This is a genomic window from Paenibacillus sp. plas6, assembly GCF_057221655.1.
The window spans coordinates 1895172-1952842 of sequence record NZ_CM170151.1; the positions used below are offsets into that span (position 1 = coordinate 1895172).

Genomic DNA, 57671 nt, shown 5'->3' on the forward strand with positions numbered 1-57671 from the left:
GTAGTTGCCATTAATTGAGCATCGCTTAAGGAAAACTTTTCAATTTGTAATAAACTTTCTGGAGTGTTAACTTGCTCGTTATCGAGTGGGGAATTATATTTACCAATTAGAAGTGCAGTGCAAGTACGTGCACGCCCCATTTGCAAGCATGAGCTGCAGTAGTAGCAATATTCCCCGCAATAGGGACAGGCTTGACTGGCTCGCTCCAACTTCTTTTCATAGCAGCGCAAACAGCGAAGCTCTAGCTTCCCTCTACGATTAACAGACCATTCTATTGCACTTCTAAGTTGTATGTAACCTTGCAACAATAACCATTGCCAAGTATATTTAAGTTCAGCTTTACTAACATAAGCAATTGGCGGCATTTGTTCTGAGTCATTACTGTTAGCCTCATTGCTCTTGTCAGTTTGTTCATTTAAAAGAGTTAGCCACTCGTCGTAAAGCAGCTTCCGTCCTTTAATCCATTCCAGCACTTGCCTCCGTAACATGATTTTTTGCATATAAGCTTGCTGATCAGTTTGCTGGGACGAACAAATTTTTTGCCACTTAATCGTTATATTGCTATCGATGGATGTTAGCTTAGCTTGTACTGCAGCTTGATAGTGACGTGCCATTAATTTATTTTTGCTTCTCTGCTTAAGCTGCAATAACTGACGTTGTAGCCAATCTCCTATAGCCAAAGATAAGGGATTGCTACAAATATAAAGAATTTGCTTATCTGATAAGTAAGTCTCCCAATCGCTCCATTCGTCCTGCCCATGCGTATCTGCAGGAAGCAAAGCTATTTTTATATCCATACTGCTTACTAACAAAGCAAGCTTACAATACATATCCTCCACCTCCAATTTCTTACGATTACAAAAAAAGCACACGACTCGACAACTGATCGAATCGTGTGCTTCACGCTTTCAATATATAGGTTATATCGGTAGTATAAACTAGAAGGGAAGCTTGCACAAGTCATTCTCCTTATGCAAATCTATAACAATTGCATGGTCATATGCAGCTGTATGGCGATCCAAGTGAATTGGGAAGCATTGACGGCTCCAGCGGTCAACCATATAAGATAGCTCATAGCTTTCAAAAGATGGAACAATCGTTACTTGAACAGGAATCCCCATCCATCTGGAAAAGGAATGAAACTTTCTTAGTACCCATTCCATTTGTTCATAAGGCCGATCGACTAACAATACATAATGTTTTTCTCCTTGTCGATGCCGACATATCCAATAAAACAAATGAACAAAAATAGCTGTAAGTACGTGGCATCCAATAACAAAAAGCAGAAGACTTACCATCGTCATTACCTCCTCTTTGCTTATTGTATGCACTACTTAAATCTGGTGTCACTTTATACTTTAAACACAAAAATGGTTATGATATATCTATTCGGAGAACAGAGCTATCATAACCGCCATTGTTCAAATTAAATGAAATTTAATAATACATAAGACTACAATGTAACCCAGCCATACTTTATCGAATTAATAACAGCTTGTGTACGATCGTCTACTTCCATTTTTTGCAATATACTACTTACATGATTTTTTACTGTTTTTTCACTAATAAATAAATGCTCACCTATCATTTTATTACTTTTACCTTCTGCCATAAGTCGTAAAACTTCTGCTTCACGACGTGTCAACGGGCTTTCTTCTAAAGGAATATAGGTAGCGCCTATTTCTAATGATTGCGAAGATGACACACCAATTTCATCCAAATAGGTCATCTTGCGCAATTGATTAATCAATTTGCCGGTAACTTTAGGATGAATGTAAGAATATCCTTGTGAAACAGCTCGTATCGCATTAATTAATGCCTCTGCTTCCATGTCTTTGAGTAAGTAACCAGTAGCGCCTTTACGTAATGATTCAAATACATAGCTTTCATCATCATGAATCGATAAGATGATAACCTTAACTTCTGGAAACAAGTCTCTTAAACGCTCGGTTGTTACTACACCCGTCTCAATAGGCATATTAATGTCCATCAGAACAATATCGGGTAACGTATGATTACAGAATTCAAGCACTTGAATCCCGTCTCCACATTCACCAATAACTTCAAGATCAGCTTCCATATTAAGAATACGTTTTAAGCCTTCACGAAATAATTGATGATCATCGGCAAGCAATATTTTTATTTTACCGCTTACTGAAATGTTACTGACTTCTCCCTTGTTCATATCACCACTTACTCCTTTCTTAGCTATTTTTTAAAGGTATAATAATTTTTATTTCCGTTCCTTGGCTAGCTTCCGATTGAATATCAATGGAGCCCTCTAACAATTGAACACGCTCGTACATCCCAATAATTCCATAATGTGACTGAGTGTCTTGATTAGGGGAACTTTTAAAACCTTTACCATTATCTTTAATTGTAATTTCTAGTTTTTCGGTTAAAAAACTTAGATTAATAACTACACGTGATGCTTCTGCATGCTTCTGTACATTAGTTAACGCCTCTTGAACTAAACGATATATTGCAGCTTCCATCGATGAACTTAAACGAACTTCTCTGCCTTGCACTTCAAAATGCGTATGAATTTTTGCTCTTTCCTCAAAATCCTGCGACAGTTTTCGCAAAGTGGGAATCAACCCTAAATCATCTAGTGCCATTGGTCGTAAATTAAATATAATTTTACGAATTTCCTCAAGTCCATTACGCACTTGTCCTTTGAGATCAGCAAGTTCCATTAACACCGCATCATAATCTCGCTTGGCCGCTATACGCTCTGCAATTTCAGTTCGCAACACAAGATTGGCCATTGATTGTGCAGGACCATCATGAATTTCCCTGGCAATACGTTTTCGTTCTTCTTCTTGCGCAATAATAATTTTCAAACCTAGCTGTTGCCTAGTTTTTGCAGATTCCAATATGCGTGTTACATTATCTACATCACCTGATAAGTACTCTAAAACAACATTCATTTGTGAAGCAATACTTTCAGCGCGTTCAATATTTTTTTCGACATTTCGAATACGTAACTGAAGATCATCTCGGCGTAATTTCAAATGCTTTTCCTGCTCTCTTGTTGTTGCAAGCTGCAGTTGAATTAGTGTTGCTTTCTCATACGCTTTTTTTATGTCCTGCTCACCAAATCTAGTGAAGTCACGACTTACCTCGGTTAGTCTAATCCGCGCATACCGATATTCCAGCTCATGCTTGTCGACCTGTTCGATCACTTTTATAGTCTCACTCATGACTTGTTCAAGCTCTTTTTCCAGGAGGGCAAGCTCATTTCTTGCTGATTCGCATACTTCATAAATTTGATACTTGCTTTCTTCCATAACACGTATCGTTCTTGAAAAGATGCGATTAATATCAACTGACAGGTGATCTACCGACATTATATCTCCTCTATCTCTATTTCTTTTAATTATACCATAATTAATTAGTCAACCATAGCAGACTACTGAATAGTAATGCTTCGCTCAGAATGCTTATACGTAACTTTATAACCTAGTTTTTCAGAAAATAAGCGTACTGGAACTAATGTTCTTCCATTTTCTACAAATGGTGCTACCTCCGCCTCATAACGAGTACCATTAAGCGTGTACTGTTTCTTGCCTATTTTCATTTCAAGTATTTTATTACCACTTAATACAGTAACCGTTTGTGTGTTTTGATTATACTTTACAGTTGCTCCAAGCTGTTCTGTAATAAAACGCAATGGCAAGTAAGAGTAGTCCCCCTTCAAAGCTGGAGCCGCCTCTAAAGTCACCTGCTTGTCATTTACAACCGCCTGCTTGCTGCCTAATGTCAGCTTAATCACTTTATTAGTTGTAGTGCCCGTGCTCGCTCCTTTTGCATATTGAACGATATTATCTACTGTAATTTCACCAGTTGCTGCAACCCCGGATTTTGTTGAATCAAGTGTCACGACATAAATCCGTCTTAGTTTGACGTTCCCTTGCATTTTACTGCTATCAACATCTACTTTAACCGTTTTCCATCCTGTCCAATTCACTGATTTAGCTAAATCAACATAATGAATTGTATTGCTCTCATCAATGAGTTCAGCACGCAACCAATTTCCACTACCATCCCCTTTAATATCGATACTTAATGCGTTAATTCCTGCCATTAATGAGCGACCCGCTTCACCAAGCTTAGCATAAGACGCTTTTGTTCCAGTACCTTCAGTAAAATCATATGAAATCTGTAACGCTTTATCAGAGCTGTTAGAAGTTGATCCTGCTACTAATTTAGCACTGCCCTTTGTCGTATCTGCAGGCGTGACTTGACTGGTTATGCTATAACCTACATTGTTAAAATTTTCCACAACTGTGGATGCTATTTCATTTGTAAACGGAATCATTGTTGCCAATTCTCCGTATCTCACTACAGCATACCCTGTGCTTACATTTTTATCGACGGAGTTCACCGTAATGGTTCCATCTTTAAAGGTACCATTGAATCCGATAAATTCCCATGTTAAATGTTTACCATTTAATGTATACTGATCGCCATTATATAGTGTCGCCTTTAAAGACACTGGCAATTGTGCTCCTGCAGACAATGATCCTGTTCCACTTTGCGACACTAAAGACTTAATTTGGTCGCTGCCTACTATTTCGAAGCTTGCTGTAGCGCTCGCTTCTCCTGATTTCACTGTAACTGAAGCTGTTCCTGCAGCTTTGGCGGTAAACACATTTCCAGAAAATACTCCATTGTTGTTGTTACTTGTCCAAGTCTGTGAACCGCTAATCTCCATTGGATTATAATAATTGTCATAGCCACGCAAATTAAATGTAGCTTCCTGACCAATCAACATAGTATGAGTTCCTGTAACAATAATTCCTTTAAGTTTGCCTTGCGGTGCAGAAGTGAACACTCCAATCCCATTAGCGACTGCACGTAATGAACTTTCCTGGGTAGCATGCGCTAAAGATAATGTCGTATATCCTAGTTTACGCTCCACCATCGTCGTTGAGCCGCCGCCATCAAGATTGACTGCTTTATATGCACCAAGTTTTACCATTACAGTTTGCAGCTCTTTTAAGCTAAGTCCTGTGTTGGAGCCCGAGCGCTCTGCTGTGACTAAAAATACTTTTTTGCCATCTGCAGAATAACCAATTGCTGTGCGAGAAGTATATGAATTTCCGCTTACTCCAGTAATGTCCCGCGAGAAGCTCGACGCTTTTCCATTTTCAACAAGTAATGTATGTCCGCTCACCATCATTTCAAATGATGCAGGATCAACCTTTTGCTTTGTTGTTTGGGATATAAGGGTGTAGTCAGCTTGAACAGTATCTCCTACTTTTAAGCTAAGTAAAAATTTAGCTGCATCCTTATGTCCACGCAGTACATAGCCGTTTTCAGGAATAGTACCTGAAATCGTGCCATTCTCCACAATCTCTTTTACTACATTATCAACAACTAGTGCCTCGGTAGGTGTGGTGCTTGATTTTTTCGGACGTTCTGCTCCTCCCCAGGCACTTGTATAAATAAATAAGCGATTATAATGGCTATATTGCTCCCCTGTTACGTCAGAGCTGTAAGAGGATTGATTTATCCCTGATAGTTCAAAACTGCTGCCATTACTAGCAGTAACTTTACCTTCAAAGGTATAAGCGTCGATTGACGGTTTTTTATCTTTAGTAACGCCAAATGCATACATACCTTTTAATAAGGATGGGCTAACAATTAATGAACCAGATACAATTTGTGAACCTAAAGGAGCACCTTCAAGTCCCATATTAAATACATCCCCATTAATTGCTGCGATCGCTCCTGAATTGCTAGCCATCGTCATAATATTGGTGCGAGTTCCTACCTCTCCATTTTTTCCACTAATCGCTTGCAGAGAGATATATGGATTCGAAAGATCAACCTCAATCACATGTACTCCAGTAGAAACCTGCTTCTGTCCACGTTTCGTGGAGAAGGTATATTCTTTACGAACTACACCAGCTGAAATAATGCTTTCTCCATTTGCTGTAAGCTTTGTTGTTTCTGACGCAGCATGTACAGCATTAGTATTTTTGTATATTCCATTAGGTAATAAATATTGAAAAGGGGTAACAACTAGGGCACCCGATAATAACAAAATGATTGCATTTTTCTTTGAAAATATAGATTTTACCGCATAGCGTTGCATTGTTTTCTCTCCCTACTTTTATATCTATATTTATTAGACTACAACAATTCATAGAAAGTTGCCCTTTTCTAGCATTTATTTACTAGAAAACTAATGGATATTTTAAAATTTAACCGCAAACAGTAAAAAGGAGGCCGTTCAGCATGTCAGTTCACCTGACTTGCTGGGCAACCCCCTTTTGTTTAACAAAGCAATAATTTTTCAGCTAATTTGGGCAAGCTATTTTTGCAGGTATCCAGCTAACTCTAATAAACGCTGAATCATTATTATTCCTTGTACACGCTCTGCATTATCTTTTGGTGATAATGTTGTCCCTGATGTACCAGAAATAATACCTAGCTGAATCGCCTGGGCAAGACCTGTTTTAGCATAAGAGCTAACGGATGATTTATCTTTATAGCCAGCTAGCACAGAATCGGCACTACCAGAAAGTTTCGTATCTAAGCCAAGGTAACTTGCTGCACGAATCATCATTAGAGCCATATCCTGACGAGTGATATAGCTATTTGGAGCAAAAGAAGTTGATGAAACGCCCGACACGATACCAGACTTCACAGCTGCTCCGATATATCCGCCCATAACTGAATTACTATTAACATCCTTGAACTGTTTCGCTGCTTCCTTATCAGCGCTAAGTCCAAGACCACGCACGATATACGTAGCAAATTCCCCACGGGTAATGTTTGTTTTAGGGTCAAAGTTTGTTGCACTATGACCATCAGCAATAAACTTGCGAGTCATTACATTAATTGAGCTTAAGCCCCAGTGCTTGGATGAATCGCTGTAAGTCTTATTGCTGGATACAAGTACATACGCGCTATTTCCAGGACGCTTAAATTGAACTGTTGTTGTTGAACCAGATTGACTAAATGATGTTGGCACATAAGATAATTGACCTGCTACTGTGTCATAAAACACAACCGCTGTGTTACTATTCGTAAATGAACGCGTCGTTTGAATAGTACGTGTCAAATTGCCTTTAATTTTTGCAGACTCTGAACGTGCCCCATTTACTACTAATGCATCATAATAGAATGGACCTTCCAACAATGTTGCACCGCTGCGATTTACAGCAGTAACTAATGTGCTTGTTGCTGATGTGTTCCCTACTTCCATGACAAGCTTCACAGCATTTGTTGTTGCATCCCCGCTCAAAGCTCTTGAAGCAGATGTTACATCAATTGCCGAAACAGGTACCTCGTAACTGTTTGCACCTTGCTTAACTACTAATGTAAAGTTACCTTTGCGAGAAGCATATTCTAACGATGATACTGGGAATGCTACGATCGCCGCACGTTCACTTGCAGGAACTTCAAATACAAGCTGAGCATTTGTCATTTTAGCATCAGCTAATGTAGAAATAGCTGTATTTAGTTTATCAGCATTAATTGTATAACGATTTACAGTATACCCACCTGGTGACACATCAGAAGTCGTTGTGGTTGCTGAAGTTTTAATTAACAGTCCGTTTGTTGCTGAACCATAATCATCAGACAGCGTATCCAGCAATGATGTTTGGTTAGCTACAGATACATTGGAAAAACCGCTAATTGCCGTTCCAGATTCACTTCGCAACAAATCATTCGTATTAAAGTAAGAAATTGTTGCAACCTCTCCTACCTTAGCAGGAGTAAACAGTTTGATGATCACTTGTGATCCAGAGATCGAAATATTCGATATTTGTCTTGAATTATCCGCAATAAACACTAGGAAGTTGTTCGTTGCAGGAATTGATGTTGTATCTAACTTTCCAGAGAAATTAACAGTTAACGTATCACCTTTTAATACTGCTCCTTGAACTTTTACTTCCTCTTTCTTCTCATCATTATTGTCATTTTGAGAAGAAGAAGGTCTTACTAATTGATTTGAAAATGAAGCAGCAGCGTTATTATCACTATCAAGCAATGTTTGACTGGATGAGTAATAAGATACATAAATAATATCGTTCGATCCCGGTGCAGAAGGTAAGTCAAGTTTTACTGTATCTCCGCTAATGGAAACAGAACGTGCTGTCACAACTCTTCCATTTACCTGAATTACATACTGGTAAACTCCTGGAGCTGAGTTTGATTTTAAATCTTCATTATATTTCAAAAGTAAGCTACTTCCTGATAACGTAATTGTTTGCAGCACTGGTGGACCAGATACCGTTCCTCCGCTACTGCTCTTACCAACTGTATGACTAAATGAAGCTACCTTATTATTTGATAAGCCAACGATTGGATAAAGCCCCTGTGTATAGCCAACAATTACAGTTGACCCAGCTGAAATACTTGTTCCTAATGTAATCGTTAAATTAGTACCGCTTTGTGAAATACGGCTAATTGATGTTGCTTTTCCATTAACGGTTACGCTAAATTGTGTAAACGCCAAACTGTGCAATGTATCTAGCGTTTCACTAAACGTTAGCGTAATTGTACTACCGCTATAGCTGCTAGATTTTATAACTGGATTTGTTTCTGTAAATCCATTGGTCACTATTACATTTGCAAAATCTGCTGCTATATTTTTGGACAAATCTTGAATAGATTTATCCCCTTTGCTATAAGAGATCAATACTTGCTGACCACTATTTACAGCGGAAGACAGTGTGACAAATACGACATTACCAGTAATCTTTACACTGCTTACATTGCGCGCTAAACCTCCAACTGTAACATAAAACTGTGCAGGAGAAGGCACTACGTTCTCATTTAACAGTTCGTTATAAACTAAACGAATTTCATTGCCGCTAACTTCTACTTTAACTCTGTTTGGAGCAACAGTGTCTCCGCCAATTGTTTTAAATTTCCATTGATATTGGTTTTGAATACCTACAAAATAATTTCCGCCTAAATCCATTATCGAATTTTCAGCAATGTTAATATAATAATCGTTATTTTCTTTTAATAGACTGTCTGGTCTTAGCTCAATTACTTTATTGTCCGTTGAGCTATTAGTTAAAGTACCAGTAGTACTATTTTCTGAGTTTGTAAGATTAATAATTTTAGCTACACTATTTTCTGGATCAACCATAACAGGTTTATCAAACGTTAATTTGAACACATTATCCTCAATCGGAACAGCTGTACTCAAATTAACAGGAGACAATGACACAAGTTGAGGACCAGTCTGTGTTGACGAAACAGTAAAATAATAAGACGTTTTACTGCTAAATCCAGCAAATCCATTACCCGCAGCATCTACAATTGCATCTTTACTGATCGTTACATAATAACGTGTACCAACTGTAAAAGATTTTGCAGTTTCCCCTTTTGCGCTGTGCGGATCAATGGTTAGGACAGTCGTGCCTCCACCAGTAATTCGATTAGAAGTCACGTCAATTGAACGATATAATGCTCCAGAGTTATATTCTCTAATCTCGATAGTTCCACTTTTTACGTAGACAGGCTCAGAGAACGTTAAACTAATTTTCTCTGCTGTACCTACGCCGCTTCCACCTTTAGCTGGCGAATACGTTTTAATAGTAGGAGGGGTTGTATCATTTCCTACTCCTGTTTGGAATCTAAAGTCAGTTGCATTGCTTAGTCCATAAAAAATTTCGCTTGGACTGCCACTCAAATAAAATGCACCAGGCTCAATCGTTACATAATAATATGTGTTAGGGTTTAGATTAGCCGGTGGATCAATCGTTACAACTTTATTGTTAATCGTAATGCTTGGATCAGTTGCTAATTTATCAAAAACAAGCTCATTATTGGAGGCATTACGAATTTGAACCCGCTTATTATTACTTGCTGCTACATTTTGATTAAAGTACAGCTCAATATTGCTCGATACATTTACATTTGTTGCATTATTGCTTGGTGAAGTCCCTTCTAACTTAACAGGGCTTTCATCCGTATTAAATTTCCAAGTTCCACCATCAAACGGATTTCCAGCAGCATCTGTAAAGTTACTGCTTGTAATTGTTAATGTGTATAAGGTAGAAGGTTGTAATGGTGTGCTTGGTGTAATAGTAATAACATTGGTACCACTACCTGTAATCTCAGAAGAAGTTACTGGAATTGAACGACTATCTTGTGCTCCTTGAAGCAAAATATTGCCGCTGGACACATATACAGGTTCGTCAAATTTCAATGTAAACGAGCTTGTAATCGACAATTTCGTATTGCATGTTCCAGTAGATTCACATAGCTGCCCTTTGTCTACAAGCTTTGGTTTTACTTTATCGACTGCATCTGTCGTTTTAAAATTCCATACTTTAGGGTCACTAATTCCTGCGAATAATGCATCATTGGAGGAATTTGCTACAGCCCCTGCCTCAATTAATACATAATATTCGGTATTTAATTCTAAATCTTTATTTACATTAATCGTTAATACATTGCTGGCAACTGTAACACTAGAGTCGCTTATCCGATATGAATCTACACTTGCGTTATCCGAGTAACGATAAATGTATACTTTTTTACTTGTATCCTTTTTTATAATATTTTCATCAAACGTAACTTGCAGTTTTGGACGTTGTCCAACATTTGTTGCACCGCTATTAGGACTTGTACTTACAATAACTGGTCCTAATGTTGCTGCACTTGTTTCTTTTTGCCAGCTACCGTACGGAAAAGCTAGCTGCAATACCATTAAAATTACGATAATTAAAGAAAGCCTATGATTTGCCCGCATCCAATTCACTCCTTGAAATACACTCGTACATTATTTTTCGGCTTTTTCCTTATAAAAATGAAGGGCATTTGATTAGGATTGCAACTTCAATAAAAATAAAAAACCAGATTTTACATCTAATTAGACGTAAAATCTGGATAAAAAGTTTCTAAAATTATGGATTATAGGCCTGCTTCAAGTTTTAAGGATTCTGCTTTATCTACACGTTCCCAAGGCAAATCGATATCTGTACGACCAAAATGACCATAAGCAGCAGTTTTTGAATAAATTGGACGACGAAGATCTAGCATTTTAATGATACCTGCTGGTCTAAGATCAAAGTTATTGCGGATAATCTCAACTAGTTTTTCATCAGCAATCTTGCCTGTTCCATACGTATCAACGTTAATCGATACTGGTTGAGCAACGCCGATAGCATATGCTAATTGAATTTCGCATTTATCAGCTAGTCCAGCTGCAACGATATTTTTAGCTACATATCGCGCTGCATAGGCCGCAGAACGGTCTACTTTTGTTGGATCCTTACCAGAGAATGCACCACCGCCATGACGAGCATAACCGCCATATGTGTCAACAATAATTTTACGGCCAGTAAGACCAGCATCACCTTGAGGTCCACCAATAACAAAACGGCCTGTTGGGTTAATATAATATTTCGTTTGCTCATCAAGCCATTCTGTTGGAACAACTGGCTTAATTACATGCTCCATTACATCATTTTGGATTTGTTCTAATGTAATTTCATCTGCATGTTGAGTAGATACTACAATTGTATCAACACGTACTGGTTTATCGTCAATGTATTCGATTGTCACTTGTGTTTTTCCATCTGGACGAAGATAATCTAAAGTTCCATTTTTTCGAACTTCAGACAAACGACGGGCGATACGATGAGACAATGCGATTGGTAGCGGCATTAATTCAGGGGTTTCATTTGTAGCAAAACCAAACATCAAACCTTGGTCTCCAGCACCAATGTTTTCACTTTCTTGTTTCATATCTTTACCATCGCGTGATTCTAATGCTGCATTGACACCTTGAGCAATATCTGGCGACTGCTCATTAATCGAAGTTAATACCGCACATGTACTGTAATCAAATCCATATTTTGCACGAGTGTAACCAATTTCTTTAATGGTACGACGCGCTATAGCTGGAATATCAATATAATCAGCTTTACTTGAAATTTCTCCGATAACAAGCACTAAACCTGTAGCTACAGCTACTTCACAAGCTACACGCGCATTAGGATCAGCTTCCAAAAACGCATCAAGCACAGCATCAGAAATTTGATCACAAATTTTATCAGGATGCCCTTCTGTTACTGATTCTGATGTAAACAAATGACGTCCTTTTACTGACATCCACCTCAACCTCCCATTATCTATATCATGTATATATAAGATTCCACCTATATACCCAAAAAATTAACCTTTTCCACTAGGAAAAGGTTGATTTACAACACTCTTGAATTAAATGATACAGAAAATCAACTTACGTGTCAATGTAGCTAACTGTCTATTTAATCGTGTAATTAAAGCGTTCCAAGTACTTGTTCTGCCTGCTGTATAAGACGCTTTGTAATTGATCCTCCGATATAACCAACTTGTCGTGTTGTGGCCGTTTCCCAATTTATTTTTCCAATATTTAATGTTGTTTCCCCTAGCTCCCCGGCAAACTCAGTATTTAACTGTTCGCTTTGCGGATTATACAAGCCGATTTCAGCAGCCAACTCATACTTCATAGCGTTAATCGCTTCTTTACATTGTGGTACAATTACTTGCTTGCTTCTACCCATAATGACAGCCTCCTATACTAAAGGTATTTATAATTTCAGCTTTAGTATGGCTTGTCGATGAAGTTATACCCTGATAAATGTTTAGCAACGATGGTTAAAGCTTGCTTTATTTCCTATATTAATTTATCCGCTGCTAATAAAAATCCGTCAAGCGGCTTGTCTAAGAGGCTTGACGGAAGATGAAAATTTATTATTCCAAATAATACGAACCTTTTACAAGTACAGTTAAAGATGTTTTAGAGTCTGGCGCAGCCTGAATACCACGACCATCTCTTGGGAACCATATTAAATGATTCGTTGGAACAGGGGAACCTTTTTTTATATCCTCACCTGCTGTTACATCAGATATACCATTGCTGTCTGAGCTATAAGCTACCGCTTTTCCTACACGGATGACAGCTTCACTTCCCGCATTAACCATCAATATGCGATCAACCGGGACAGTTACTACTTCAAGCTTAGCTTGTGACTCCGTATCATTTGAGAGGCCAGAGCCGTTTATTTTAGCTATTTGTTCATCTACATAGCTCTTTGTCACTACAGGATCATTAACTGTTCCTGGAGTCACTGAGCTTGTTCCAACTGTCAATGCATTACCTATCAACGTTCCCGCAATAATGCCAACTGCAATTAAGCAAGTGGCAAAAACGGTATTTGTCCATTTTTTTCTCAAACTCAAACTCCTTTCTTACAACTTATTAGGCTACTCTATTAGCATACTAAATTCTACAGTAGATTAGTAGCCCCCATAGTAGCCTAAATAAATTGTAGGAGTAATAAGATTAATTATTAACAGTCCCAAATGTCATTTCTTTAGATGCAATTAATATTTTGTTGCCTTGATATACATCGTAAACATTGATTAAAAACTTATCGAAGTTTTTCATCGTTACCAAATCATGCGTATAACGAATACTTGCCTTTTTACCTTTACCAATTTCAAGCGTATTCTCTGATTTCTCACCTGAAGCTATGTCAAATTGTTTGGAGAAAATCACCTTCGGTGTGTTAACATCCTCAAATTCAACTAGGACAGAATGTTTATCACTATAATACGGTGCATCTTCTCTAACCTCTAGGTCATACTCAAACGACAAATCAACTGTATCTAATGACCATTCATCCGAAGAATCATAATAAGCCGCTACATATCGAAGAGTAAGATCATACTCATTAAATGGTAGCTTCTCTAAAGTGCTTTTTGGTGTAACAGATTTGATCGTATGTTGAGTATATACCGGATTAACAATTGCGATTCCTTTCTCTTCGCCAAGTTGAAGCGCCTCGCCAAAGAAAAATTCTAGCTTCTCTTTTTCGAAGTTTCTAGGAATTACCCCAGATGCTGTAAGTACCACTTTACCACCTGGCAATATTTTTTGCTCGTATTTTGATAATGTTAAATTAATTAGATCATTATTTGAATTTTCAATATATGCTGCCAGCTGAGTAGGTAATACAGAACGTCTTTCGTTATTCGTATATTCTAATTCTGCATAAAAAATATCAGATTGTGCACCTTTATATATATTGGACTTCAACAACTTCACTTCTCCTCGTCCACCAATCTTATCTATTTCATAAGATTGATTTGCTGCCAGTAGAGAAGCACTTTGTAAGCCATTCACTGCAAAGGTATGAATATACTTAGAAGTATCCTTATCTTTTTCATCTGTCATTCTAAAGCTAAATTTTTTCACTTGCTGCGTATACGGTATTTCTGTATAAGCAATAACTCGATAAGATTGACCTGGTGCTATTGTTAGAAGCTGATCTAGATTAACAAGCGTCGTTTTATCAACAGGTAGCTTTACGCCGTCCAATAAGAATTGACCATTAAGATTTAATTTTGCTTTTGTCTCTTTGCTCGTATTTTTCACGACAAATTCAGCAACTACTAAATCGTTTAAATCATTTGGTGTTCGTTGTAAGGAAACTTGCTCAATTTCCATGCCTTCATATGTGGCTTTGCTGGATGCATTTGCATCAGTGTCATCTTGTGTACTATTAGAAACAACAATCTTAAAGTTGCCTAGGAAACTTTTATTTTTCTGTTCTTCATTTTCAGCGAATATAACAAGCTCACTTGTTGATAATACGCTTTGACTAGGAATTTGTCCTGTCACCGTTACCGTTTGTTTAATGTTAGGTAAAAGAGTTACCTTTTCCTTATCCTCACCCTCTAGCTGTAGAGGATACAAATATCCATCTTTTGTTTTTACATAATAACCGAGTGATGGAAGATCCATCGGCGATGAAGTGTTATTTTCGAGTTCAACCTTCGTTGTAAAGTAAGTTCTATTTTCTGAAGTGCTTACTGTACTCGTTAAGGCTTTAACATTGATTGTTTTATCGTCTACATATATAGCTCTTGTCTTGTTAATCGCAAGGGCTGCTGTATCCTTCACTGCCGGCATAGCCAAGTTGGCTAAAGGCAATGATATATTATCTTCAGCGCTAACAGAATAAATTTGAAACATTAATGATTTATTTAAATCGGCAACAGCTAAAGTAGTCGACAGCATTACTCGCTTAGATTCATTCGCTTTTAATGTTAGCTCCTTAAATGAAGGCTCTACTGTATAAATCTGATTACCGGCTACTAATTGAAATTGTAGCTCATTTAGGTTTGCTGACGAGGAAGACTTATTACTAATTATCGCTTCAACGTTTAAATATCCATACTTTTGGTCACGATATAATGTGTAGTTGACTAATTTGGTTTCAAGCGTATTTTTTCCAAATAAAAATTTCTTTGCGGAATTATAAGAAGTAATGCCGCTTCCCGAGCTCTTCAAACTTCCTAGAATACGCTCATAATTTGATACGCTAAAATCCCATTTAATAAGATCAATATGTAGCTGTTCTAATGTAGTTGCTTTATCAATCGTTGCATAGAAAGTTAATGTAATGCTTGATTTGGAAGAAACCAATTCCTTCTTCTTATCACTTTCAATTAAACGTGTAACAAATGATTTATTGCCAGATGCTTTTATTCGCGCCCAGTAATCAATGAGTGGAATACTGTTGTTAGATTTATTATCAATTAATATTGTAAATGCAGCTACTTTACCAGAATCCGTGTTTAAAATTTGTGAATCTTGTAAAGTTGCCGTTACATCCTTCTGCAATGTAACCTCATTATTACCAGCAGCAGTTATCGGTTGCGGAACCGAACTAAAAACTAATGCGATAATTAATAATCCCATTACATAGGCTCTAAACTTGCTGTAATGACGACCAATTATCATATTCTCACCCTATCCCTCCTAAATATTCTAATCTATTAGACGAATAAATAGGAAATAAAGTTGCGAATAATTGAAAATAATAAAAAAACATCCTGCTCACAAATGTGAGCAGGATGTTTGTAGTAATCAGTGATTACTTAACGTTAACATTTACTACGAAGAATTGTTTGTTGATAGATACAGTAATTGTAGCTTTACCTTCGCCTTTAACGTTACCGTTAGTATCGATTACGCTAGAATCAGAAGTAGCGATTGTAGCGTCTGTACCAAGTACGATGTTATCAGTAGGATATACATCACCATGTTGGTCAGTAACTACAAGAGCTTCGTTTTTACCGAACAACTTAGAAATGATGTTGTTTGTAGTTTCATCGTAAACAGTAATTGTAGATTTAGCTTGAACAACTTTAGTGATTACTGGAGCAGAGTTAACAACAGTCAATTTAACAGTAGCGATTGTTGTAGCTTTATCTTCAGAATCACCAGCTTTAACTGTAATTGTAACAGAACCAGCTTTTTCAGCAGTTACAAGACCGTTAGCATCTACAGTAGCAAGTTTTTCATCGCTAGAAGAGAAGTAAACTTTATCAGTTACTTTAGCAAATTTATTACCGTTTTTATCTTTTTGATAAACAGAAATTTGTGCAGTTTTCTTAGCATCTTTATCAGCTTTTGGAGCTGTTGGAGTTACGTCGATAGTATCAACGTTAGTTTCAGCAACATAACCACCAAAACCGTTTTGAGCTACTTGAGAAACAGATACTGTTTTAGTGAATGTTTTGTCATCAGCTTTAACAGTCACTTTAACAGAAGAAGTACCGTTTTTGTGACCAACAACTGCTACATCAGCTTCACCAGTAGTGATGTCACCATCAACAGATACAGTAACGATTTCAGTTTTAGAAGAAGTTACTTCAATTGTTGCACCGCTAACAGCGATTTTATCGCCATATTGGTCAAGAACTTTAACTTTGAAACCATAGTCAATGCCAGAAGCATTTTCTACGATTTTAACGCTAGATTCAGAAACAGAGATTGAAGATACTTTTGCTTTTGCTTGAACTGTTACAACAACAGATTTAGTAACACTTACGCCAGCAACTTTAGCAGAAATTTGCACAGTTGCAGAACCTTCTTGAAGTGCTTTGTATTCACCAGTTGCAGAGTCAACCACTAGACGAGATGGGTTCAAAGATTTGAAAGATACGTCAGTGATAGAAGCTGCAGGGTAAACATACTCAATGTCAGCTTGGTCTTTAGCAGCGAAAAGAATGTCACCAGTTTCTTCAACAGAAACTTTTAGATCGTTGTCGTCAACATCAGTGTTGCTTCCAGCAGCTACGAAGCTTACATCAGTGATAGAAGCTGTTAGTGCATCTTTAACAGAGATGATTTGGTTACCAGTTTCGATTGTTACATCATCGTCAACTTTAAGTTTAACGTTAACGATAACATCACCAGTAGTTTTAGCGTCAAAACCATCGATTACAGAAGAATCGCTGGATAGAACTTCGAAATCATCTTGAGAGTAGTTAGCAGTAATGTCGTTGCCATCAGCATCTTTAACAACAACTTTTAATTCATCAGTTGCACCAGAAACGATAGCGATTGTTGTAGCAGCGAACTCAACAGTAGCTGGTTCAGTTGCTTTGTAGCTGAATTCTTGGCTAGCGTCAGTTAGAACATAACCTTCAGCAGTTGTTGCAGAAGCAATTTTCAAAGTATATGTTTTACCGGATTCAAGCTCGTCGCTTAGTGCAACAGTTGCTTTATTACCGTTAACAGTAACTTTTTCTACAAGAACGTTATTGCCGTTTGCATCAACAACAGTTACATCCTCAGATTTAAGAACGTCAACGTTAGTGTTGAATTCAACATTAACAGCAGCTTTAACTACTGCTTTAGCAGAAACGATTGCTAGTTCAGTAAGTTCATAACCAGGTAGGTTAAGAATGTTACCTACAGTTTTGCCGTTGATTTTGTAATCAAGAGCAGATACAAGAGATTCATAGATATCGCCACGAATAGCGTTAGCTTTAGGATCAAGATCTTTGCTAGCAAGACCTAGTTCTACAGCAGTTTCGAAAGCTGTAGCGTAGTCAACTTCTTCAGTTTTACCTTGAAGTGTATTTAATACACGTAGTAGAACTGTAGCAAACTCTTGGTTAGTGATTGGTTCATTCACACCAAATTTAGTTGCAGATTGACCGATAAAGAAGTTATTTTCTTTAGCCCAAGAAACATAACCATTGTAGAATTTAGAATCAAGGTCTGCAAAACCATGAGTGTTAGCGAAAGCTTGAGCTTCAGCTTCTTTACCAAGTAGACGAGCGATTAGAACTGTAACGTCTTGACGTAACCATTCAGAATTCTCTTCAAGACCTTGGCTAGTACCTTTGATAATACCAGTATTTAATAGCTTTTGACCAGCGGATGCTGTGTCAGCAGATACAAGCGTTGCAAACATGGAAAATACCATTGCGATTGCAACTAGTAGAGATAAACTTTTTTTCATAACCTTTTTTTCTCCTCCTCTAAATTGCTTCGGTTGTTGAGAGTTTTGTTTTGATAAAAAATGGCTCGAATTACTCATAGCCAATTCACCCCCTTCCTGGAGTAGAGCACATAATTATTAAATAATGTCTACTAGCATGACTATACTATATGAGAGCCCGCTGTAGAAACTTGTAAACATAGAGAGAAGCCCGCTAGATTACACGTATCACTATAACATTATACAATGTTGAGCCCAGACCGTAAAGAGTAAGTTCAATTTTTATTCCATATCTTTCCGAGTCTGTACTACGCAATCTCAATTGGCTTACATTAACTTAGACGCATAAACAGCTAAAAAGTTGCACGCGCTTCGTTAACTTTCAAAAAAAATAATTGAATTGTATATAAGATTTTTGTGCCAAACCTTACTTTTATAGTATAGCTTGTACTAGTTTTTAAGTCGATATCAAACTTTTACCATACTAATAAAACAGGCATGAAATGAATCAACATTTCATGCCTGTTTGTTATTAGCCGTAGATTTTTGGCAGCTTTTTAAGCTTATTCATGACACGAGCCATGATGATTGCAGCGTCGCTGCGCAGCATTCTAGCCTTAGGATCATATACATAGCCATCTTTTTCATTCGCTGGATTAATCGGCTTACCAACGATAAATCCTTGTTTTTGAACAGCTAGTACGGCTGGAATTGCATAATAATCAAAGCTTGCGCCATCTTTAAATGCTTTATCTAGTTCAGATTTCGCTTTTGTTGCATTCGTTTCAAGCTTAAGTTCAAGCGCACGCGCTAAGATTACAGCTGCATCCTGACGAGTAATAGCAACATCTTCACCAAAGAAACCTGGTCTTGTACCGTTAACAATACCCGCTCTTGCAGCAGTTTCGATATAACGGTAATCGTATATCGCATTCGGGTTGTATTGATTTGTAATGGTTTCTGGATAGTACGTAAAATGCGGTGTTCCAGTGTAATTCAATGGCAGATCAAGTGCTCTAACAATCATTCGTGTAAATTCACCGCGAGTGATGTATTCGTCGCCGCCAAAGCGTCCTACTGGTTCTACTGCATTCATAACCCCTTTAGCAAACACTGCCTCCATAGCCTCACGAGCATAGCTATGGTCAATAATGTCGTTATAGCTGCGAGTTAATTTAGCAACAACATAGTAACCAAATTTAGTGAATGGCACTGAAATTGTACCTTTTTTCTCATCAACTACCCCGCCAATGTTTTCCCAAATACCACTGTAAGGATCAAAGCGGAATACAGTAATTGTAGTACCCGCACTTTGTACAATGTTGCTGTCATATGAAAGTGTCAACGTACCTGGAGTGCTTGGCACTAGCTCACGCTTTTTATTTTCAGAACGTTTTGCAAAGTTAGGATAATTCGCAACATCGCTTGATCTTGGGAATGGGAACGGATCAAGCCCTCTTGTAATAGGGTCATATTCGCTCGTTGTATCTGTATCGTCTGCTAATCCTGCATCAATCCAATATAGCGGACTCGCTTTAATAAAGCGACCTGCATAGTTTTCAAAAAGCGTAGACATATAGTACTTACCTAGATTAGTACTATCGTTAGAATAACCTGCAGCTTGTTCCTCGAAATTATGACGATCGACAATACCATCCTCAGGATGAGCAATCGCGAATAAAATATTATTTCCATTATACACTTGTGTTGGTAACGCTTCGGTATTTTCTAGGTACGATGAACGAATTAAATTTGTATTTTTAGCAAACGATAACGTTAATGCACCATTAAATACTTTATGTGATGATTTCATCGTCTCCATATACTGTGCCCCAGGTATGTTAGTAGGCACGTATCGAACAGTAAAGCTGTCTGTCGTTGTCGTATCGCCCCGTTTAATTGTAAATGGAATCTCAATATCCTTATTAGCTGACTTGAGCGTTACAATGGCGCGGAAAGCTTTTTCCGTTTTTACATTGTTACCAGAATAAACATAATAATCAATTAGCTCAGCTTCTTGTTTATTGATAGTCATCGACTCTGCACCTGGTGCAGTAATAATAACCTCTACAAAGTTTTGGTTTACTATACGATTTTCCTCAACTGGAAGTTCAATGTTATAAGGAATCGATATTGAGTTAACTTCCATACGATACGTAGCACGTGGTCCTGATTCACCCGCAGTAAATACAGTAATTGTGTAAACCATCGGGCTTCCATCTTCAGGAAGTTTTTCATCTATAATGTTAAAGAAAAACGTTTCATTAGAGTAATCGTAGTAAACTCTAACTTTATTTTCATCTTCAAGAGCTGTTCCATTTTTATATGTCGGTTTACCAGAACCCAGTACCTCTTCGGTATTTCCATTACGCAAAATGTTGCGGTTTCCATCAGTAAATCTTAATTCATTGCTTAATTTCCATACAATAGGTTGAGACCACTCTGGGTTACTGATTTGAATCATAAAGCCGTCTTTGGCAGCAGAAGGTATGTTATTGTATTTAGAAATAATTTCACTGTTAAAGTCTTTACCTAAATCAATAAAGTCAAATGTACCGTACACATTGTACTCTGATCTTTTTGTCGTATATACGCCGTTGCTGTACGTAAAGTTAGAATCTGTTGCACTTGGCGGCCAATTTACATACGGATAAACTCCATCTGTATTTTCAGCTGGAATAATCGGCAAGTTTTTCGGCACAAGATTGAACTTAATTGTGCTTTCATAATAATAGGTAGATGTTGAAAAAATAAACCTTACCGTATTTTCACCAGATTTATTAATGTATTGAATAATATCATTTTGAGCTTTAGTGTAATCAATTGAGTAAGTAATATCATCCTCATTGATAGTTACTGTTACACTATCAGGTGCGAAAATAGATTTATTCTCTTCACCAGTAGCACTATTCGTAGCAGGCTTAATTTTAATTGGCACGTTATTCAAATATAAAAATACAGTTTGACGTGCAGAGCCTGACGTTTCGTAAACAATATCATCCGCGTTAGGTACATTCATTAGTCGACCTATCAATGCTTTGAGATCAGAATCAAATAGCAATCTGTCAGCATTTGGCGTCATTGAGTCGTATGGAATAGATTTTCCGTCAACAATGTTCTCAAAGCGCACATAAGGACCATATTGCAATTTAATTGTTACATTAAACGGATCTGTTACTGCAGTAGTTGGCGAATCAATACGAAGCGCTAACTCATTTGTACCTGATTTATCAAGTTCATTAATTTGTAAGAAAAAGCGCAATTGATTAACCTCTACTCCATTGACCATTGTCGTCTTTATATCAGTTAAAGGTTGTCCACTGCTGTTTAATACCAACTTATATTTGTCATCAAAATTTTTACCATTTACATTTAGTTTTACTAGGTTTCTTAAATTTGTCAGATCAAGATTATTGTAGTTAGATACTAGTACCTCTAACACCATCGGTAAAGTATAAGCTTCTGCCCCTTTAGTCAAATCAATATCGTTAGAAGACAGCGACAATAATCTAGTATCATTAGCAGCTCTTACATTTTTCGTATCATTATTTATTTCAATCGTCATTGAGCTGTCAAAACCAGATAAATAATTCACATCAGCAATAAATGCTTTATTGCCATCACGCAATGTAATGCGTCTTTCCAGTGATTCATTTGTTTCTTTCAAATTTGGAGCAGTATATTTGAAAGAAATTGGTTTATCTAACGGCAACGCATTTGCCGCAAAATCATAATAGTAAGTAACTAAAAGATTTTTAGAATCAGCTGTCAATGTACTTGGATCAAAGGATACATTAACAGTTGGATTAGTAATTGTAGCTCCAGGAGCAGTGACATCAATAGTCATTTTATTTTGTAATACGTTTAAAATATCAGCAGCTACATTTGGAACTTCTGTTAATGGATTTCCATCATATAAAGGCAATGGAATAATCGCTTTACCTTCAATTCTGGTTGGTTGGTTATTATTAATTGAGTAACTTGCACCATAAGTTAAATTGTATACGTTGCTGTCATTAATCAGCTTCTCATCAAAATAAGTAACGCTCCCCGTATATAACGCTATTTGACGAGTTGTTTCAATGACTTGACCGCCATTAGATACTTTGAACGTAATAGTGTTCATCCCTTGGTTAATCGTCAATTGAGGTACTACAAATCTAAATGAATTTGATGTTTGGGATACATAGTAATCGTAGCTTTCTCCATTAATAACGACAGTAACCATCGTTGCATTAGGAGCATAACCATCAATTGAGATGTTTCCTGTTCTTTGCGGAACTGCACTGTTGGAATAAAGCATGGTTACGCCATTTTCCACTAAATCATAATACTGTGTTTCAAAACCGACTCTTAAATCATAAAGTATTGGACTATCACGATATTCAATATAAAACGGAACATCTTTAAAGCTTGTTCCATTTCTTACCCCAGAAAAAGTAATTTTGTTTAATCCAGGGAATAATTGAATGTTTGATACTGTAATCTGATTACCAGATACAGAAATACCTGTTGTAATGTCCTCAGTAGAGTTACTAGGCACGTCACTATCCAGTGTTATTTGTTCAACCTTATAACTAATAGAGGAACCAATAACCCCATTAATTGTACCTGTTAAATTAAGGTATTTAGTAGATACTACTCTCGCTTCTTGTTTGGTATATTTTTCATTTGGAAATTGAAATGCAGGAATGATAACATCATCCGCCGCCTCAGCTTTTTGCGTTAAGTTATAGCTCGGAATAAGTGTTAACACTAATAATAATGCTAGTACAACCGATAAAACCTTTTTCAAGTGAAATCTCCTCTCTCTCATCTCAAATATTACTAATTATCTATTTGAATTGCACACAGTGCAAATCACAAGGGGAACGTCTTCATCGTAATCTAGTCCTTTCCACATTTTTCTGGGCATTCTTACTTAATAGACGCAAGTATTCTTAAAAAGTTCCGTAACACTTATATCGGTTATCTAACATTTGATTTAAAGTGTTAGATATATGAAAAAAATGTAAAATTAAAATTTTGACATAAAAAAAAAGCTGCTGGTAACAGTTCCAGCAGCTTTACTTTATAAAAAATCCGCAATTTATTATTTGCTTCTTGATTCTGAATTCACGAAACCAAGCTTAAGTCCCAATTTCTGCAGGAAATTAATAACAGGACGACGCGACTTATCTACGATTCCGATAACCTCAGCACCGATTTGAGTTAAGAATAAGACAATGCATACTACAGCGAAGGTTATCCAATTCGCACCGTTAAATTTAATTACAGCAGATTGAATAATCGCCATCGTACCAAAAATTGCAGCGACGCCCCAAATAAGCAATACTGTTTTGCGGTGACTAAAGCCAAGATCCTGTAGACGATGGTGCAAATGTCCTTTATCTGGTGCAAAAATCGGACGCTTATTCACAAGTCGGCGAATAATTGCAAAAAATGTATCGGATAATGGTACACCAATGATTAATAACGGAATGACAAATGATACCAATGTCACTTGTTTAAAGGAAATTAACGATAGCATCGCTAAGCAAAAACCTAAAAACAATGAACCAGAGTCACCCATAAATATTTTCGCAGGATGAAAATTATAGCGAAGGAAACCAATAATTCCACCTAATAACAATGTACTTAAAAGAATAACGGGTTGGAATCCCATAATTATTGCCATAATTAAAATCGTACCGATTGCAATCCCTGATACGCCAGATGCTAAACCATCTAAGCCATCAATCAAATTAATTGCATTCGTTACACCAACGATCCATAGAATCGTTACAGGAATTCCGATCCAATCATTAATTTGTTGCATATTCTCACCGAAAGGCAAGCTAACAAATTCAATGGATATATTAAACCCAAACACAACGATGCAGGCAACAATAATTTGCAGCACAAACTTTAGCTTAGCAGACAGCTCAAATCGATCATCTAATGCACCAGTAATAACAATGATCGAGCCTCCTACTAAAACAGCCTTAAGTAAGTTTAGATCTTTCCCTGATAACGTACCGTCGGGTATGAAAGCAATCACACAAAAAAATGTAATGACAAATGCAAGATAAATGGCTAAACCGCCCATCCGCGGCATAATCTTTGTATGAACTTTGCGTTGATTCGGTACGTCTACCGCACCGACCCAAAATGCAAATTTTTTAACTAATGGCGTAATAAGTAAAGCGATAATCAGTGCAATTGCAAAACCGAGTGCATAAACGATTCCAATTGGCATAATGTGAATTCTCCCCCTCTGGATAAACAACAGAATTCGTCGATTGCCTCAGCCTTATCATATGCTGCTATCTATCAACTTATCCAGTGCTTGGTTCCAGTTCTATCTTATTGCAAAATATATCCTGATGAATTATACTCCTTGCTCAAAAAAAATACTACAATGAAATTCAATCTAAAATCGAGAAATATCGTTATTTTCATTAATTTTCAATATGTTTTGTAACCTTATCTCTGTCACGCAACACTTTAAGCATAAACTTAGGCAATACCATCATCCTTGGTAGACGTTTAGGTTCCTGTAATAAACGGAAGAACCATTCCATATGAATCGCTTGCATCCATTTTGGCGCCCGTTTCAGCTTACCAGAAATAACATCAAAACTGCCGCCAACCCCCATAATAAACGGAACCTTTAATGCAGAACGATGTTTAACAATCCAAGGCTCTTGTGTTTCCGCACCACGTGCTACAAAAAGCAAATGAGGTTCTAATTCAGCAATTTGTTTGACTACCTCATCATCTTCAGCTGCACTAAAATAACCATTCCGATAACCTACAATACGCACTTGAGGATATTGCAGTTGTAATGCATTAGCAGCTGCTTCAATAATCTCTTGTGTTGTACCTAACAAAAATACTTTCCAGTGATGGCGTTCGCCTTCCTTGAGCAGTTCATGCATCAGCTCGATACCAGCAACCCGCTCCGACACCGGATCGCCTCCCTTTTGAGCAGCCCATACAATTCCCGCTCCATCAGGAACAATGAGGTCAGATTTTAACATCATTTGCTTGTAGCTTGGATTTTCAATCGCAGCCATCACCATAATTGGATTTGCTGTAATAACATGCGTTTGTTCACCAGCTTCAATTCGCTTGGTCAAATACTGTACCGTTTCCTTCATATTCATTTTAGAAAACGGAATATCATAAATATATACTGTTGGTATTGTTTTGGTCATGAGGAAAATCACCTCGATATATTTTGACGCAAAAATTGTACGATTTGTTGCGCTGGTTTTTGTGATTGTTCAATAAGTAAATTTATTTTATCTTTATGCTGCTCCTGCCACGCTTGTCGGTCGTCTAAAATCTCTACCATCGCATTTACAAATTGCTCAATGTTTAAGTGCTCTGTAGTCCCAATAGGTGAGCAATCGATCCGCTTCAAAAACTGATCGATCTTCGGATCGTAAGAAAGACCAAGCATCGGAACTCTTTGATTTGCTGCATAAATAAGCGCATGAAGTCGCATGCCAAACAGCACATCACACTCCGATACCGCCTTTAACATCATTTGTGGATCGTCTGGCAGTTCAGCAATTTCTATCTTACTATCACCGATTTGCCTCGAAATCCGCTGCACAATAAATTGCGAAGCTTCAATGTCATCCGGGATATGAAATGGCAAAAACGTAAGCCGAACATTGCGCTTTGCTGTTAGTGCAACTAGCGCCTTACTAATTCGCTCTAAATCGCTGCGATCTTGATTCCAAAATCGCACAGAGATCCCGATGCGTGGCAGATCATCAGCAGCAGGCAGTGAAGGACTAGTTTGCGTAGGCAATGGCAATCCCATTACTGGATCGGGCACAACCTCAATAGCAGGTTGCTGCACACCAATATCTTTAAGAAATTGAGCCGACTGAGCATCGCGGACAGATACGTAGCGACTCCCCTTCATAGCAGAAGCAATAAGGGGATTCAGCCACTTACGATTTACAGGCCCAATGCCTTGCGCGTAAATGAAAACGGGCTTTCCTAGCCACTGGGCTAATTTGATTACGCCAGTATAATAAGGAACACTTTTCCATCCCGTCGCATCCTGAAGCAAACTTCCGCCGCCACTAATTAAAGCATGTGAAGAAGATAATGCCTTATAAATAGTTGGCGGATGCATACGAGGCAAAGCTTCTACCCCGTACATTTCATTCGTCCATTTTGGATCACCACTTAGCACCACTGGCGTAATGTTAATCCCGGCAGCTTTACTTTGCTCTTCTAAAGCGAGTAAAATCGAACGCAATACCGCTTCATCGCCACTATTGTGGAAACCATAATATCCAGATATTACGACGCGATACGATGCTGTATTTTCGGCCACACCCATTTACGCCAAGCCCCTTCCAAAACTGTCCATACTAAAATTAACAATAAGCCGAACACTATACCAATACCTAAGCCAAGCACTGTGCGTAGTGTCGAAATGATAATCGGCGAATGAATATGAGTAAATGTACTTACCATCGTTAACTGCCCCATCGTGCCGACAATCATTAACAGCCACGATGCGCGATAACGCAAAGCAAGGAATAGTCCAAGAATTAAAGGTGGGTGTCCAATCATAAACTCCTTAAATCTTGGTCGAACACCAACAGTTGTTTCTAACCAATGACGAACCATTAGCTCGAGGCTAGACACTTGTCCACTATTTCCTGTACGGGAAAGATAGTATACCCCAACTGCCCCTACAATAGCCGCAACAACAACCCAAAGCAAGCTTATTGGCTTCATTAATAACTTCCAAATGCGGCTGATTACGCCTTTAGCGCCTTGTCCACGATAGAACAAAACATATAGCGTAATAAGTGCAAGCGGCACAAGATGAAGCGCACTTACTCCTCTAAACTGCTGGATAACAAGACTGTACGTAATATTAAATAATAAACCGAACACTAATGGAATCGCTAATAAAGTAATGCATGTACCAACAATAAATAAACTTAATGCAGTTCCAAGTCGACGGCCGAGAGGCATTTCAGGGAATATCCATTTCACCTTATCAATGCTTCCATCGTGAATTGGTGTTGTTCCTCCTAAAGTCCATTCAGTTGCACCTAGCATACGACGCTCTCCAATCGTTCGTGCATAAATCCGATTAAGCATCCAGATGACACCAAGCGTTGGTCCGCTAATTGCTGCTCCTAGCGCCAATCCCTGCTCCATTAATGAGCTATTAAGCACATAAAGCCCGCCTGAGCCAAGTATACCTAGCAAGAAAACAACGATTTCTGTATTCGGTAAAAAGGCACCGATTAATAGCGTAATCATTGCTATGGCCGCCAATACGACAACGATACGTACATATTTTGTCCAAGTCGGGTTTTCATACTGGAATGCTTGAGCAGTTCCGCTCGGGTAGCCAGCAGCTTCCATACGAGCAATAACGCCATCTTCGCCGCCAAGCTCATGAGTTAACTTATCTACTGAATGTTCAAGCGTGCCAAGATTGCCATTTGCTTTAAAACCAACATTTAAGAAAAACATGCGAATATTACGATCTTTAGCAGCTAGCTTAAATCGATCGACTAATCCATCTGCTGTCATTGTAAAGCTATCGCTGTCTGAAAGAGAGTACAATCGAACAACATTGTAATCAATTAAGTAAGCAAGCGTTGCTGTACCGGTTTGCGGTGCTTTTAAGTTTTCAATAACACTAATACCGATTTTATATTTATTTAATAACGCTGCAAAATGATTTATGCTTTTTTGCTCAGCTTGATTCGATGCGCCTTTTACATGCGTACCGTCAAAAATAATACGCGTTACACCTTGTTCACTTAAAGCAGCGATCTGTTCCTCCGTCATTGCTTCGTCATATGGCTGAACACGATCTGAAAAACGAGCAATAATTTTAAAGCCAAAATTACGAAGCTTTTCAATTGTCATTGGATCGAAATCAAGTGTTTTTAATATTGCTGAATTGTATGCTTCTTTAATAATTAAAGCTGGCTTATTTTCAAATGTCCAATCAGCTAGCTCTACACCTTGACGTATAAATTCACGCTTAATGATAGGAGCAATTTTCTCAGCTTCCAATTCACCATTAAAAATAACGTACGTATAGTTTTTGGAAGTATCCATCATTTGCCCCTGCAAATTAGCTATTTCTTTTTCCGAATAATATACTAATCGTCCCGCCTGCATCAAGTCTCTTAATGAGCTTTCATATAGAGACATCGTCTGCACGCCTGCTTCTTTAAGAGCAGTTAATTTTTCATCAATAAAAGCTTCCACATCACCTTGATAATTTGCAACTTCCTCAAGATCGCGATAATCAAATACATACTCAACAGTATTTGAAGAGCCTTCCATTTTCACTCGCAATATGCCAAGAGGAATTGCAGCAATAACACCAATCAGCGTAACAATCCATAATAACGCTCTTGCTTTTCTGCTCCAAAGCTTCCAGTTCACGTTAAACCTCCATTAATCGATATCGTTGCTAACACAAGATAGGATTGCCAAACTGTAAATGCAGAAGGCAACCCTAGTCTTAAATCTTAATCGTATATTGTTATGGTTGGCTTACAATTATACGCAGTCTACACGTTGCATAACAGCTTCGCTCAGTGCCGCTTGCTTAGCAGCAGCATCCTCGTTAGAAGCTCCTTTAACTGCAAAATAGACTTTAATTTTAGGCTCAGTTCCAGACGGACGAAGACAGAACCATGAACCATCCGCTAAAATATATTTCAATACATTTTCTGGCCGCAAGCCATCAAGTCCTGGCGCATAGTCTAATACTTGAACCACTTTAACTCCCGCAACCTCAGTTGGCGGTGTTTCACGGAAGCTGCTCATAATTGCAGCAATTTTCGCTACACCATCAATTCCTTTTAGTGTGCGAGATTGTTGACTTTCTAAGAAGTAACCAAATTGCTCGTACAGCTCCTGCAACACATCATATAATGTTTTACCTTGTGTACTGTAATAAGCGGCTGCCTCACAAATTAATAGTGAAGCAACGATTGCATCTTTATCACGTGCATACGTACCGCTCAAATAGCCATAGCTTTCTTCATAACCAAATAGGAACGTCTTTTCTCCTGTTTTCTCATAGCGAGTCATTTTCTCACCAATATATTTAAAGCCTGTTAACGTATTTTCTACAGTTGCACCGTAATGCTTCGCGATAACTTCACCCATCTCACTCGTAACAATGGTCTTAATGACAACACCGTTATCTGGCATTTGACCACGAGCTTGCAGTTGGCTAAGTAAATAATGAATCATAATCGCACCGGATTGATTACCAGTTAATGCAACATACTCACCAGCATTATTTTTAACGACAGCTCCCATACGATCTGCATCAGGGTCAGTTCCGATTATAAGATCTGCTCCTACTTTACGTGCCAGGTCAATAGCTAGAGTAAATGCTTCCTTCTCCTCAGGATTAGGTGATTTTACTGTGCTAAAGTTTCCATCTGGCTGTTCCTGTTCTTCGACAACATATACTTGTTTAAAGCCAGCAGCAGCAAGCACATCACGCACTGGACGATTGCCTGATCCGTGCAGCGGCGTATAAACTACTTTAAATTTATCTCCTAGCTCACCCTGCAAAAGCTCACGATTTACGCTCTGACCAACTACAGTTTGAACGTAAGCTTGATCGATCGCATCATCAAGCCAAACAAGCAGTTTTTTCTCCTCTGCTTCTTGCTGAGACATACGTTTAATTTCATCAAAGCTTGCCACTTTAGCAATCGCTGCAATCACTTGTTCTGCATCCTCAGGAACAAGCTGACAACCGTCTGCACCATACGCCTTGTAACCATTATATTCAGGCGGATTATGACTAGCTGTAATGACAATCCCAGTGCTCGCTTTTAAATAACGGACTGCAAAAGACAACTGCGGTGTAGGACGAAGCGAACGGAATAAGTATGTACGAATTCCGTTAGCTGCAAGTACTAATGCAGCATCTAAGGCAAACTGCGGGGAATTATTACGAGAGTCATGCGCAATAACTGCAGAAGGCTGCTCTATATTTTGCGCTAACAACCAGTTTGCTAACCCTTGTGTAGCCTTCCCTACTGTATAAGCATTAAGGCGATTTGTGCCTGCACCCATTACACCACGTAAACCGCCTGTTCCAAATTCCAAGTCACGATAAAAACGGTCAATAATTTCTCCTTCTTGACCTTGTAAATCTTTTAGCTCTTGCTTCGTTTTCTCATCAATATTAGGATCTTGAAGCCATGCTTCATATCGGCTCAATACTTGTTCATTTGACAACTGTGACATAACGCTTACTCCTATCCACTTCTTTATTATTTGTCTTCATTAGCATCAGAAAGCGCGAACATTAATTCGCCTTCCGCTACGACCTTACCATCTACTTTAGCTGTTCCTTTTCCTTTGCCAATCGAACCTTTAAGTCTTGTAATTTCAACTTCAAGAGTTAATGTGTCACCCGGCTTTACTTGACCACGGAAGCGGAAACCATCAATGCCCGCAAAAAAACCGAGCTTTCCTTTATTTGCTTCCACCATAAGCATAGCAACAGAACCAACCTGAGCCAATGCCTCTACGATTAGCACTCCTGGCATTACTGGATAATTTGGAAAATGACCTACGAAATACGGCTCGTTCATCGTTACATTTTTTAGCCCAACAGCTCTTACGCCAGGCTCCACTTCTGTAATACGATCGATTAATAGAAATGGTGGTCTGTGGGGAATTATTTTTTGAATGTCATTAATATCTAACATTAGTTTACCTCTTTTCTTAAAATGTATAAAACACAAGCACATATCCCATACTATATATATCCTTCTAATCCTGCAGGAACAGAAGGTTGAGATAAGGAGGCTTGCTTGTTGGATACATTTTAATGTTCCGTCAGCAAGCCTCTTTGTGTGGATCTATCCATTTGTCTGAAAAAACTTGCTTTTCATTTATTATAGACTAACCGTATAGAAATTGAAAATAAAACGAAAAGAAAAACAGCCAGCTTATCGCTGACTGATTAATATGATGGTTCTAAATATCATTATGATTCAGCAAAAATTAAATCCCACATATGCTTCCAAGTTTGCCACTCAAAAACATCTTCTTTAGGTTGATCACCTATAACAACATAACCAATATACAGCCCAGCAAGAAGCATAACAATCATGATGATTGGAGCGATACTTTTTCGAAGTATCCATAATATGACGCGTAACCATACAGGAAATCGTTTTTTCTCTTCAACCGAAGAACGGTTTTCTTCAGCTATTTGCTCAGGAGCACGATGTCTAACAGAACGAGAAGGGAAACCCTCCTGCTGTAATGTCTGCTTACGAGAACGTTCCACTTCCTGATCCGATCCCTTTGTTGTATAGTCTGCATCATATGGTCTATTAGTCATTATTGTCACCTACGTTCTAATTGTTACGCAAATTGTTTGCTAACTGCATCATCGTATCACTAGAACTAAGTGCTCTTGCTGCTAGTTGATAAGCACGTTGAACTTTCAATAAGTCTGTCATTTCCTTCGTATAATCAACATTAGATTGCTCTAAGTAACCTTGACGAACAGCGATTCCATTTTGCTCATTAGGGTTAATTCTAGCTACAACCTCATCAGCATTAGCTCCAGTCGCAACGGCAAACAAATTGTCGGATACTTGAACAAGAGCATCTGGACGAACTGGTTGAACAAGACCGATCGTTCCAAGCAATACTTGATTGCCTCGCTCATTTACTCCATAAGCTCTTCCATCAGCATCTACTTTCAAAGAATACCCATCAGGAATAATAATACTTCCTTGTGAGCCATCTGGCAATGTTGCTCGAACTGGATAACCTTGGGAGGTTGTTAAAATAGCTTGTCCAGCGCCATTAATACTTATTTGGAAGGATCCATCTCTTGTATAAGCCGTCCTTCCAGCATTATCTACCTGAACTTCAAACAGTCCATTTCCTTCAATTGCCAGGTCAGTTAATACTCCTGTTTCATTAAGCGAACCTTGTGAGAAGTCAGTCGCAATACCTGTAACGCGAGAGCCCCAGCCTTGATTAAAGCCTAGAGGAGTCAATCGTCCATCCTTAGCAAAACCTTCTGGTTGGTTTTCTAACGTATTTAGCAAATCAGCAAATACAGTGGATTTACTTTTGTAACCTGTTGTACTCATGTTCGCAACATTATCTGAAATTAGATCTAATTTCATTTGGTAGGAATTCATAGAATTCAGTGCCTTCATCATTGAGCTGTTCATCTATTTCCATTCCTCCTTTATACTTTTCCAATATCATTCGCTGTTTTTTGTAATGTTGCATCATAATACTGAACAATTTTCTGATTGGCTTCATATGCACGAAGCGCAGCCATTAAATCAGTTGCAGCCTGCAAGACATCAACATTTGAATTTTCAATGTATCCTTGTCGAACTTCAACTGCATCATCGTCAGTAATCGGAGTAGCTTCGCCTTCTTCCAGTTTAAAGTTACCATCGCCTTCACGAACTAAATTGTTAGGGTTATCGATCCGTGAAATAAGTAACTGCAAACCAGTATCCGTGCCATCTGACATAATAAAACGACGATCGTTTGTTAAAACAAGATCCTCGATACTAACTCCCGCAGGCAACACGATTGGCTGATTATTCGTACCCAGCACATACTCCCCTGTACTAGTCGTTAAATAACCTTCACTATTAACAGAAAATTGTCCGCCGCGTGTATAACGAATTTCACCTTGTGCATTTTGCACCGTAAAATACGCTTGCGGCTGAAATACAACTTCTCCGTTATCTCTCACCGCTTTACCCGATTGATCAAATACTAAACCGTCCACGCTAATATTAGAAAGAATAGCAAAATCGTTACGATTTCTTGTTTCTGTTAAATCGCCTTGTAAATGATAAGTTAAACTTTCCTCTGCAAATACATTGCCTGTCCATGTACCGATCGTTTTTCTATCATTACTATTAACACCTGTCATGGATAGCAGCATTTCATTAAAGCTGCGCAAAGCGGTTGTATTTTGTTTGTAGCCTGCTGTTTCTATATTTGCAATATTATTCGTTATCGTATCGTGACGTCGCTGTTGGCTAGTTAAGCCTGAAGCGGCAGAATAGAGCCCTCTTAACATACTATTCGCTCCTTATAAATCATCTTATGCGAAAATTCACCTTATATTTATATCGGTCATAAGATGTTCTTTGTGAATAGGACAAACGGAACGACGAAAAGAACCTCAGCACGCCCCCCTATGGCGTCTTACCCTTTCTTTTCACTTCGTTCCGATATAACCAGTTAACTAGCGTTTTAGCTTGTCCAGATTGTCAAGCAATATTCCCGTTCCTTTAACAACGCAGTGCATTGGATTTTCTGCAATAAGCACAGGTACCTTCAATTGATTTGCCAGCAGCGAATCAAATCCACCAAGTAACGCACCGCCCCCAGTTAAAATAACACCCCGATCAATAATATCAGCAGATAGTTCTGGTGGAGTTTGCTCTAGCACGTATTTCGCTGCAGATACAATTGACATAACTGGATCCCACAGTGCTTCACGCACTTCGTTGGAGCGAATTGTCAACGTTTGAGGTAAGCCAGTAACCATATCACGACCGCGAATATCTATTTCTTCAATAGGTGCATTTTCAAGTACAGTACCGATTTTAATTTTAATATCTTCACTCGTACGTTCACCAATTAGCAACTTGTACTTGTTCTTGATATACTTCATAATCGCTTCATCAAACTTGTCTCCTGCAACCTTAATTGAAGATGCCGTTACGATATCACCCATCGACAATACAGCTACATCCGTCGTTCCGCCACCAATGTCAACAACCATGTTACCGCTAGGCTGGAATATATCCATTCCAGCCCCAATTGCGGCAGCCTTTGGTTCTTCTTCTAGATACACGTCCTTCGCTCCGCTTCTTTCTGCTGCTTCACGAATGGCTTTCTGTTCTACAGAAGTAATGTTCGTGGGTGCACAGATTAAAATGCGCGGACGTGAATACCACGTGCGTCCATCGACGCGATGAATAAATTCCTTAAGCATAATTTCAGTAATATCAAAATCTGCAATAACACCATCTCTTAGTGGTCGTATTGCAACAATATTACCAGGTGTACGTCCTACCATACGATGTGCTTCTTCTCCAACTGCAAGTACCTTCTTCGTGTCACTTTCAATCGCAACAACAGAAGGTTCGTCAAGCACGACACCTTTTCCCTTCACATGAATAGATACATTTGCCGTACCCAAATCAATACCAATATCCTTACTAAACATTAGGCCTGAGTCCTCCAACGAATAATGTAGTCATTACCAGCGCTATTTCTGGCCGAAAATCACCGTTAAAAACATTATTCGCCAAAATCTCAGAAAATCCTCTCCTATAAAAATATTTTATGTCAATTACTTTGTATTGCTTGCAGTCAGCACCTCACGTTTTCTCGGTGCGTGCTTCTTATACTTAATTTTCGTAGCTTCTCCTCCACGTAAATGGCGTATTGACTTATGATATTCAAGGATATGCTTTACTTGTTCAGCAAGCTCAGGATTAATTTCCGGTAATCGTTCAGTCAAATCTTTATGCACTGTACTTTTAGATACACCGAATTCTTTTGCGATCGTTCGTACCGTTTGCTTAGTTTCCACTAAGCAACGACCAATTTTAATCGTTCGCTCCTTGATGTAATCGTGCACGCTCCCGCCTCCCTACTCGTATTAAGTTTGGTACATTATATGAATAGGTCGGTCAGATATTCGTTGTGTCCAAGCTTACAAACGGATAAAAGCAATAAATATTTTAAAAACAGCTGAAAAAGCTCGTCCTCTAGTACTCGCTATATGCTGGAATTACATCAAATATGACAAAAAAGCAGCTTGCATCAATCATTTGACGCAAGCTACTTTCCCATTTCGTTATTCGACAATATAGTCGCCTGGATTTACATTTTCGCCATTTAATCTAGCTTCGAAATGAAGATGCACACCTAGATCACGTTCAATGTCATTGCGACCTGATTTAGCAATTACAGTGCCTTGCTTCACTTCATCGCCTTCTTTAACAGCAATGTCACTTAAGCTTTGATATACTGTTACGAAGCCATTGCCATGACTGATCTCTACTAGATTACCGTTAATTGGATTGTCTTCTACAAGAGTAACTTTGCCACCTAAGGCAGCTAGAACATCAAATGATTTACCGTCAGGATGAACAAAGTCGATGCCCATATGAGGTGCAAATGTAGTACCTACTTGAATCAATGCAGCTTCACGCTCAGTTGCACTCGCATTTACATCATAGTATGGGATTTCAACTTGCAGTTCATTGATGTTAGCTACTGGCCACTGCATATCCTCGCCTGTTGCTGCAATTTCTTCAGTTGCATCTAGCGGATCATTTACGGCAACCTGTTCACCAGCTTCACCTTCCACTCCAGCTCCCTCTTCAGTCACCTCAGTGCCTGTGGTTGGTTGATCGGTTAGTTTATCTTGATATACCCACAGTAAGGTAACAATAATTGCTGCTGTAAGTAAGAACAATGCTGGAGAAAACCACTTTTGCGTAAGCAGCCTTTTAAATTTTGATTGTTTGACAGCACTGGAACCTCTTTTATTCGTTTTAAGAGATTCATCTGATTGTTGTGATTTGTTTTGATTGATTTCACTCATTGATATCACCTCACTAGCCATTGTTACCAGATTAACTAGCTTTATACGTGATATCCTATATTTTTTTAATAGTAATAGTATTATTTGATTACAAGCTTTGAAGCTTATCAATCTCTACCCCTTGATAGTAGTGCTTAATAATATCATCTGCTTCATACCCTTCCATCGCCATCCCATTTGCTCCCCATTGACTTAAGCCTATCCCATGCCCATAGCCATAACATATAATGCTCACACTCTCATTTTTTTCATCAATCTTCCATTCAAATGCAGTAGATGCTAGTCCTAATTTTTCACGCAGCTCTCTACCAGTAAAGCTTGCTCCATTCACTTTTAATTGATTTACTCTCCCGCTAGCATTTCTAACAACATTTGAAATTTGCAATTTTCCCGTTCTACGACTTTGTTTCAAATTCAGCTTGTCATACAGATCTGAAAATGTAAATTCATAAGTTGTCTCAAAGTTTGGCGAAACCTGTACATCCCACGGACTAGCTACCCTTTGTAAATATGGAACCGGTTCTCCCCATAATTGTTCAGCATCCTCTGTAAATCCATTGCTCGTTGAAAAAAATACCGCATCAATTGGCTCATCCTGATAGCTAATAATCTGTCCTTCGGTTTCCTGTAACGCTGCAATAAATTTTTCATACTCTTGCGGGTAGTTTTGCTTATATTGCTCTACTTGCTCTAGCGACATATACACTTGATCGGCTGTAGTATCGCTTACTTCATAAGTACTTTGTTTTTGTTTTTCCTGATGCTGTAACAAGCGGCGGGTAATATAAGTACGAGCCGCCAACATTTGCGCTTTAATCGCCTCTTTTTCAAAGTTTTTTGGCAGCTCGGCTAATGCCACCCCTAGTACATATTGCTCTAACGAAACCTGCTCAATCTCATTAGTTTCACTAAGTCTAACAGAAATTAACGGCTGTCCATTAACAGCTTGCGTATTTTCTGCATCGCTATGTAGGTTAGCCTGCTTAGCTTGTCCCTCCTTAGACAAATTTCCTTTTCGTGTTTCCTCATTAAGCTGATGTTCATGCTGCTTCCCCATCGCTTCACTATAGCTAGTTCTACGAGAGGCTGGAATTCCTTTATCCAAAAATATATCCATTTGCCGCAAAGCAGCTTGTATCGTAATTTTTTCTTGATCAGCCTGCAGTTTGCTCAATTGTGCTTGTCTAGCTTCCTGCTGACGCAGTATTAAAGCTATTAATAGGCTGCAGCATAAAAGAGTTAACCAAAGTAGCCTTCGATAGCTAGTTCTAGTAGTATGCGTTTTTTTCATTAATTCCACCCACCCTATAGCAGTTGATTAACTATTTTTCTTTCTGCTATAGCTTATGAGTAAAACTACTAGGATAGAATAATAGAGGCTTATTTTTCATTTTTCTAATAAAAAAGACGCTAACTCTAATGTAAGAGTCAGCGTCCCTATACAATCTACAATTAAGCCATAAGTTCTTGAACATCCGATAGCAGTATTCGTTCCTGCTTTTGTTTAAGAAGCACCGTTTCTTCATGTTCATCAGCTATACGCCGAATATCTGCACCTAGCGCAGCAAGTTTCCCAGCAATATCTACATAGCCGCGATCAATATGATGCAAACCTTCTACAATCGTCTCTCCCTCTGCGACAAGACCAGCACAGATAAGCGCTGCACCAGCTCTTAAATCAGAGGCAATCACTTTAGCGCCTGTCAAGTTGGCATTACCGCTAACGATCGCAGTTCTACCGTCTACCTTAATGTTAGCCGACATTTTACGAAACTCTTCGACATGCATAAAGCGATTTTCAAATACCGTTTCCGTAACAACGCTTGTGCCCTCAGACACTAATAACAGAGCCATCATTTGGGATTGCATATCCGTAGGAAAACCTGGATGAGGCAATGTTTTAACATCTACTGCCTTTAATCTATTAGGAGCTTGAACACGAATACCATGATCGTACTCAGTAATCAATACGCCCATTTCCTCTAATTTAGAAATGACAGGAGCTAGATGATCAGCAATGGCACCTTCAACAAACACATCTCCGCCTGTAATAGCAGCGGCAATCATATAAGTTCCTGCTTCAATCCGATCAGGAATTACTGTATGTTCTGCACCATGTAATTTAGGTACACCTTCAATGCGAATAAGCCCCGTGCCGGCACCACGTACTTTACCGCCCATCGCATTAATATAATTAGCCAAATCAACAATTTCAGGCTCACGAGCAGCATTTTCAATGATCGTTGTACCTTCAGCTAAAGCAGCGGCCATCATTATATTTTCAGTAGCACCAACACTTGCTACATCTAAATAAATTTTTGCCCCCTTCAAGCCTCCTGGACATATAGCCTCAATCGCTCCCTGATCCAAATGAATTATTGCCCCCATAGCCTCAAAGCCCTTTAAATGCTGCTCAATTGGTCGAGAGCCAATGGCACATCCTCCAGGTAAAGATATTTTCACACGACCAACACGAGCTAATAACGGACCCATAACTAAAAATGAAGCTCTCATTTTTCGGATCAGCTCATATGGAGCCTCTGTTGTTACAATGTTGGCTGCAGATATTGTCATTGTCTCCTGCTCAAAATTCGTATCTGCGCCAAGCACGTTTAATACTTGACGAATCGTCATCACATCATCTAGCTCAGGAACATCATGAATTATGCTTTTTCCTTCAGTCGCTAATAACGAGGCCGCAAGAATAGGCAGTACCGCATTTTTTGCACCATGTACGCGTACCGAACCCATTAAACGTTGACCTCCGCGGACGATAATTTTTGCCATCTTGCGTCCCTCCGCGAATCATATTTATAGACATTGATTTTATTCGGCAATAGGAGTGGCATCAGACACTCATTAAGCTTCATCTTAACATTATAGTTGCACATAGACAACATCAAATTTGTTACATGTTTTGTTATAAATGCAATTACTTTACCAAACGACCTTTTGATTTGATTTATTAAGCATTTGTTGTACCAAGTGTTTGCTAATTTGTCCATTGTTATTCTACAAAATCTTGAAGCATGGTAGAGAAACCAAAATATTGCAAGATAAAGCTGGCAAACAAATAACCAAATACAATTGCAATGACAATTTGCAGCATTTTTGCCTTTGGACTGTGCGGATTTTTCAGGAATGCATCCCATTTCACCTCAGAAAGCAACAGCCATATAAACAGCACACTCAAAATAATAACAATAATGGAAAATAAACCTTGAAACCCTTCACTCATATCGACCTCTCTCACTTCCTATATCCAAAATGTCAAGCCAAGAGCAACAAGTAAGCTAAGATAACTTATTAGCACGATCATTCGCAACTTTCCATTTTGATCCTTTAGTCCCTTTGGTAATTCCATAGCAGAAACTTTACCGCTGTTTGCTTCCGTCATATACATCTGGATAATCACCTCTAAGGGTATCGTTGCCATTAATACATGTGCCACAAGCCACAGCATAATTAGCCCATATTGCCCTTCAGCATTCCATAATTCTATGATTGAAAGCTGGAAGATAAAACCTCCGGTTAGTGGAGCAGACATGAGCGCAAGATTAAATAGCAAAAGTATAAAAGCATGACGTGGCTGTCGATAATACAGCCCTTGAATACTACTTATCGTTGCATCTCTTTCACTAGTAACAGCTCTAATTGTAGTATAATAGCCTATAAACACAACAATATACCATAATGAAATTAGGAGTATCCGCTCTGCATTTACCGACACAGATAATGCATGAGCACTACAAATAACAACAAGCAACGTTAGCAAGTGATAAATCGCCTGCCATAATAAAACGCGATTAAAGTGTTTCTGCTTATGGTTAACAAGCCAAATCGCAAGCGACATCATCACTGATAGGATAACCAGATAATTCCAAACATCACTTGAAAAAGAAAATAATGTAAAAACATTCCATCCTGCAAGACTGGATTTCGGATTTAGCTGCGCCCAAAATGTATATAGATGATGAAATTCAGATTCCAGTAAATCAACGATAACAATAGGATAACAGCCAATCACAATAACAAAGGCTAACGACAAAATGATTGGAAATGCTTCAATGAATCGCAGCTCAGTTATCGGTTCTGCTTGTAAATCAATACTATCTTGTTGCACCTTAACCAACATCCGCACAACAAAAGCTAGACTGCTAATAAATCCTAACACGATACATATCGTCATAAGTCGATTTACTGGAAAACTGAACAACACAGCATGGTAGGTTCCTAAAAAATGAGACATGCCAGGTAGACCTAACCAACCAAGTAAGCTTACAATGAAAAGCCCAGTTAAAAAAGGCACTTGCTTTAAATGTCCTCGTAATCCCTCAAAGCTCAAGCTTTTTGTGCGCTCCTGTAAAGCAGCAAATATTCCACCTAACAGTCCCAGCATTAACTGGAACGAGATTATATGCAGCCACAGCATCGATAACCCAAGTTCAGAGTCAGCTAACAGAAGCATAACTAAGAGCGAATATTGCCCCCATATACTGTATGCAAACCAGCCTCTGATGTTCTTTTGATGCCATAAACTAACACATGAAAAAAGCCATTGAACGGTCATTAACCATAACATTGGTTTGCTTGCCGCTTGCATTAAATCAGCAAAATACGTTAATCCAAGACGATAACCGATATAAACGCCGATTGTACCTATTGTCACGCTGTAAATAGTCGTAATAAGCAAATGACTATAGCGATAAATATCAATAAACAAACGATGGAGACCAATAATCGGTAAAAGACAAAGCAAACCGAGCAACATCATAACAAAAGCTAGCTGACGTTCCAGTCCGCTTTCCTGCATTATATATTGCTCCAAATCTAACAATGGCTGCTCACCCAATAATACTGTGCTCGAATGTAAATAATCCGAACTAATATTAAGTAACAGCACACAGCTTATCGTAATACAAAAGATCCCTGCAAGCATTCGGTAAGCAAAACGTCTTGCAGTTTTTGTGCCATCCTGCTCTCCCCAAATGCCAAGTAGAAAAATTGTAATAAATGAAGTTAATAACAAGCTAGCGCAAAGCAACAAGGCATCGCGACTTAAATAAACGTGCAACATGCTGCCTTGAAGAAGGATGACAAGCGAATACAATAGCTTTTGACGTTTCTTAATATAAACAGCCAGCAATACTGTAACAAGCAACACAATCGTTGTAATCGTAGTAAGCCACAAAGATGCACTATCTATACCATAGTTGAGGCTAAAAATAGACACATTACTATTAAACTGAATATTGTATTTTGACAGATTACCATCCTGAACAGCTTCATAGATCAAATAGAGTAAAGGTATTAACGGCAAACTGATTCCAACTATAGATAGACGACGATAAATTTGCAGATTGCTACGATAAAAAAGAGCTTGTACCGCTACTACGATTAACGGAATAATTAGTAGTAATAGTAACAACATCTTGTTCAATTTTATCGCCCCCTTACTCCAACCCATAGTGCTGATGCGGCTATCGTAAATAGTAGAACTAAAGCAATACTGTGCCATAGTTTTCCACTAGCGCCCAATTTACTAATAAATCTAATCGGATACGGCAACCATATCGTAAACAGATGGACAAGTCCTCGTTCAATAAGCCGTTCTAAATCTACTAATTTTTCCCAAAATATTGAAATTAAATAACCAATATTATTTGCCTTAGTTTTAATTTGATTATCGACCTTCTCTAGCGAAGCTGCAAATGTTTCTGTAATGCGTTCGCTAAACATCCAAGCAATGACAACTCCAATTCCAACACTGATCATCGTAAACAACATCGGCATAAGCTGCATTGAATTCGTTATTGTTTCATCATACAGCCATAGTTCTAGAGCATTGTGATCAACAAGCCATAGCAAGCCAAGTCCAATAATGATAAGAGCCGGAATCACAACAAAAAATGCCCGCCAATTTAATTTCAATTTGTTCCCATTACTATTCTTCCAGAACGTAACAAAGTAAATGGTCATACTTAAAGAAGAACAAAGTACTACAACTAATGCAACAGCATTCCAACCAATGCCTGATGTCGAAATTGTTGCAACAAGTGATTGCTGCAGCCAATATCCACTTAGTGGAGGTACTCCAATTAAGGTTAATATAGCTACAAGAAAAGCACCATATACGATTATGCTAGAGGAATAATTTACTGAACCGTATACCACGATCATCGATAAGCATATCATCGTTATTTGAAGAAGAATATAGCTATATAGCCCATGACCAAAAGCAAAGGCAATGGTACCTAATTGCATCAACCCAATATAAGCCAATGTGTGCTGTGCATTTAACAGCATTCGAAACGTACACCAAATAACAATAAAGGCACCGATACACTTACAAAGCCATAGTATGTCATTCTGTTCACCGATTACGATCGAGAACTTAAGTAAAATAATGGTTGGCAATAAAGCTTGGGCAAAGCAAAAGGTAACAACTCTAACAAACGAGCGTTCAACGTCAATATGCTTCATCCAATTGGTATACGGCAGTACACCTGCAACTACAAGCGCACTCGTTACTAATGAAAACGCAATAGTATTTTTCATAAAAGGGGTAAAGCTAGGAGCTGGACCACTAAATACCGTTTCTAACATCGTAAATTGTAACGAATGTTCTGGCATATACCAATATAATCCGACTAATGCAATAAAAAATAAAGAAAAGCCTATAAGCTGCGCAGTGACAAAACGGAAGATTGCTTTTGGTTTACTGCTGTTAAAAGGATGAGCAAGCCATAAATATATAATACAACTGCTTAAAAGCCCACAAGCCAAAAACATAAACATATCATCCGCCAAAATTAATGCACTTGTAGCAAACAGCAGCAAGCCTATATAGCCATAACTAGGCTGCTCTGCCTGACGATGATGCAGTAATAGTAGCAATAAAATATTTATGCTGGCAATTAAAAGTAATAGCCAGGCTGCAATATTGTTTAGCTCATAACCAATTTCAAATACTGAATCACCGATAACAAGCCACTCTAAATTATAGCTGTAGTCATCGCTAGCATAAATCGCTCTTTCCCAAAAAACACCTGTACTCATCAATAATGCAGCGCATGATAAAATAATATTAACAAGTCCAGTTGCTCTGTAATTGGCTTTACCGATGGCCAACCCAATCAAAAATATAAGTAAATATAATAATGGTATACACCAAATAAAATCTGAAAAATTAGGCAATGATCTTCACCTCATTAACAATCAGTCACTTTTTATCTTACTATAATGACTAACTGCAGGCTAGCACTATTCCTTTGAGCTTCTCTGAATGAAATAAGTTCACCCTATTTGCCAGCTTAAAAACAAAAAGGCTGAGCATTGCGGTTGTTCTGCAACACTCAGCCTTTTCACTATTTCAAATGTTTAATATGTGTAACATTCAGACGATTCATTGCACGCTGAAGTGCAAGCTCAGCTCTACGGAAATCAATTTCATCGCTTTTTGCAAGCGACAAACGTTGTTCAGCACGCTGCTTAGCAGCCTCTGCACGCTCAACATTGATTTCTTCAGCTAGCTCAGCGCTTTCCGCTAAAATAACAACTTTATCTTTGCGAACCTCGATAAAACCGCCATTTACTGCAACAACATCTGAGCCTCCATCACGCTTAATCGTAACAGGAGCAATTTTTAAAGGCGTAACAAGTGGAACGTGATTAGGCATAATCCCTAATTGACCTTCAATACCTGTAACAACCACCATATTTGCTTGCTCACCGTATACTTTACGTTCAGGCGTTACGATTTCAACTAGAAACGTACTCATGTGGATTCCTCCCGCCCTTCGTTAGACAAGCGTTTTGGCCTTCTCCACGGCTTCCTCGATCGTTCCTACATAGCGGAATGCTTCCTCAGGTAGGTCGTCGTGCTTGCCCTCGAGAATTTCTTTAAAGCTACGTACTGTTTCTTTAACAGGTACGTATTTACCTTTAAGACCTGTAAATGGTTCTGCAACGTGGAATGGTTGAGACAAGAACAATTGAATTTTACGTGCACGTGCAACGATCAATTTTTGTTCATCAGAAAGCTCGTCCATACCTAGAATTGCGATAATATCTTGCAATTCTTTATACGTTTGTAGAATTTTCTTAACACCTTGTGCTACATTGTAATGCTCTTGACCAACAACCTCTGGTGTAAGAATACGAGAAGAAGAAGCCAGTGGATCTACCGCAGGGAAGATACCCATCTCAGAGATTTTACGCTCAAGGTTAGTTGTTGCATCAAGGTGAGCAAACGTTGTTGCAGGAGCTGGGTCAGTATAGTCATCGGCTGGAACGTAAATCGCTTGGATTGACGTAACAGAACCTTTTTTCGTAGACGTGATACGCTCTTGCAATTGACCCATTTCAGTAGCAAGCGTTGGTTGGTAACCTACCGCTGATGGCATACGACCTAACAGCGCAGAAACCTCAGAACCTGCTTGTGTGAAACGGAAGATGTTATCGATGAATAGAAGCACGTCACGGCCTTCTTCATCACGGAAATATTCAGCCATTGTAAGACCTGTTAGTGCAACACGAAGACGCGCGCCAGGCGGCTCATTCATCTGACCGAATACCATCGCAGTTTTGCTAAGTACGCCGGAATCCTTCATTTCATGGTACAAGTCGTTACCCTCACGAGTACGTTCACCTACACCAGCAAATACGGAAATACCGCCATGCTCTTGTGCGATGTTGTTAATTAACTCTTGGATTGTAACAGTTTTACCTACACCGGCACCACCGAACAAACCGATTTTACCACCTTTTGCATACGGTGCAAGAAGGTCGATTACTTTAATACCTGTTTCAAGAATTTCTGCTTGAGTAGACAATTCGTCAAAAGTCGGTGCTGGACGATGAATAGGTAAGTTAATATCAGATACTACATCACCAGCTTCGTCGATTGGTTCACCTAGTACATTAAATACGCGACCTAGCGTAGGGGCACCTACAGGTATTGTAATTGGCGCACCAGTATCAACTGCTTCCATCCCGCGAACTAGACCGTCAGTTGAGCTCATCGCTACAGTACGAACTAAGTTATCGCCAAGATGAACGGCAACTTCAAGCGTTAGATCAATATCAACGCCGCCAGCTTCAGCTTTATGCTTGATTTTAATAGCATTCATAATCTCTGGCAGATTGCCGCGTTCAAATTCCAAATCGACGACCGGACCCATGACGGATACAACGCGTCCTTTTTTCATTGCTTTCCCTCCTGGTTCCTCATTTATACTTAAGATTGTGCATTAGCTCCAGCAACAATTTCCGTAATTTCCTGCGTAATCGCCGCTTGTCGTGCACGGTTATACGTCAATGTTAAGCTATTAATCATCTTCGTAGCATTTTTCGTTGCACTTCCCATCGCCGTCATACGAGCACCAAACTCACTCGCTTTGCCGTCAAGTAAAGCGCTGAAAATTAACGTTTCTGCATACTTAGGCAATAATACTTCTAATACCCCTTCAGCAGACGGCTCGTATTCGTACGAAGCGATATTTTCTTGTTGGCTAGACACATCCAAAGGCAACAAGCGAGTTGCAGTTGGAATTTGTGTTAATGCATTTACAAATTTATTGTAGTAAATATATAGCTCATCATATAAGCCCTCGGAGAATCCTTTTACCGCGTTTGCAGCAATCGATTTAATGTCACCGAATATTGGAGAATCGGATAGGCCAATAATCTCTTCCGCTATCGGCATATTTCTGCGGCGGAAATAATCACGGCCCTTACGTCCAATTACGTATATGACATACTCGTCAGTGGACTTATGTGTTTCTTTAATTCGTTGCGTTACAGCACGCAAAATATTAGCATTGTAACCACCAGCCAAACCACGATCTGATGTAATGACCAAGTAACCCGTCTTATGAATTGGACGAGTTTCTAGCATAGGATGACGAACACCCTTAGTGCCAGCAGCAATACTAGTCACTACCTCCATCATTTTATCAGCATATGGACGAGCCGCTAATGCAGCATCCTGTGCTTTTCTTAGCTTAGAAGCAGCAACCATTTCCATTGCCTTCGTTATTTGGCGTGTGTTTTGTTTACTTTTAATTTCGCGTTTAATTTCACGCATACCTTTTGCCATTTCATTTCACCCGCCTTTGTTGTCTGATTCCATAATCAGACCTGCTAAAGGGTCTGCACCGAGCAAGCTCAGTGCAGACAGCGATTCTATCAGGATAGCTTACTCAGAAGCAGCAAAGCTTCTTTTGAACTCATTAATTGCATCAACAAGAGCCTTCTCATTTTCAGAAGTAAGGTCTTTCGTATCGCGAATCGATTGAGGGATTTGCGGATACTTACTATCTAGGAATGCAAGGAATTCTTGCTCAAAACGAAGAATATCGCTAATTGCAATATCATCTAGATGACCTTTAACTGCTGTATAGATGGAGATAACTTGCTTCTCAACAGGCATTGGTTGGTTAACACCTTGTTTTAGAATTTCCATCGTACGAGCACCACGATTTAGACGTGCTACAGTAGATTTATCAAGGTCTGAACCAAATTGTGAGAATGCTTGAAGCTCACGATATGCAGCAAGGTCTAGACGCAATGTACCTGCAACCTTTTTCATCGCTTTAATTTGTGCAGAACCACCGACACGAGATACTGAAATACCTACGTTAACGGCAGGACGTTGACCAGAGTAGAACAAGTCTGACTCTAGGAAGATTTGTCCATCAGTAATTGAAATTACATTCGTTGGAATGTAAGCAGATACGTCAGAAGCTTGAGTTTCAATAAATGGCAACGCAGTTAAAGAACCGCCGCCTAGCTTATCGCTAAGCTTAGCTGCACGCTCTAGCAAGCGGGAGTGCAAGTAGAAGACATCCCCTGGATAAGCCTCACGACCTGGAGGACGACGAAGCAATAGGGAAAGCTCGCGGTATGCCGCAGCTTGTTTAGACAAGTCATCATAAATAACTAGCACGTGCTCGCCTTTATACATAAAGTACTCACCCATTGCACATCCTGCATATGGAGCTAGGAATAGCATTGGAGAAGGCTCAGAAGCACTTGCTGTTACGACGATAGTGTATTCAAGCGCACCATGACGACGCAATGTTTCTACAACGTTGGCAACAGTAGATTGTTTTTGACCTACTGCTACATAGATACATTTTACGCCAGTGCCCTTTTGATTAATAATTGCGTCAATAGCAATTGTTGTTTTACCTGTTTGACGGTCACCGATAATCAACTCACGTTGACCACGTCCAATTGGTACCATGGAGTCGATCGCTTTAATACCTGTTTGCATTGGCTCATGAACCGATTTACGGTCAATAACGCCAGGAGCAGGAGACTCAACCGCGCGGAACTCAGTTGTGTTAATCGGACCTTTACCATCAACTGGTTGTCCAAGTGCGTTAACAACGCGACCTAGTAACGCTTCACCAACAGGTACCTCCATAATACGACCAGTACGTTTAACCTGATCACCTTCACGAATGTCTGTGTATGGGCCTAGAATAACGACGCCGACATTGCTCTCTTCAAGGTTAAGAGCCATACCTACGACACCGTTTGCGAATTCAAGAAGCTCCCCTTGCATCGCATTTTCAAGACCGTGAACACGAGCGATACCGTCACCGACATTGATAACAGTGCCGACATCCACGACTTGAATTTCAGATTTATATTTTTCAATTTGCTGTTTAATCAGCGTGCTAATTTCATCAGGTCTGATACTCAATTCGTTCACCCCTATCTACAGTGCTTTGGAATATAGTGTTTTTTGCAAACGCTCTAGCTTACCGGACAAGCTGCCATCGTATAAACGATCACCGATGCGCACCTGAATACCGCCAAGAAGAGCTTTATTTTCAACTTGCTCTGCAACAATTTTTTTGCCAGTAATTTTTTCGAATTGAGCGGCTACGTCTGCAAGCTCAGCATCAGACAGCTTTTGCGCAGTATAAATCGTCGCTTTAGCCTGACCTAATACTTCACCTGATATTTTCACATAGCTTTCATATAAATTCGAAATTAATGCTTGGCGACCACGCTCAATCATAAGCAACAATGTGTTGTATACTAATTCTGACAACTTGTCGCCAAAGGAATCTTTTATTACTTGAAGCTTTTGCTCAGGCTGCACACTAGGCAACTCTAAAAACTTCAAAATTTGCTCGTCGCTGCGAATAGCATCGACAACAAGCTTTAACTGCTGTTCTACTTCAGAAACGATCTTGCTAGCGGCTGCAAGCTCGAACAATGCTTGTGCGTAGCGTTTTGCTACTACAACATCGCGACTCATTTCGCTCCAACCTCGTTAAGGTATTTATCAACGATCTCTTTATTAGCTTTCTCGTCAACTTGCTTCTCAATAATTTTAGAAGCGATTTGCACAGAAATGCCGCCCACTTCTGTACGAAGCGCGGAGATCGCTTTATTTTTCTCACTCTCAATGTCTTTGAGTGCTTCTTCTTTAAGTCTATTTGCTTCATTTTTAGCAGCTTCAACAATCTCTTCAGCTTGTTTAGTGCTTTGAGATTTCGCTTGCTCAATGATAGAGTATGCCTCTTTACGAGCTTGCTCAAGAGCTGCTTTTTGCTCAGCCATAGATGCTTCTGCCTGCTCACGGCTGCTAGATGCTTGGCTCAATTGTTCTTGAATAAGCTGTCTGCGTTTTTCCATTACAGCGAACAAAGGTCCAAACGCGTATTTATTTAAAAGCCAGAGTAGCAATAAGAAAGCAATAATTGTAATTACAGTATTTGTTGCTACAAAATTCATATCTGCACTCCTTTCCTCCGTTGGATCGACATAATCAAAACAAAGGCGAAGAGGGCGAACCCTTCCCCGCCATAGTCGTTAGTATTAGCTGAAGAAAGCCAAGAAGCCGATAACTACGCCGATGATTGGAACGACCTCAACGATACCAACACCGATAAACATAGTTGTCATTAGAGAACCTTTTTGTTCTGGTTGACGTGCAATACCTTCAACCGTTTTAGATACGATCAAACCGTTACCAACACCTGCGCCAATTGCGCCTAATCCTACTGCGATAGCTGCTGCCAATACGCTCATTTAAAAATCCTCCTCAATATTTAGGTAAAATATAATTTTTAATTTATAACGAACTTCGGTATTTCATTTTTCATGAAAGCCCAAAGCAAGTTGAATACATTTAATGTTCGTGCCCTTCCTCAACATGAATAGCTGCTTGAGAAATGTACACCATTGTAAGTACGGTAAACAGGAACGCTTGAATCGCCCCTACAAAAATACTGAATCCTTGCCATACAACCAAGAACAATGTACCCCAACCGCTAAGCATCAAGATTGTTGAGATTAGAATCTCACCAGCCAAAATGTTTGCATAGAGACGAAGTGCCAATGTTACTGGTTTTGAAATTGTTTCAATCAAGTTAATCGGGAAGAAAATTGGATATGGCTCAAAGTAATGCTTAAGATAATGTTTTGTATTCCATTTCAAGCCCAAGCCGTGAACGATTACGAACACAACTAGTGCTAAACCAGCCGTAACAGAAATATCTGCTGTTGGCGATTTCCACCATGACATATGAAGATGCCCACCATGTTCGTTAAGCACTTCTTTTGTAATTCCAAGCCACCCGATTTCATGATGAATTTCTGTTACCACTTGGAATGGAAGACCTAAAAGGTTCGCTACAAAAATAAACAAAATCAGGGTCATCCCTAAGCTAATAAACTTTTTAGCCTTGTCAAATGGCATTGTGCTCGCAATTGTATCATGTACGAACTCAATGATCCACTCCATAAAGTTTTGCATTTTGCTTGGATTTTCAACTGACAGATTACGAACTGCAAGTCGCGCAAGCACGAACACAATAATGGAGGTGACAACAATTGCAATTATCGCTGAAAGGTCAAATTTTATACCATTCCAGTCCACTATCGGAAATTCATGCATAAATTAATATCACCCCTTTCCACCTTTTATTTCTTTCATATTGTGTATGATAGCTGCCACTAAAATGAGAAAGGGCATTACCATGCATCCCGCTAAAGCAGCCGGCAGATTAACGACTTCGGGGTATTTGAACCCTATCATCGCTAGCAAGAGAACCGTAGAAATACGACTTACTAAGCCTAGTCCCCCTCTTCTACCACCAGTACCTTCCTGCGTTGCTGCATCTGCTATGAAATGAACTCTTCGTTTCAATAAAAACGCATTCATAGCACTCGCTAATAAACCCAGCGCTAATCCAAATGTAACTGCCTTCCACTTAGGGAATGCAGCATATATGATTAGCGAAACTGCTAGAAGGTAGAGCAGCCAACGTGTTGCGCTCTTTATTAAATTATCCATCAGAGCCCTCCAGCACTTTGATCACAACTAAGATTGCAGACCAAATCCCAGAAGCAAGTCCAATTAGAACACCGCCAATTAGCCAACCCTTGCCTCCGAAGAGATTACTAACATAAGAGCCTAACCAATAACCAATTAGAATACAGGCAGCTACTTGTAGCCCCATTGCACCAATCAAACCAGCCATTACAAGCGGCTGATCTAATTTTTTCTTAGTCATTAGTCAACACTCCTGTCAATCCTCATTTATTTTATCGAAGCGAGAGAAGGTTTGTCAATTGAAAATCAGGAAAAATCCTTGCGCCTTAAGGCGCATTTTCCCTTGTCACACAAGGGAAAATGACTTAGCAAAACCGTACAGTGCCACTGTATACTGTAAATTGAGATATTAATACAATCTTCACTAAAAACTATGAATTTTGTGTGAACGGTTCAGGTCTCTGCTCTCTTCTACCAAAATGATGTAAAATTGCATCAACAATGCGCTCTGATGCACGGCCATCACCGTATGGATTAGCAGCTTGGCTCATTCGGTTATACAATACTGAATCGCTAAGCAACGCCTTTGCTCTTTCATAAACACGCTCTTCATCTGTGCCTACTAGCTCTAGTGTACCTGCTTCGATTCCTTCTGGTCGCTCAGTTGTATCACGCAATACCAAAGTTGGCACACCAAATGACGGAGCTTCTTCCTGCAAACCGCCTGAGTCTGTCATAATCATAAAGGTGTGCGGATAGAAGTTGTGAAATTCAAAAACGTCAAGCGGCTCAATTAATTGAATACGAGGATGACCGCCTAATATTTCTTGAGCAGGTTCACGAACAGCAGGATTAGGATGTACTGCATAAACAAAGGCAACATCCTCAAACTCATCTGCAATTCTTTTAACTGCACGGAATATGTTGCGATGCGGCTCTCCAAGCGATTCACGACGATGTGCAGTCATCAGCACTAATCGTTTACCTTTAGCCCAATCCAATACCGGATGAGCAAATGACTCATCAACTGTATATTGGAATACGTCAGTGGCGGTGTTACCTGTTACATAAATCGTATCTTCATTTTTATTTTCTTTGCGCAGATTGTTTGCCGACCAATTTGTTGGAGTAAAATGAATATCTGACAATACACCAGCAAGCTGTCGATTCATTTCTTCAGGATAAGGAGACATTTTGTTCCAAGTGCGTAATCCTGCTTCAACATGACCCACCTTAATCTTCTTCAAAAATGCAGCGTAACTTGCAAGAAACGTTGTTTGTGTATCTCCGTGCACAAGCACGATGTCTGGCTTAGCCTCTTCCAACACAGGATCTAGTCCTTCAATGACACGAATCGTAGTTTCTGTTAAAGTTTGACGATCCTTCATTACATTCAAATCATAGTTAGGTTCAATTTCAAAAAATTCCAATACTTGATCTAATATTTGACGGTGTTGTGCCGTCACACAAACAATTGATTCAATTTCATCTTCACGTTTTTGCAATTCTAGCACTAAAGGTGCCATTTTAATTGCTTCTGGTCTTGTACCAAAAATCGTCATCACTTTAAGTTTAGACAACCTACTCCACTCCAATTCTACTTTACACTCATTAAAATAATGGACTCAAACTTTAGTCGTTTGAATCCATTAAATCCAATCAGTTCAAAAAGTTCAATGCATACTCATTTCCATATGTCAAAACGGCTACAATGTCCCCTTTGACATTAAAGTCGGATATTATAATTTGAAATTTAGAAGGATTCAAAAGCTTGGCTTTCGGACAATTACTCCTTAATTTGTCCCAAAAATACGGTCTCCTGCATCCCCTAGCCCTGGCACAATATAACCTTTTTCATTCAGACCTTTGTCTAATGCAGCAATATAAACGTCCACATCAGGATGTGCTTCCTGTACAGCTTTAACCCCTTCTGGTGCTGCAATTACACACATTAGCTTAATATGTTCGCAGCCACGATCCTTAAGTGATTGAATCGCTGCAATAGCTGAACCACCTGTCGCCAACATCGGATCAACAACAATTAGCAGTCTTTCCTGTGCATCAGTTGGCAAATTAATATAGTACTCTTTAGGTTTCAACGTCTCATGATCACGGGCTAGTCCAATATGACCCACTTTAGCAGACGGTATCATTTTCAAAATGCCATCTACCATACCTAGTCCTGCACGAAGAATAGGCACTAAACCAATCATTCGACCTGAGACAATTTTAGCATCAGTAACGGCTATCGGCGTTTCCACCTGAACCGTCTGCAACGGAAGATCTCTCGTAATCTCATAAGCCATAAATGTTGCAACTTCATCAATAAGCTCACGGAAGTCTTTCGTATTTGTATTCTTATCTCGTATAAATGTTAGTTTGTGTTGAATCATTGGATGATCGCAAATAAATAATTTACCCATGGGGCCTCCCATATTTACTTTAGTTTTAGTTTATGAACAGTTTGCATATAGCAATCTATATTAATATGTTTTTAATCCCACTTATTATAGCATTGTCAAGCATTTGTTGCATTATAAATTAAAGCATTGTCATCGTATTACAATAATTATACTCCTAAATAAGTTTAATAACAGAAAGAGCCGACCAATTGTGCATAAACAGAATTGATCGGCTTGCTGCTCCTTAAGCATAATGACAAGAAGCAAAATGTCCAGGTGTAATCTCTAAAAATTTCGGCACATCTACTTTACACTTATCTGTGGCAAGCGGACATCGTGTATGAAATGGACACCCTGACGGCAAATGAATCGGGCTCGGTAAATCTCCACTTAATACAATCCGCTCTCGCTTTTCTTCAATTTCCGGATCAGGAATCGGGATTGCAGACATTAAAGCACGCGTATAGGGATGTCTTGGATCCTCATATAAATCCTCGCTTGACGCTAGCTCAACAATTTTTCCGAGATACATAACAGCTACGCGATCACTAATGTGCTTAACCATTGATAGGTCATGCGCAATAAATAAATAAGTTAGCCCCATTTCATGTTGTAGTTGCTTAAGCAAATTGACAATCTGCGCCTGGATCGATACATCAAGTGCAGAAATCGGTTCATCCGCAATAATAAACTTTGGATTTACCGCTAACGCCCTTGCGATCCCTATCCGCTGTCTTTGTCCTCCAGAAAATTCATGCGGATAACGGGAAGCGTGAGAATAGTTCAAATTAACAAGCTCTAAAAGCTGCTCCACTTTCTTTTTCCGCTCACTGCGACTGCTTGTAAGTTTATGCACGTCGAGCGCTTCACCAATAATGTCCATGACAGTCATTCTTGGATTAAGCGAGGCATACGGATCTTGAAAGATCATTTGCATCTCGCGCCGCAATTGTTTAAGCTCGGCACCGCGCATACGATAAATATTTTTACCTTTAAATAACACTTCTCCCTCTGTTGGCTCATACAAACGCATCATTGTACGACCAGCGGTCGATTTGCCGCATCCTGACTCGCCAACTACCCCTACTGTTTCACCTTGAATTATTGAAAAGTTCAGGTCATTGACCGCTTTAAGTATATTTTGATGACCTAAATTAAAAAACTTACTTAAATGATTTACTTGAATTAAATTTTCACTCATGCTTATCCTCCCCATTATGCGCATAAGGATGCAGCATCCAGCATGCAGAACGATGTTCACTGTGCGAATGTTGCTCCACAGCAACAAGATCAGGATCGTGATCGACACAAACAAGCATCGCTTCCTCACAGCGAGCACAAAAGCTGCAACCATCAGGAGGTGATATCAAATCGGGAGGTGAGCCGTGAATCGGCAATAACGCTTCATCCTTTTTTTGATCTAAACGAGGAACTGAACGAAGCAATCCTCTTGTGTAGGGATGCTGTGGATTTTTAAATATTTCATATTTTGTCCCCGTTTCTACAACCTTACCTGCATACATTACAATTACGCGATCACATACATCGGCAACTACACCGAGATCATGCGTAATTAATATTATTGAAGTACCTAGCTTGCTTTGCATTTCTTTCATTACACGCATAATTTGTGCCTGAATTGTGACATCAAGTGCGGTAGTAGGCTCATCTGCAATAAGAAGAGCAGGATTACAAGCTAAGGCGATGGCAATCATTGCCCTTTGCCGCATTCCCCCAGAAAACTGATGCGGATATTGATCGACGCGGCTTTCAGGATTTGGAATACCTACAAGTTTTAGCATTTCAATGGCTCGCTTACGCGCCTCAAGTCTATTTAATTTTTCATGCTTTTTAAGCCCTTCAATAATTTGCGTGCCAACTGTTAACGTTGGGTTTAGTGAAGTCATGGGGTCTTGAAAGATCATTCCAATATCTTTTCCACGAATAGCCTCCATTTCCTTAGAGGATAACTGCAGCAGATCCTTACCGTTAAATAACACCTTGCCGCTTAACTTTGCAGGCGGACTAGGAACTAATCGCATTATTGATTGCGCCGTCACACTTTTGCCACATCCAGATTCTCCAACAATCGCTACAGCTTCTCCTTTATTAACATAAAAATTAACCCCACGAACTGCTTGTACAATTCCGCCCCGAACATGAAAGTTTACTTTAAGATCTTGAACCTCCAATAACCTCTCCACACTACCACCCTCCTGCAACTTTTCACAATTCTATCTGGCATACTACTTTGATTATGAAAAGCAATCATTCTTAAGTATATGACTTAAGCTCTTCAAGGCACTTTAAGGCAAGCGTATCCTTGAAAGCTCCTTCGTAAGCATACACTAACTATGTTCAAATGATATAATCCATTTATTTCTTCATTTTAGGATCAAGCGCATCGCGCAGCCCATCGCCAAAAATGTTAAAGCACAACATTGTTAAGCTAATTAATATCGCTGGAAATAACATGCGCCAAGGATACACAGTCATCGCTTTAAGCGCATCATTAATTAATGTACCGAGAGAAGCAGCAGGTGACTGCACACCTAATCCTAAAAAGCTAAGGAATGCCTCAGCAAAAATCGCGGATGGAACAGTCATCGTCAATGTAACGATAATTGGTCCCATTGCATTAGGAATAAGATGTTTAAACATAATTCGTCTTGTGCTTGCACCAATCGTTCGCGCAGCAAGCACATATTCTTGGTTTTTTAATCCCATTACTTGTCCACGCACAATCCATGCCATATTGATCCACCCTGTAATGCTTAAGGCAATAACTATCGTTAACATACTTGGCTCCATTACAACGATTAGCAGGATAACGACAAGCATACTAGGAATCGAGTACATAATTTCACAAACTCGATTTAGCACTTCATCTACTCGTCCACCATAATACCCCATAATCCCGCCAATAATTACGCCGATCAATAAATCAACTAGCGCAGCATATAGACCTACTTGCAATGAAATGCCTGTGCCCATCCACGTTCGCTGAAACATATCTCGACCAAGTGCATCTGTGCCAAACCAATGCTCGCGACTAGGAGCCTGATTGGTTATAGACAAATCATTTGTTTTATAGTCATAAGGCGTAAGATATTGAGCGATAATCGCCATAATCGCAATTAATATAAGCAGCACAAGGCTGATCATCGCTAACCGATTTTCTTTTAAGCGGATCCAAGCATCTCGCCACGCCGATACACTTTCCCGAACAACTTCATCACCAAACACTTTTGATTTATCAAGCTTTGCAAACTGCTCTTTTTTTAAGGTGTAATCGGACATTAAGCTCCTCCTTTACCACGAATTAATTTAATACGCGGATCAATAAATCCGTAGGCAATATCAGTAATCAGCCGAGCAAGCATTAGAATAACGGCATAAAATAGAGTCAACCCCATAATGAGCGTATAGTCGCGATTAGTAATGCTACTGACAAAGTCTTTACCTAAGCCGCCAATACCGAAAATTTGCTCTACAATAACTGACCCTGTAATAATATTTGCAGTCATTGGACCGACATAAGTTACAACAGGCATAATGCCGTTACGCAGCGCATGCTTAAACAAAATGATATTGCTTGACAATCCCTTTGAACGAGCGGTTTTAATATAATCAGCGGCTAAAACCTCCAGCATACTGGATCTTGTTAACCTTGCAATAAATGCTGTCGGAAGAAAGGATAGCGAGATTACCGGCAATACGTAATCTGAAGGTTGATTAAGCCCAGTAACGTTAAACCAAAGCAACTTAACACCGAATAAATAAACAAGCGCTGAAGCAATGACAAAGTTAGGAATAGATACTCCGAGTACAGCAATAAAAATCGTAAAGCCATCTAAAAATTTTCGGTGATTTAAGGCCGCAATTAAACCAAGCAGTACACCAACAACAACGGAGACAATAATCGCAAGTACACCTAGCTGCAAGGAATAGGCAAAGCCATTCTTAATAACAGATGTTACAGTAACATATTGCTGCTTCATTGATGTGCCAAAGTCAAGTTTCAACAAATTACCTATATAGTTTATATATTGTTCGAGTAACGGCTTATCAAACCCATATTTCTCCATTAGCTTTTGCTTAATCGCTGGAGGTATATTTTTTTCGCTTTGAAAAGGATTGCCTGGTATAGCCTTCATAAGAAAAAATGTTGCAGAGGCTAAAACAAACAACGAAAGCAACATATACAAAATTTTTTCTGTAATATAGCGAATCAAACCAGATACACCTCCATATAAGTACTTAAGAAAGGGATATAAGCTATGCATAGCATATATCCCTTAGTCTCAGGGTTATTGTTGCTCATAATACCCTCGTGTATAATTGACATCTCCTTTAAAATCGATGTACACCCCTTTAACTTCCGGCTTCATTAAATAGACATTGCTGTAATAATAAAGCGGAATAATTGAGTGAGTTTCAATAAACATTTTTTCAGCCTCTGCCATCAACTTGACACGTTCAGATAAATCCGTCGTTTGATCAATTTTTGCAACAAGCGCATCATATTCTTTACTAGCATAACCGGTATTGTTATTACCGCTTTTTGAGGTAAATAAGCCGATAAACGAGATCGGATCATTATAATCCGCCGCCCAACCAGCTCTCGCCACCTGATAGTTCATCGCAGTACGATTATCTAGAAATACGCCCCATTCCTCATTGCCTATTTGCGCATCAATTCCTAAATTGTTGCGCCACATATCAACAATTGCTTCAGCTACTTTCTGATTTAGATCATTTGTATTAAACGTTACGCTAAAGCTTGGCATCTCGGTTAACCCTTCTTCCGCCAACCCCTCTTGCAGCAACTGCTTAGCTAATTCAAGATCTTCTTTAAAGTAGTTTCCATCCACCTCATTACGAAACTCATCATTAGCTCCTCTAATTCCTGGTGGAACAAGTGCATAAGCAGGAATTTGTCCACCTAACGTCACTTTTTCTGTAATATCAGCGCGGTTAATTGCTAACGATAATGCTTTACGAATTTTAGCATTCGTAAACGGAGGCTGTGTCGTGTTAATTAAGTAGTAGGA

General features: G+C 39.0%; 46 protein-coding genes (2 of these 46 cut by a window edge). All 46 read right to left on the bottom strand.

Features of this window, described 5'->3' with window-relative positions; translation table 11 throughout:
* Nucleotides 1-830 carry the beginning of an ATP-dependent helicase ComFA gene (locus AC2TDL_RS08495; RefSeq protein ID WP_484700269.1) on the bottom strand. Its footprint begins 1111 nt before the window's first position, so only the first 830 of its 1941 coding nucleotides appear in the window; it begins with the start codon at nt 828-830; its stop codon lies off the left edge, out of view.
* Between the two features lie 108 nt (nt 831-938).
* Nucleotides 939-1298, bottom strand: coding sequence for a hypothetical protein (locus tag AC2TDL_RS08500; protein WP_484700273.1), 360 nt, complete (start codon nt 1296-1298; stop codon nt 939-941).
* Between the two features lie 155 nt (nt 1299-1453).
* Nucleotides 1454-2185, bottom strand: coding sequence for a response regulator (locus AC2TDL_RS08505; protein ID WP_484700275.1), 732 nt, complete (start codon nt 2183-2185; stop codon nt 1454-1456).
* 19 nt (nt 2186-2204) lie between these two features.
* Complete coding sequence (locus AC2TDL_RS08510; protein ID WP_484700277.1) at nt 2205-3350, bottom strand: sensor histidine kinase; 1146 nt, start codon at nt 3348-3350, stop codon at nt 2205-2207.
* A 62-nt stretch (nt 3351-3412) separates the two neighbouring features.
* Entirely contained in the window at nt 3413-6103 is a 2691-nt protein-coding gene (locus tag AC2TDL_RS08515; RefSeq protein WP_484700279.1) for a stalk domain-containing protein, read from the bottom strand.
* Nucleotides 6104-6322: 219 nt separating this feature from the next.
* Nucleotides 6323-10729, bottom strand: a complete 4407-nt coding sequence (locus tag AC2TDL_RS08520) for an Ig-like domain-containing protein (RefSeq protein ID WP_484700281.1) — start codon at nt 10727-10729, stop codon at nt 6323-6325.
* Between the two features lie 161 nt (nt 10730-10890).
* Nucleotides 10891-12093: a methionine adenosyltransferase gene (gene metK / locus AC2TDL_RS08525; protein ID WP_484700283.1), complete on the bottom strand. Its 1203-nt coding sequence runs from the start codon at nt 12091-12093 to the stop codon at nt 10891-10893.
* Nucleotides 12094-12263: 170 nt separating this feature from the next.
* Nucleotides 12264-12527 (bottom strand): alpha/beta-type small acid-soluble spore protein, encoded by a 264-nt coding sequence (locus AC2TDL_RS08530; RefSeq protein WP_484700286.1) that lies wholly within the window; start codon nt 12525-12527, stop codon nt 12264-12266.
* Nucleotides 12528-12717: 190 nt separating this feature from the next.
* The gene (locus AC2TDL_RS08535) at nt 12718-13200 is read right to left on the bottom strand and encodes a hypothetical protein (protein ID WP_484700288.1); all 483 of its coding nucleotides are present in this window, start codon (nt 13198-13200) and stop codon (nt 12718-12720) included.
* 109 nt (nt 13201-13309) lie between these two features.
* Nucleotides 13310-15775: a hypothetical protein gene (locus AC2TDL_RS08540; RefSeq protein ID WP_484700291.1), complete on the bottom strand. Its 2466-nt coding sequence runs from the start codon at nt 15773-15775 to the stop codon at nt 13310-13312.
* A gap of 133 nt (nt 15776-15908) precedes the next feature.
* The gene (locus AC2TDL_RS08545; RefSeq protein WP_484700294.1) at nt 15909-18290 is read right to left on the bottom strand and encodes an Ig-like domain-containing protein; all 2382 of its coding nucleotides are present in this window, start codon (nt 18288-18290) and stop codon (nt 15909-15911) included.
* Nucleotides 18291-18801: 511 nt separating this feature from the next.
* Complete coding sequence (locus AC2TDL_RS08550; RefSeq protein ID WP_484700296.1) at nt 18802-23064, bottom strand: S-layer homology domain-containing protein; 4263 nt, start codon at nt 23062-23064, stop codon at nt 18802-18804.
* 297 nt (nt 23065-23361) lie between these two features.
* Nucleotides 23362-24507 carry an MraY family glycosyltransferase gene (locus tag AC2TDL_RS08555; RefSeq protein ID WP_484700299.1) on the bottom strand — a complete coding sequence of 382 codons (1146 nt, stop codon included), beginning with the start codon at nt 24505-24507 and terminating at the stop codon, nt 23362-23364.
* Between the two features lie 202 nt (nt 24508-24709).
* Entirely contained in the window at nt 24710-25468 is a 759-nt protein-coding gene (locus AC2TDL_RS08560; protein WP_484700301.1) for a WecB/TagA/CpsF family glycosyltransferase, read from the bottom strand.
* 8 nt (nt 25469-25476) lie between these two features.
* On the bottom strand, nt 25477-26616 hold the full coding sequence (gene csaB, locus AC2TDL_RS08565) for a polysaccharide pyruvyl transferase CsaB (RefSeq protein WP_484700304.1): 1140 nt from the start codon (nt 26614-26616) through the stop codon (nt 25477-25479).
* Nucleotides 26577-28703: a DUF5693 family protein gene (locus tag AC2TDL_RS08570; RefSeq protein ID WP_484700306.1), complete on the bottom strand. Its 2127-nt coding sequence runs from the start codon at nt 28701-28703 to the stop codon at nt 26577-26579. Before AC2TDL_RS08570 ends, csaB begins: the two co-directional genes overlap by 40 nt.
* Before the next feature lie 117 nt (nt 28704-28820).
* Nucleotides 28821-30536, bottom strand: a complete 1716-nt coding sequence (locus tag AC2TDL_RS08575) for a phospho-sugar mutase (protein ID WP_484700308.1) — start codon at nt 30534-30536, stop codon at nt 28821-28823.
* A 26-nt stretch (nt 30537-30562) separates the two neighbouring features.
* Nucleotides 30563-31003, bottom strand: a complete 441-nt coding sequence (fabZ, locus tag AC2TDL_RS08580) for a 3-hydroxyacyl-ACP dehydratase FabZ (protein WP_484700309.1) — start codon at nt 31001-31003, stop codon at nt 30563-30565.
* A 281-nt stretch (nt 31004-31284) separates the two neighbouring features.
* Nucleotides 31285-31644, bottom strand: a complete 360-nt coding sequence (locus AC2TDL_RS08585; protein ID WP_484700311.1) for a DNA-directed RNA polymerase subunit beta — start codon at nt 31642-31644, stop codon at nt 31285-31287.
* Between the two features lie 16 nt (nt 31645-31660).
* Complete coding sequence (locus AC2TDL_RS08590; RefSeq protein WP_484700312.1) at nt 31661-32494, bottom strand: flagellar hook-basal body protein; 834 nt, start codon at nt 32492-32494, stop codon at nt 31661-31663.
* 17 nt (nt 32495-32511) lie between these two features.
* The gene (locus AC2TDL_RS08595; RefSeq protein WP_484700314.1) at nt 32512-33369 is read right to left on the bottom strand and encodes a flagellar hook-basal body protein; all 858 of its coding nucleotides are present in this window, start codon (nt 33367-33369) and stop codon (nt 32512-32514) included.
* A 168-nt stretch (nt 33370-33537) separates the two neighbouring features.
* Nucleotides 33538-34527: a rod shape-determining protein MreB gene (mreB, locus tag AC2TDL_RS08600; protein ID WP_484700316.1), complete on the bottom strand. Its 990-nt coding sequence runs from the start codon at nt 34525-34527 to the stop codon at nt 33538-33540.
* Nucleotides 34528-34653: 126 nt separating this feature from the next.
* Nucleotides 34654-34944 (bottom strand): sporulation transcriptional regulator SpoIIID, encoded by a 291-nt coding sequence (gene spoIIID / locus AC2TDL_RS08605; protein ID WP_484700319.1) that lies wholly within the window; start codon nt 34942-34944, stop codon nt 34654-34656.
* A 219-nt stretch (nt 34945-35163) separates the two neighbouring features.
* Nucleotides 35164-35916: a peptidoglycan DD-metalloendopeptidase family protein gene (locus AC2TDL_RS08610; RefSeq protein ID WP_484700321.1), complete on the bottom strand. Its 753-nt coding sequence runs from the start codon at nt 35914-35916 to the stop codon at nt 35164-35166.
* 88 nt (nt 35917-36004) lie between these two features.
* Complete coding sequence (spoIID, locus tag AC2TDL_RS08615; RefSeq protein ID WP_484700323.1) at nt 36005-37207, bottom strand: stage II sporulation protein D; 1203 nt, start codon at nt 37205-37207, stop codon at nt 36005-36007.
* A gap of 161 nt (nt 37208-37368) precedes the next feature.
* The gene (gene murA / locus AC2TDL_RS08620; RefSeq protein WP_484700325.1) at nt 37369-38703 is read right to left on the bottom strand and encodes a UDP-N-acetylglucosamine 1-carboxyvinyltransferase; all 1335 of its coding nucleotides are present in this window, start codon (nt 38701-38703) and stop codon (nt 37369-37371) included.
* Between the two features lie 220 nt (nt 38704-38923).
* The gene (locus AC2TDL_RS08625; protein ID WP_484700327.1) at nt 38924-39169 is read right to left on the bottom strand and encodes a DUF1146 domain-containing protein; all 246 of its coding nucleotides are present in this window, start codon (nt 39167-39169) and stop codon (nt 38924-38926) included.
* 3 nt (nt 39170-39172) lie between these two features.
* Nucleotides 39173-41347: a proton-conducting transporter transmembrane domain-containing protein gene (locus tag AC2TDL_RS08630; protein ID WP_484701108.1), complete on the bottom strand. Its 2175-nt coding sequence runs from the start codon at nt 41345-41347 to the stop codon at nt 39173-39175.
* Nucleotides 41348-41358: 11 nt separating this feature from the next.
* Nucleotides 41359-42975 (bottom strand): hypothetical protein, encoded by a 1617-nt coding sequence (locus AC2TDL_RS08635; RefSeq protein WP_484700329.1) that lies wholly within the window; start codon nt 42973-42975, stop codon nt 41359-41361.
* 308 nt (nt 42976-43283) lie between these two features.
* Nucleotides 43284-43697: a F0F1 ATP synthase subunit epsilon gene (locus AC2TDL_RS08640; protein WP_484700331.1), complete on the bottom strand. Its 414-nt coding sequence runs from the start codon at nt 43695-43697 to the stop codon at nt 43284-43286.
* A 21-nt stretch (nt 43698-43718) separates the two neighbouring features.
* A complete protein-coding gene (gene atpD, locus AC2TDL_RS08645) occupies nt 43719-45125 on the bottom strand; it encodes a F0F1 ATP synthase subunit beta (protein WP_484700333.1) in 1407 nt (468 codons plus the stop codon).
* 29 nt (nt 45126-45154) lie between these two features.
* Nucleotides 45155-46015 (bottom strand): ATP synthase F1 subunit gamma, encoded by an 861-nt coding sequence (gene atpG / locus AC2TDL_RS08650; RefSeq protein WP_484700335.1) that lies wholly within the window; start codon nt 46013-46015, stop codon nt 45155-45157.
* 99 nt (nt 46016-46114) lie between these two features.
* On the bottom strand, nt 46115-47629 hold the full coding sequence (atpA, locus tag AC2TDL_RS08655; RefSeq protein WP_484700337.1) for a F0F1 ATP synthase subunit alpha: 1515 nt from the start codon (nt 47627-47629) through the stop codon (nt 46115-46117).
* Nucleotides 47630-47644: 15 nt separating this feature from the next.
* The gene (locus AC2TDL_RS08660) at nt 47645-48193 is read right to left on the bottom strand and encodes a F0F1 ATP synthase subunit delta (RefSeq protein ID WP_484700338.1); all 549 of its coding nucleotides are present in this window, start codon (nt 48191-48193) and stop codon (nt 47645-47647) included.
* Nucleotides 48190-48672, bottom strand: a complete 483-nt coding sequence (atpF, locus tag AC2TDL_RS08665) for a F0F1 ATP synthase subunit B (protein ID WP_484700340.1) — start codon at nt 48670-48672, stop codon at nt 48190-48192. Before atpF ends, AC2TDL_RS08660 begins: the two co-directional genes overlap by 4 nt.
* Before the next feature lie 84 nt (nt 48673-48756).
* Nucleotides 48757-48969: a F0F1 ATP synthase subunit C gene (atpE, locus tag AC2TDL_RS08670; RefSeq protein WP_484700342.1), complete on the bottom strand. Its 213-nt coding sequence runs from the start codon at nt 48967-48969 to the stop codon at nt 48757-48759.
* Nucleotides 48970-49069: 100 nt separating this feature from the next.
* Nucleotides 49070-49837 (bottom strand): F0F1 ATP synthase subunit A, encoded by a 768-nt coding sequence (gene atpB / locus AC2TDL_RS08675; RefSeq protein WP_484700346.1) that lies wholly within the window; start codon nt 49835-49837, stop codon nt 49070-49072.
* Between the two features lie 9 nt (nt 49838-49846).
* Nucleotides 49847-50236: an ATP synthase subunit I gene (locus AC2TDL_RS08680; RefSeq protein ID WP_484700348.1), complete on the bottom strand. Its 390-nt coding sequence runs from the start codon at nt 50234-50236 to the stop codon at nt 49847-49849.
* Nucleotides 50229-50456: an AtpZ/AtpI family protein gene (locus tag AC2TDL_RS08685; RefSeq protein ID WP_484700350.1), complete on the bottom strand. Its 228-nt coding sequence runs from the start codon at nt 50454-50456 to the stop codon at nt 50229-50231. The genes AC2TDL_RS08680 and AC2TDL_RS08685 overlap by 8 nt, the downstream gene beginning before the upstream one ends.
* Nucleotides 50457-50646: 190 nt before the next feature.
* Entirely contained in the window at nt 50647-51795 is a 1149-nt protein-coding gene (wecB, locus tag AC2TDL_RS08690) for a non-hydrolyzing UDP-N-acetylglucosamine 2-epimerase (RefSeq protein WP_484700353.1), read from the bottom strand.
* Nucleotides 51796-52008: 213 nt separating this feature from the next.
* A complete protein-coding gene (upp, locus tag AC2TDL_RS08695; RefSeq protein ID WP_484700355.1) occupies nt 52009-52638 on the bottom strand; it encodes a uracil phosphoribosyltransferase in 630 nt (209 codons plus the stop codon).
* A gap of 223 nt (nt 52639-52861) precedes the next feature.
* Nucleotides 52862-53818, bottom strand: coding sequence for an ABC transporter ATP-binding protein (locus AC2TDL_RS08700; RefSeq protein WP_484700357.1), 957 nt, complete (start codon nt 53816-53818; stop codon nt 52862-52864).
* Nucleotides 53811-54821: an ABC transporter ATP-binding protein gene (locus AC2TDL_RS08705; protein ID WP_484700358.1), complete on the bottom strand. Its 1011-nt coding sequence runs from the start codon at nt 54819-54821 to the stop codon at nt 53811-53813. The genes AC2TDL_RS08700 and AC2TDL_RS08705 overlap by 8 nt, the downstream gene beginning before the upstream one ends.
* A 172-nt stretch (nt 54822-54993) precedes the next feature.
* Nucleotides 54994-55917 (bottom strand): ABC transporter permease, encoded by a 924-nt coding sequence (locus tag AC2TDL_RS08710; protein WP_484700360.1) that lies wholly within the window; start codon nt 55915-55917, stop codon nt 54994-54996.
* Nucleotides 55917-56852: an ABC transporter permease gene (locus AC2TDL_RS08715; protein WP_484700362.1), complete on the bottom strand. Its 936-nt coding sequence runs from the start codon at nt 56850-56852 to the stop codon at nt 55917-55919. The genes AC2TDL_RS08710 and AC2TDL_RS08715 overlap by 1 nt, the downstream gene beginning before the upstream one ends.
* A gap of 75 nt (nt 56853-56927) precedes the next feature.
* Nucleotides 56928-57671, bottom strand: the final stretch of a protein-coding gene (locus AC2TDL_RS08720; protein ID WP_484700364.1) for a peptide ABC transporter substrate-binding protein. It continues 891 nt past the right edge of the window; the window shows 744 of its 1635 coding nt (coding positions 892-1635); its start codon lies beyond the right edge, outside the window; it ends in the stop codon at nt 56928-56930.

Excerpts from the sequence above, each read along its gene's own strand:
- AC2TDL_RS08500 (WP_484700273.1), bottom strand. The coding sequence starts at position 1,298 with ATGGTAAGTCTTCTGCTTTTTGTTATTGGATGCCACGTACTTACAGCT.
- AC2TDL_RS08505 (WP_484700275.1), bottom strand. The coding sequence starts at position 2,185 with ATGAACAAGGGAGAAGTCAGTAACATTTCAGTAAGCGGTAAAATAAAA.
- AC2TDL_RS08510 (WP_484700277.1), bottom strand. The coding sequence starts at position 3,350 with ATGTCGGTAGATCACCTGTCAGTTGATATTAATCGCATCTTTTCAAGA.
- AC2TDL_RS08515 (WP_484700279.1), bottom strand. The coding sequence starts at position 6,103 with ATGCAACGCTATGCGGTAAAATCTATATTTTCAAAGAAAAATGCAATC.
- AC2TDL_RS08520 (WP_484700281.1), bottom strand. The coding sequence starts at position 10,729 with ATGCGGGCAAATCATAGGCTTTCTTTAATTATCGTAATTTTAATGGTA.
- metK (WP_484700283.1), bottom strand. The coding sequence starts at position 12,093 with ATGTCAGTAAAAGGACGTCATTTGTTTACATCAGAATCAGTAACAGAA.
- AC2TDL_RS08530 (WP_484700286.1), bottom strand. The coding sequence starts at position 12,527 with ATGGGTAGAAGCAAGCAAGTAATTGTACCACAATGTAAAGAAGCGATT.
- AC2TDL_RS08540 (WP_484700291.1), bottom strand. The coding sequence starts at position 15,775 with ATGATAATTGGTCGTCATTACAGCAAGTTTAGAGCCTATGTAATGGGA.
- AC2TDL_RS08545 (WP_484700294.1), bottom strand. The coding sequence starts at position 18,290 with ATGAAAAAAAGTTTATCTCTACTAGTTGCAATCGCAATGGTATTTTCC.
- AC2TDL_RS08555 (WP_484700299.1), bottom strand. The coding sequence starts at position 24,507 with ATGCCAATTGGAATCGTTTATGCACTCGGTTTTGCAATTGCACTGATT.
- AC2TDL_RS08560 (WP_484700301.1), bottom strand. The coding sequence starts at position 25,468 with ATGACCAAAACAATACCAACAGTATATATTTATGATATTCCGTTTTCT.
- csaB (WP_484700304.1), bottom strand. The coding sequence starts at position 26,616 with ATGGGTGTGGCCGAAAATACAGCATCGTATCGCGTCGTAATATCTGGA.
- AC2TDL_RS08575 (WP_484700308.1), bottom strand. The coding sequence starts at position 30,536 with ATGTCACAGTTGTCAAATGAACAAGTATTGAGCCGATATGAAGCATGG.
- fabZ (WP_484700309.1), bottom strand. The coding sequence starts at position 31,003 with ATGTTAGATATTAATGACATTCAAAAAATAATTCCCCACAGACCACCA.
- AC2TDL_RS08585 (WP_484700311.1), bottom strand. The coding sequence starts at position 31,644 with ATGACTAATAGACCATATGATGCAGACTATACAACAAAGGGATCGGAT.
- AC2TDL_RS08590 (WP_484700312.1), bottom strand. The coding sequence starts at position 32,494 with ATGAACAGCTCAATGATGAAGGCACTGAATTCTATGAATTCCTACCAA.
- AC2TDL_RS08595 (WP_484700314.1), bottom strand. The coding sequence starts at position 33,369 with ATGTTAAGAGGGCTCTATTCTGCCGCTTCAGGCTTAACTAGCCAACAG.
- mreB (WP_484700316.1), bottom strand. The coding sequence starts at position 34,527 with ATGTTTAGTAAGGATATTGGTATTGATTTGGGTACGGCAAATGTATCT.
- AC2TDL_RS08610 (WP_484700321.1), bottom strand. The coding sequence starts at position 35,916 with ATGAGTGAAATCAATCAAAACAAATCACAACAATCAGATGAATCTCTT.
- spoIID (WP_484700323.1), bottom strand. The coding sequence starts at position 37,207 with ATGAAAAAAACGCATACTACTAGAACTAGCTATCGAAGGCTACTTTGG.
- murA (WP_484700325.1), bottom strand. The coding sequence starts at position 38,703 with ATGGCAAAAATTATCGTCCGCGGAGGTCAACGTTTAATGGGTTCGGTA.
- AC2TDL_RS08630 (WP_484701108.1), bottom strand. The coding sequence starts at position 41,347 with ATGTTGTTACTATTACTACTAATTATTCCGTTAATCGTAGTAGCGGTA.
- AC2TDL_RS08635 (WP_484700329.1), bottom strand. The coding sequence starts at position 42,975 with ATGAGTACAGGTGTTTTTTGGGAAAGAGCGATTTATGCTAGCGATGAC.
- AC2TDL_RS08640 (WP_484700331.1), bottom strand. The coding sequence starts at position 43,697 with ATGAGTACGTTTCTAGTTGAAATCGTAACGCCTGAACGTAAAGTATAC.
- atpD (WP_484700333.1), bottom strand. The coding sequence starts at position 45,125 with ATGAAAAAAGGACGCGTTGTATCCGTCATGGGTCCGGTCGTCGATTTG.
- atpG (WP_484700335.1), bottom strand. The coding sequence starts at position 46,015 with ATGGCAAAAGGTATGCGTGAAATTAAACGCGAAATTAAAAGTAAACAA.
- AC2TDL_RS08660 (WP_484700338.1), bottom strand. The coding sequence starts at position 48,193 with ATGAGTCGCGATGTTGTAGTAGCAAAACGCTACGCACAAGCATTGTTC.
- atpF (WP_484700340.1), bottom strand. The coding sequence starts at position 48,672 with ATGAATTTTGTAGCAACAAATACTGTAATTACAATTATTGCTTTCTTA.
- atpE (WP_484700342.1), bottom strand. The coding sequence starts at position 48,969 with ATGAGCGTATTGGCAGCAGCTATCGCAGTAGGATTAGGCGCAATTGGC.
- atpB (WP_484700346.1), bottom strand. The coding sequence starts at position 49,837 with ATGCATGAATTTCCGATAGTGGACTGGAATGGTATAAAATTTGACCTT.
- AC2TDL_RS08680 (WP_484700348.1), bottom strand. The coding sequence starts at position 50,236 with ATGGATAATTTAATAAAGAGCGCAACACGTTGGCTGCTCTACCTTCTA.
- AC2TDL_RS08685 (WP_484700350.1), bottom strand. The coding sequence starts at position 50,456 with ATGACTAAGAAAAAATTAGATCAGCCGCTTGTAATGGCTGGTTTGATT.
- upp (WP_484700355.1), bottom strand. The coding sequence starts at position 52,638 with ATGGGTAAATTATTTATTTGCGATCATCCAATGATTCAACACAAACTA.
- AC2TDL_RS08700 (WP_484700357.1), bottom strand. The coding sequence starts at position 53,818 with ATGAGTGAAAATTTAATTCAAGTAAATCATTTAAGTAAGTTTTTTAAT.
- AC2TDL_RS08710 (WP_484700360.1), bottom strand. The coding sequence starts at position 55,917 with ATGTCCGATTACACCTTAAAAAAAGAGCAGTTTGCAAAGCTTGATAAA.